Genomic DNA, 56,008 nt, shown 5'->3' with positions numbered 1-56,008 from the left:
ATCGGGAACATCCAGAGCGCCGAGGCCGCGCACCCCGCGAGACACAGCGGGCGGCGGCCCCAGCGGTCGGCGAGGAGGGCCACGAAGGGCGTGGCCGCGCCCTTGACCGCCACCGCGGCCATCACGCAGGTCAGCATGACCGTGCTGCTCACCCCGAGCCGCTCGGTGCCGTAGGCCAGGGCCCAGGTGGAGACCGTGTAGAACACCGCGTACCCGACGGCCAGCGCCCCGGCCGTCAGCAGCACCAGACGCCAGTGGTCGCGCACGATCTCGGCCAGGGGGGCGCTCGCCCGGCGACCCGACGCGGAGAGCTCCTCGAACTGCGGGGTCTCCGCCAGCGAGGAGCGCAGCAGCAGCCCGGCCGCCGCGAGCAGCCCGGCCGCCCAGAACGGCACCCGCCAGCCCCAGGAGCGGAACTCCGCGTCGCTCAGGCCCGCCGTGAGCGCCAGCATCACCCCGTTCGCGAGGAGGAAGCCGACCGCCGGGCCGATCTGCGGAAAGCTCGCCCACAGCGCACGCCGGTTCGCGGGCGCGTGCTCGGCCGTCAGCAGGACCGCCCCGCCCCACTCGCCGCCGAGGCCGAGGCCCTGGAGGAAGCGGAGGGTGAGCAGGAGCAGGGGCGCGGCGATGCCGAGCGTCTCGTACGTCGGGACACAGCCGACCGCGACGGTGGCGCAGCCGGTCAGGAGCAGCGAGGCGAAAAGGACCGGCCGGCGGCCGTAGCGGTCGCCGACGTGCCCGAAGAGGACCGAACCCAGCGGGCGCGCGACGAAACCGACGGCGAAGGTGCCGAAGGCGGCCAGGGTCCCGGCCAGCGGGGAGAAGGTCGGGAAGAAGAGCGGCCCGAGGACGAGGGCGGCGGCGGTGCCGTAGACGAAGAAGTCGAAGAACTCGATGGCGGTGCCGACGAGCGAGGCGGTGGCGAGCCGGAGCATCGAGGGAGGCGCGGGCGGAGCCGGGGGAGCGGGTGGCGACGGAGAGTGACTGGAGCGCATGTGGCGCCAACTACCCGGCGGCCGCCCCGGTTACGGGGGCGTGCGGAAGCGCGCGGCCGCTGAGCCGCGCGCTGTCGGTGCGACGGCGGATCACCAGCCGCGCTCGCGCCACTCCGCGACGTGCGGGCGCTCGTCACCGAGCGTGGTGTCCTTGCCATGGCCCGGGTAGACCCAGGACTCGTCCGGCAGGGCGGTGAAGAGCTTCGTCTCCACGTCGTGGATCAGGCTCGCGAAGGCCTCCGGGTCCTTCCAGGTGTTGCCCACCCCGCCGGGGAAGTCCTGGGTTCCTCTGAACACCAGGATGCTCCCCGCGCCGTACCCTCGTCTTCCTTTACGCGCGGATCTCCGGGGACCCGCGCGTACCGTCGACGGGGCGTCAACCGGCAGATGAGCGACCTGCGGCCGTTCTCCGAGGAGAACGGCCGGGAGGTCGGCGGCGAGTACTTCGAGAACGATGTAAGCGCGCACTCGGGTGAGGAACGCCCCCGCGGACGACCGGCTGATGGCCGATGCCATCGAGGCAGCCGCCCGGGTGTTCAGGTCTTGCCGCTGAGGTTTCGGACAGAAGAGGTTCAGTCAGCCAGCGAGCCGGCGAAGATCTGCCACGCCAGGAGTGACTTCGCCACGAGGCTGAGGACCAGGTAGGCCTTTTCACCATATGCGTAGTCGGACCACCGGCCGACTCCGCGGTACTGGAGCCACTGGTTGAGACCGAAGCTGAAGAAGAGGGCGGCCTGGACGAGAACGATTCCGTACACGAAGCCGGGGACGGTCTCGGCCGCCACGGTGTTATACGCGATCGAGACCCACGGTGTGACGCCGACCAGCGTCCCGAACCAGAACGGCAGCATCCTTGTCCTCGCCCGCCCCGGAGGGTTCATCACCTCCTCGACCCAGCCGAAGAGAATCATCCCGACGTTGGCGCCGACAACGGCGATGACGGCATTGAGGCTGGTAATGCCCGCGTAGAAGCCGATGAGGAGCACCATCAGGGTTGCGCTCAGCGCGTACTCCAGCCACCGGAAGCGGTTGATGCCGTGTCTGAGGTCGCGTTCGTAGGTGTCGCGGCACACTGTCGCCGTCAGCAGGTGATCTGCCGCCGCGAGGGCGAGGAAGACGGCGACGGCCCAGCCGATCGGCACGTCGAACAACGCTTCCGGGGCGGGCGCTGCCGTTCCCGGTGGCCCCTCGGGGACGGAGGAGGTCACGGTGATCGAGAAGCTTCCGGCGAGCAGGACGATGGCCACGGCCTGGATCAGGTGCAGCAGCGTGAGCCCCAGGTTCCACCTGCGGAGCCCGGTGAGACGCTCGGTGGTGACACCGGTGGCCACCGATGTGCCGTCCTCTCGCTCCACAGGTCCTCCCCAGTGGCTGGTGCCGCGGTACGTCAGCATGGTCGTACCGGTCGGCCGGGAATCACGGCAGTCACGCCACGGCCCCGCCGAAAAGTCGCCCGAGTGGCGCCCGGGAATCCGCCGAAACCGCTGGCCTCCGGGACGCCCCCCGAGATCTCTCCCGGGACGGTGTGGCTGGGGTTGCGAACGACCACAGCAGCTCGCTGCGCTGGGGTACCGCCCGCCGAACAGTCCTCCCAGGGCGCTGATCTGGAGGCTTCCGGCGCCCGTCGTCTGTTCTTGGACGGTGACCAGAGCGCAGGCCGGCGACGGGCTCCGATGTCGAGTGCGGGTGCCGGGGACGACGCCTTCGTGCCGCACCGTGTCCGGCTGCCGGCATGACGGTTGGGTGCGCGAGCCGCGTAGGACTGCGCGCAGTCACCGGCCCGGCTGAACCGGGCAGGGCGGCTGTGCCCTTGGTCCGGCCCGCGGGGGCCAGGGTGCACAGCGCGTTTGCGATGTTCAACGACGTGGGGTGAGGGGTCCGGACGGATCGGCGGTGCGGGATGTGGCCCGGGACGCGTCGTGGAATCTGGCGAAGTACTGGCCGGGTGGGTGGAGGGGCACGGAAGTGATCACGGTTGTGGCACCGATGCGGGCGGCGAGCCGGCCCGCGTGCGCGGCTACGTCCGCATCGGCGCGGGCGCCGGTCAGGATGCCCAGGACGCCACCGCCTTCCGGGCCGCCGACGACGGTGTAGGCGTGGACGGGGGAGGGCGTGGACGGGGGAGGTGCGGGGCGGGGCGGGTGCGCTGCGGCGGTGGGGGCTGAGGGTGGTCATGACGGCCGTCCTTCCGGATGGTGCGGGCTGGCGGAGGGGGTCGAGGCGTGGGCGCCGGTGGCCGGGTGCGGCTACGTGTCGGCCGTGTGGTCCGTCTGTGATGCGGTTTCGCCGCTGTCGCTGTCCTCGCCGCGGGTGGCGATAAGGGACCAGGCGATGGAGACGGTGATGGTGACGGCGATGACGCCGAGGGTGAGGGGGATGGGCAGCTTGCCGACGGGCGTCTCCGAGAGGATGAGCTTGACGCCGGCGAACGCGAGCAGCACCGCGAGTCCGTAGTGCAGGTACTGGAAGCGGCGCAGCAGCCCGGCGAGGCAGAAGTACAGGCTGCGCAGGCCGAGGACGGCGAAGGCGTTGGCGGTCCAGACGATGAAGGTGTTGGTGGTGATGGCCAGGACGGCGGCGACGGAGTCGACCGCGAAGACGAGGTCGGTGGCCTCGACCGCGACCAGGACCACGAACAGCAGCGTGGCGATGCGCTTGCCGCTGACGCGGATGAAGAACTTGTCGCCGTGGAATCGCGTATCGGTGGGGATGATCTTCTTGACGAGGCGGACGACGGGGTTGCGGTCGGGGTGGACCTCCTCGTCCTTGGAGACGGCCATCTTGTAGCCGGTCCAGATCAGGAATGCCCCGAAGAGGTAGGCGGTCCAGAAGAAGACCTCGAGCAGTTCGGCGCCGATGAAGATGAACACCAGGCGGGCCGCGAGCGCGCCGATGACGCCCCAGAACAGGACCTTGTGCTGGTAGGCGTCGGGCACGGCGAAGAAGGAGAAGACCAGCGCGAAGACGAAGACGTTGTCGATCGACAGGGCCTTCTCGATCAGGTAGCCGGCGTAGTACGTCGAGGACGCCTCGCCGCCCTGCCATGCCAGAAGGACGAGGCCGAAGCCGAGGCCGACGGCGATCCACAGGCCGCTCCACAGCGCGGCCTCACGGAAGCCGATCACATGGTTGTCGCGGTGGGCGATCAGGTCGACGGCGAGCATGACGCCGATGCCGACGGTGACCGCGGCCCATACCCACAGCGGGACGGCGAACGACAGTTCATTCATGGTGGATCGGCTTCCTCGTGCGGGGCGCAAGGCAAGGGCGGACAAGAAGGTGGGGAGTGGTGCCCCGGGCCTGGCGGGCTTCGGAGGGCTGCCGGGCCCGGGCGCTGATTCAGTTCGTCCAGGCGTTCACCTCCCCGGTTCGGGCGGGCCGGCGGACAGCGGTGCGGCGGCGGCGCGGGCGCAGGGCGAGGGCGAGGCACAGGCCGCCGACGACCAGGTCCACGAGCGCCAGCAGCCACCAGGGTGCGAGCGCGTGCAGGCCGTTCATCACGCCTCGATCCGTCGGGCCGTGGGCAGGCGGCGGTGGGCGAGCGTCCACACATTGCGCACCCCCGCAGGCGATAGGTCCGCCGAATCCAGCCCCAGGTCGGCGACAGGCACGGCCTGGCGGGTGGGTGCGACGGCGTGGACGAAAGGGCCGCCGCGTACGGCGGAGGCTTCGATCAGGCTGTGCGCGTCCAGACCGGCCGGTCCCCGACTGGAGGCCACCACCAGCGGTGAATGGTGGCGTGCGGCCAGGGCCAGCACATCACCCGCGGCCCGCAGCCCAGGCTGCCCGCCGCTCTCGGCCGGGACGCGGTGAGCGACCGGGATGTAGCCGACGCCGGCAGCACGCAGCCGGGGCAGCACCCGGGCCAGGAGCACCCGCGCCGCCTGCGCGTCCACGCGGGCGCGGTCCGGGATCCGCGACGGCGCGGGCAGGACGGCGACCAGCAGCACCGGAGCCTTGCGGGGAGCGGCCAGCCGCACGGCCGCGTCCACCACGGCCGGGTCGTCGGGACGGTTCGTCACCAGCGCGGTGACCGGGTGCGGCAGGGACAGCGGCAGCGCCGGGGAGCCGGTGTCTGCCGGGCGGGTCAGGGTCGGGATGGAGGTCTGGGAGGGCATCGGGACCCCCTTTCAGCAGGGTCGAAGAGGGTGGTGAGGGTGCGTCCAGCGGCACCTGCTCCTCTGATTCCCGTCAACAATTACGCGAAAACTTTTTCGCTAATATATTTTCGCGAAATGATGTTGATCATGCGAAGTCTGCTTCGTATGATGAAGGCCATGAGCCAGCCCTCCAGCCCGCGCGGCGACCAGTGGACCTTCCTAACGAACCACGCCCGGGTCCTGATCGCCCTCGCTCGCGACCCCGAGGCGCGTGGACGCGACGTCGCCGACGCCATCGGCATCACCGAACGCGCCGTCCAGCTGATCGTCGCCGACCTCGAAGCGGCCGGCTACCTCACCCGCGAGCGCGTCGGCCGCCGCAACCGCTACACCATCGATCCCACGGTCGCCCTGCGTCATCCCAGCGAGGCGGACCACCCCGTCGGGGACCTCCTGGCGACCTTCCTGCACCGCGAGGACACCCCCGTCGCCGATTCCGAACGCACCGCCTTGTAACCGGCGCTCGCCGGGCTGGCGGCACCAGGGTGTGCAGCAGCCGGTCCCGGTCGCCCTCTCCCCGTGGGGTGGCCGGGACCGATTCCTTTTGCCCGAGACTCAGCGGGGCGGGCAGGGCGCGGCCAGCGGCGTCCACGGCACCGGTGGGCCGCGTGCACGAACGGGCCGCCACGGATGGCAGCGGCCTCCATCGCCGTGCACGCATCCAGCCTCGCCGGCCCGCTGCGCGATACCACCAGCAGCGAGCAGCCGTTAAGGACCGCCGTGTCCAGCAGTGCCTTCGTCGCATGCAGTCGCCCGCCGCCGCGCACAGCGGGACGGTGGTAGACGGCCGACCGATGGGCGATCCCCGCGCGGGCCAGCCGCGGCAGGGCCCGCCCGGCCGCCGCACCGACCGCCATCGAGTCCGGGTGGACGGTCTTGGTCCTGGGCGGCGGTGGAGGCAGCACCGCGATCAGCAGCAGCGGTGCACCGCGCGAGGCGGCGAGTCGGACGGCCGCGTCCACCACGGCGGTGGGCGGTCGTCATTGGACGGTTACCAACCCCGCGCGCGCCACTCCGTGAGGTGGGGCCGCTCCGTGCCGAGGGTGGTGTCGTTACCGTGGCCGGGGTAGATCCAGGACTCGTCGGGCAGGGCGCCGAACAGCTTGGTCTCCAGGCCGCCCATCAGGGAGTCGAACTCATCCGGATGTGTTGTCCGGCCAGGGCCGCCGGGGAAGAGGCAGTCGCCGGTGAAGACGTGCGGGTGGCCGTGCGGGTCGTCGTAGACGAGGGCGATCGAGCCGGGCGTGTGCCCGACGAGCCGGCGGGCGGTCAGCTCGACCCGGCCCACCCGGATCGTGTCGCCGTCCTCCACCGGCACGTCGGTGGCGACCGGGATGCCCTCCACGTCGTACGCCCCCGCGTAGGTCCGGGCGCCGGTCGCGGCGACGACCTCCGCCAGGGCCTGCCAGTGGTCGCCGTGCCGGTGGGTGGTGACGACGGAGGCGATGCCGTCGTCACCGATCAGCGTGAGCAGCGTGTCGGCGTCGTTGGCGGCGTCGATCAGGAGCTGCTCGCCGGTCGCCCGGCAGCGCAGCAGATACGCGTTGTTGTCCATCGGGCCGACCGCGACCTTCGAGATCATCAGGTCCGTCAGCTCGTGCACATCCGCCGGCCCGCCGACCTTCACCACTCCGCTGTACGTCATGGGCTCAGCCTAGCTCCGGGCACGGACAGAGGTGGCTACAGCGCTGGGAGCGGGCCGGGCACCGGCAGCGGAGGTCACAGTGCCGGGAGCGCCGGGAGCGGGCCGCCCTCGGTCTTGAGGGCCGAGCCGTCGCGGCGGCCGGCGAGCCAGCCGAGGAGCTCGGGGGCGGGGCCGGTCACGGTCACCTCCGCGCCCTCGGCGGACCCCGTCGTCCAGGTCCCCGTGCCCTCCGTCGCCACGATCCGGGTCGGCGGCACCGTCGCGTTGCCCGTGAAGCGCTCCGCGAGGAAGTCGATCTCCCGCTGGACGAACTCCTCGGGAAGGTCCTCGAGCTCGTAGCCGACGTCCAGGTCGACATGGTGCAGGGCCACCTCGACCCAGCGGCGGAAGGGGATCCGGGAGGCGCTGTCCGTGACGCCGTTGCGGAGCTCGACGGTGCGGCTCCAGTCGGCGGGCTCGGCGCCCGCGGCCCGGAAGGCCTCGCCGCTCTCGCGCACGTCGGCGAGCTGGACGGCGAGCGGCCGGCCGGCGTCGCGCTCGATGTCGGCGTCGCGCGTCGCGGCGTCGGTGTACATGGGCCGGCCCTGGAGGACGTTCACCAGAGCGTCGGCGTTGCGGGCGATGTGGGCCAGGACATGGCCGCGCGTCCAGCCGGGGAGCCGTGACGGCTCGGCCGTCGACGCGTTGTCCCAGGAGGCGGCGGCGCTCAGCAGCCGATCGGTCGCTTCGTGCACGGAGGCGAGATCACGTTCGTGGTCGATCATGGCGCCGACCCTAGCGCCGCCACTCGTTCGGGTGAAGCAGTCTCCGCGAGGCCGGAAATCGAATGTGCGTGCTATAGGCTCGACGGAAGCATCCGGCATCCTTGGTTGTTGGGTGTGTCAGGCACATCCGCTCTCTCAAGAAAGGTGCGGACCGGCGTGACCGACCGTCTCATCGTTCGTGGCGCTCGCGAGCACAACCTCAAGAACGTCTCGCTCGACCTCCCGCGTGACTCCCTCATCGTCTTCACCGGGCTCTCGGGATCGGGCAAGTCCTCCCTCGCGTTCGACACGATCTTCGCCGAGGGGCAGCGCCGGTACGTGGAGTCGCTCTCCTCCTACGCCCGGCAGTTCCTCGGCCAGATGGACAAGCCGGACGTCGACTTCATCGAAGGTCTGTCGCCCGCCGTCTCCATCGACCAGAAGTCGACCTCGCGCAACCCGCGCTCGACGGTCGGCACCATCACGGAGGTCTACGACTACCTCCGCCTGCTGTTCGCCCGCATCGGCAAGCCGCACTGTCCCGAGTGCCGCCGGCCGATCTCCCGCCAGTCGCCGCAGGCCATCGTCGACAAGGTCCTCGAGCTGCCCGAGGGCAGCCGCTTCCAGGTCCTCTCGCCGCTCGTGCGCGAGCGGAAGGGCGAGTTCGTCGATCTCTTCGCCGACCTCCAGACCAAGGGCTACAGCCGTGCCCGGGTCGACGGCGTGACCGTACAGCTGAGCGAACCGCCGACCCTGAAGAAGCAGGAGAAGCACACGATCGAGGTGGTCATCGACCGCCTCACCGTGAAGGACAGCGCCAAGCGCCGCCTCACCGACTCCGTCGAGACCGCGCTCGGTCTCTCCGGCGGCATGGTCGTGCTCGACTTCGTCGACCTCCCCGAGGACGACCCCGAGCGCGAGCGGATGTACTCGGAGCACCTCTACTGCCCGTACGACGACCTCTCCTTCGAGGAGCTGGAGCCGCGCTCCTTCTCCTTCAACTCGCCCTTCGGCGCCTGCCCCGACTGCACCGGCATCGGCACGCGCATGGAGGTCGACCCCGAGCTGATCGTCCCGGACGAGGAGAAGTCCCTCGACGAGGGCGCCATCCACCCCTGGTCGCACGGGCACACCAAGGAGTACTTCGGCCGGATGATCGACGGCCTCTCCCAGGCCCTCGGCTTCCGCACCGACATTCCCTTCGCCGGTCTTCCGCAGCGGGCCAAGAAGGCCCTCATGTACGGGCACAAGACCCAGATCGAGGTCCGCTACCGCAACCGGTACGGGCGGGAGCGCGCCTGGACCAGCCCCGCCTTCGAGGGAGCGGTCTCCTTCGTCAAGCGGCGGCACGGCGAGGCCGAGAGCGACTCCAGCCGCGAGCGCTTCGAGGGCTACATGCGCGAGGTGCACTGCCCCACCTGCGAGGGCACCCGCCTCAAGCCGATCGTCCTCGCGGTCACGGTCATGGACCGGTCCATCGCCGAGGTCTCGGCGATGTCGATCAGCGACTGCGCCGAGTTCCTCTCCCGGCTCACGCTCAACGACCGCGACAAGAAGATCGCCGAGCGGGTCCTCAAGGAGGTCAACGAGCGGCTGCGATTCCTCGTCGACGTCGGCCTCGACTACCTCTCGCTCAACCGGGCCGCCGGCACGCTCTCCGGCGGCGAGGCCCAGCGCATCCGGCTCGCCACGCAGATCGGTTCCGGCCTCGTCGGCGTGCTGTACGTGCTCGACGAGCCGTCCATCGGCCTTCACCAGCGCGACAACCACCGCCTCATCGAGACCCTCGTCCGGCTCCGGGACATGGGCAACACGCTCATCGTCGTCGAGCACGACGAGGACACCATCAAGGTCGCGGACTGGGTCGTCGACATCGGCCCCGGCGCGGGTGAGCACGGCGGCAAGGTCGTCCACTCCGGCTCCCTGAAGGAGCTCCTCGACAACGAGGAGTCGATGACCGGGCAGTACCTGTCCGGCCGCAGGTCGATCCCCACCCCGGAGATCCGCCGCCCCGTGGACCCCTCGCGACGGCTCACCGTGCACGGCGCCCGTGAGAACAACCTGCGGGACATCGACGTCTCCTTCCCGCTGGGCGTCCTCACGGCCGTCACGGGCGTCTCCGGCTCCGGCAAGTCGACCCTGGTCAACGACATCCTCTACACCCACCTGGCGCGCGAGCTGAACGGCGCCAAGTCGGTGCCCGGGCGTCACACGCGCGTGGACGGCGACGACCTCGTCGACAAGGTCGTGCACGTCGACCAGTCCCCGATCGGCCGCACCCCGCGGTCGAACCCGGCGACCTACACCGGCGTCTTCGACCACGTCCGCAAGCTCTTCGCCGAGACGATGGAGGCCAAGGTCCGGGGCTACCTGCCCGGCCGGTTCTCCTTCAACGTCAAGGGCGGCCGCTGCGAGAACTGCTCCGGCGACGGCACGATCAAGATCGAGATGAACTTCCTCCCGGACGTCTACGTCCCGTGCGAGGTCTGCCACGGCGACCGGTACAACCGGGAGACCCTGGAGGTCCACTACAAGGGCAAGTCCATCGCCGAGGTCCTGAACATGCCGATCGAGGAGGCCCTCGGCTTCTTCGAGGCCGTCCCGACGATCGCCCGCCACCTGCGCACGCTCAACGAGGTCGGCCTCGGGTACGTCCGCCTCGGGCAGTCCGCGCCGACGCTCTCCGGCGGCGAGGCCCAGCGCGTGAAGCTCGCCTCCGAGCTCCAGAAGCGCTCCACGGGCCGGACGGTGTACGTCCTGGACGAGCCGACCACGGGTCTGCACTTCGAGGACATCTCGAAGCTGATCAAGGTCCTCTCCGGCCTCGTCGACAAGGGCAACTCGGTGATCGTCATCGAGCACAACCTCGATGTCATCAAGACCGCCGACTGGCTCATCGACATGGGGCCCGAGGGAGGCAGCGGCGGCGGCCTGGTAGTCGCCGAGGGCACGCCCGAGGAGGTCGCCTCGGTTCCGGCCAGCCACACCGGCAAGTTCCTCCGTGAGGTTCTCGGCGCCGACCGGATCAGCGACGCCAGCGCGACCGTCCCGGCCGCGCGCGGAGCGAGGAAGACGGCGGCCAAGAAGGTCCCCGCCGCGAAGACCGCCGCCCCGGCCAAGAAGACGGCCACCAAGGCGGCGGCGACGAAGGCCGCAGCCACGAAGGCCACCGCCACCAAGGCGGCGGCGACGAAGGCCACGGCCACCAAGGCGGCGGCGACGAAGGCGACGACCCGGGCTCGCAAGGCCTGACAAGGAGGCGGGGCCCCAGCCAGGGGCCCCGCCCCTTACGGTCCCGCCTCTCGTCAGGCCCGGACGACAGCCCGCGGAACCCCGCCGGTATCGTCGGTTCGGTCACGCCTTGCCCCGATCCCACCGTGGAGCGCCCATGTCCGGCCAGTCCAGCCGCCGCACCGTACTGAAGGGTGCCGCCCTCGCCGGCGCCGCCGGGCTGGGAGTCGCCGCCTGCTCCACCGAGTCGAAGCTCGGCCACGCCGAGGTCCCGACCCCGACCGCCCCCGTCGCCCTCGGATCCCCCGACGAGGTCCCGGTCGGCGGCGCCAAGCTCTACCGCGAGCAGCGGGTCCTGGTCAGCTGCCCGGCCAAGGGCCAGTACAAGGCCTTCAGCGCCCAGTGCACCCACGCCGGCTGCGTACTCGACAAGATCGAGGACAACGCGGGCAACTGCCCCTGCCACGGCAGCCGCTTCGACGTGACGACAGGCAAGGCGATCAAGGGCCCGGCCACGGTCCCGCTCCCCGAGGTCCCGATCCGCGTCGAGGACGGCAAGCTGATCGCCGGCCCCGAGGCCCCCCAGGCCTGAGCCGGCGCCCCCGCGCCCTCACGACCAGTCCCAGTCGATCCCCAGGATCCCCGGTCGTACCCCCTGCTCCACGACGTGCACCGTGCGGTGCCGGCCGCTCAGCGTCAGCTCCGCACGGCCCCCGCGCGGCGCGCCCGCCGACGTCTGGGCGAACCGCCGGCACCGCACCGGCAGCGCCGCCTCGTCGAAACGCACCTGGAGCACGTACTGCCCGCCGGCGAAGCTGAACCCGCGGACGTACTCCCCGCTCGGACCCGCCGTACCGTCCTCGAAGCCGTACGAGAACAGATGCGTGTCCCCGGCCCGCAGCCGCGCGTCGAAGAGCAGCTCCGCGATCACCACGCCCGTCCCGGCGTGCCACCGCACCCGCCCCGTGCGGCAGTTCTCCACGGCCCGCACCGCCACCCGGGACGGATCGCACCCCGGGTCCCCGTGGTGGATGGCCAGATAGCGGTCGACCCCGTCCCGGTGCGCCCGCACGACGTGCTGCGACTCGCGTCCCACCAGCTCCCGCACCGCCCCGATCCGCACCCGCTCGTGGTGCCCCACCGTGTGCAGCCCGCCGTCCGCCGGGGACTCCAGCTCCGCGAGGAGCTCCTCGACCGAGCCGGACGCCTCCACCAGTGAGCGGTACGAGCGGCCCGCCGGGCGCTCCACCTCGCCCCGGCCCGCCGCGTCCTCCGTCAGGAGCCGGAGGAGCGAGTTCCCCGGGAGCTGGAGCACCTCCTCCAGGGCGCGCACGGCCTTCAGGGACTCCGGCCGCTGCGGGCGCCGGGCACCCTGCTGCCAGTAGCTCAGGCTCGTCACACCGACCCTGATGCCCCGGTGTGCCAGATGGTGCTGGACCCGCTGGAGCGGCAGCCCTCGCACGGCGAACGCGGTGCGCAGCGCCAGATGGAAGGGGCCGGTGTGCAGCAGCTGCGCCAGATCGGCCTCGGTGTGGCTCACGAGGGCTCCTCAGTGAACGTTCACGACGGGGGAGCGGACCGTCGCGCCGCGAGCGGTGGGCGGGCAGGTGGGCCGAGGGCGTCCGTTCACACCCGGGTCACACCGTTCACAGTCCGATGTCACCCCGCATTGAAGCGTGTTGACCCGCTCCCGACAACGGCCGATGCTCCTGACCAGCGTCCGGACGCGCTCCTCCACTCCCCACATCCCCACCCCCCTCCACGGGAGGAACGCGATGCGCAGCAGGAAACTGTCCCTCGCGGCACTCGCCGCAGCCGCCCTCTTCCTCGTCCCCACCACCTCGGCGTCCGCCGCGCCGGCCGGTGAGGACGTCTCCACGCTCGCCTACAAGCAGCTGAACATCACCATGCAGGCGCAGCAGAAGACCAACTGGTGCTGGGCGGCGGGCGGCAACACCATCGCCACCTGGTTCGGCCGGAACTACAGCCAGAACCAGTTCTGCAACGCCGCCTTCAACCGCCAGCAGGGCTACGACTGCCCCAACAACCAGGCGACCCTCGGTAACGTCCAGACCGGACTCAGCTGGGCCGGCATCAACCCCGGCTCGTACGTCAACGGCTGGCTGCGCTACTCGACCGTCCAGACCGAGGTCAACGCGAACCGGCCGATCGAGACCCGCATCCAGTGGTCGAGCGGCGGCGGTCACATGCACGTGATCTACGGCTACGACGACGCCGACAGCTGGGTCTACTGGGGCGACCCCTGGCCCTCCAGCGACCGCTACAACTGGGCCTCGCACGCCTGGTACGTCAACAACAGCTCCTTCTCCTGGACCCACTCGCTCTACCGGATCGGGGCGTGACGACGATGAACGGACGTGCCATCGGCGCCGGTCTCCTGACGACCGCCGCCCTCGTCGCCCTCGGGGCGCTCCCGGCCGCCGCCGCGGAGAGCCTGCCGCCCGCGCCGACCCCGGAACAGGCCGCCTCCGCGCCGCAGACCCTGGACACCCTGTCCCGGTTCTTCGCCCGGGACGGGGCGCTCGCCCGCTCGGCGGCCGCGCCGCGCGTCGAGGGCGGATCCGTGCCGGTACGGATCCTCTCCCCGGACTTCGTCGCCGGGAAGGCGGGGGCGCCGGTCGCCCGCGTCGAGTTCCGGGCCAGCCGGGCCGTGGCCTCGGACGGCCAGAAGGCCTCTCTGTGGACGGTGAAGCAGCCCGGCGGCTGGCAGGTCGTGAACATCGCCACCGGTGACGACGAGATCCGGTACGCCGAGCAGGGCGGGCGCGTGCTGCCCGGCGGTCTCGTCTTCCGGGAGCCGCAGATCGACGCGTGGTACGTCCAGAAGGGGGCGAAGGTGCTGCCGCTGGACGAGGACGCGGTGCGGGCCGTCGGGAAGAACGGGACGAGCCTGGCGGCGTACCGGGAGCGGGTCGCTCGCGACTACGGGGACAAACTGCCGGGCTCGCCGTACGCGAGGAAGGGCGCGGCGGGCGGCTACGCGCCGCAGGCGAGCGCACCGGCACCCGCGCCGGCCGCCCACGAGGAGCCCGAAGTCACGGTGGTTGCCTCCACGGCGGCGGGTGCGGGCGCGCTCCTGGCTGTCTCCCTGGCGGCCACGGCGACGATCCGCCGCCGCCGAGCCACCCGAGAGGCCTGAGCCGCCACCCGCAGGTACGGGCGACCGTCCGCCCCCCCGTTGTGGGCATTCGTCCCGCTGGGGCGGGACGGGTGGGCACAACGGGACGGCGCCCCTTGCCGGGCCTAGGCTTCCGTGCCTGGACCCGCACCCGGTGTGCGCCGCGCTGGTGGTGCGGGCACGTGCAGGGGGCGGAGGCGCCGCTGAGGGCGCCGTCCCGTGTGCCCACCCGTCCCGCCCTGCGGGACGATTGCCCACACGGGGGCAGTGGGCAACGTCCGGCAGGCCTCGGCCCGCGGGGGTCAGCGGGCCAGGTAGCCGCCGTCCACCGGGAGGATCGCCCCCGTCACGAAGGACGCCTCGTCCGAGGCCAGGAAGAGGATGGCGGCCGCCACCTCCTCGGGTCTGCGCGAGGCCGGAGTGTCGGTCCCCGCCAGTAGGGTGGGGACCATGGCAGACCCCTCCAGCTACCGCCCCAAGCCGGGGCAGATCCCCGACTCGCCGGGGGTCTACAAATTCCGCGACGAACACCGCCGGGTGATCTACGTCGGCAAGGCGAAGTCCCTGCGTCAGCGGCTGGCGAACTACTTCCAGCCGCTCGTGAGCCTGCACCCGCGCACGGCCACCATGGTGACGACCGCCGCCTCCGTGGAGTGGACCGTCGTCTCGACCGAGGTCGAGGCGCTCCAGCTGGAGTACTCCTGGATCAAGGAGTTCGACCCCCGGTTCAACGTCAAGTACCGGGACGACAAGAGCTATCCGTACCTCGCGGTCACGCTCAACGAGGAGTACCCGCGCGTCCAGGTCCTGCGCGGCCACAAGAAGAAGGGCGTGCGGTACTTCGGGCCGTACGCGCACGCGTGGGCGATCCGCGAGACCGTCGACCTGATGCTGCGGGTCTTCCCGGTGCGGACCTGCTCGGCGGGGGTCTTCCGGAACGCCGCATCGGCCGGCCGGCCCTGCCTCCTCGGCTACATCGGCAAGTGCTCGGCGCCCTGCGTCGGCCGGGTCACGCCCGACGAGCACCGCGAACTGGCCGAGGAGTTCTGCGACTTCATGGCCGGCCGCACCGGCACGTACATCCGCCGGCTCGAGAAGCAGATGATGATCGCCGCCGAGGACATGGAGTACGAGAAGGCCGGCCGGCTCCGGGACGACATAGAGGCCCTGCGCCGGGCCATGGAGAAGAGCGCGGTCGTCCTCGCCGACGCCACCGACGCCGACCTGATCGCCCTCGCCGAGGACGAGCTGGAGGCCGCCGTCCAGATCTTCCACGTGCGCGGCGGGCGCGTGCGCGGCCAGCGCGGCTGGGTCACCGACAAGGTGGAGGCCGTCGACACGGCCGGGCTCGTCGAGCACGCGATCCAGCAGTTGTACGGCGAGGAGAGCGGCGACACGGTCCCCAAGGAGGTCCTGGTCCCGGCGCTGCCGGAGGACGTCGAGGCCGTCACCGCCTGGCTCGCCGGCCGCCGCGGCTCCAACGTCTCGCTGCGGATCCCGCAGCGCGGCGACAAGAAGGACCTGATGGAGACGGTCGCGCGCAACGCCCAGCAGGCGCTCGTCCTGCACAAGACCAAGCGCGCCAGTGACCTGACCACCCGCTCCCGGGCCCTGGAGGAGATCGCCGAGGCCCTGGACCTGGACTCGGCGCCGCTGCGCATCGAGTGCTTCGACATCTCGCACCTCCAGGGCGAGGACGTCGTGGCCTCGATGGTCGTCTTCGAGGACGGGCTGCCCCGCAAGAGCGAGTACCGCCGCTTCCAGATCAAGGGCTTCGAGGGGCAGGACGACGTCCGCTCGATGCACGAGGTGATCAGCCGGCGCTTCAAGCGCTATCTCGCCGAGAAGGAGAAGACCGGCGAATGGGGTCTCCCCGCCGAAGGTAGGGGACGGGTCGACGGGGACGTGACCGGGGGCGAGGTCCCCGCGCCCGCCCCCGGTGAGGACGACGGCCGGCCCAAGCGCTTCGCGTACCCGCCGCAGCTCGTCGTGGTCGACGGCGGGCAGCCGCAGGTCGCCGCCGCCCGGCGCGCCCTCGACGAGCTCGGCATCGACGACATCGCGGTCTGCGGGCTCGCCAAGCGCCTGGAGGAGGTCTGGCTGCCCGGCGACGACGACCCGGTGGTGCTGCCCCGGTCCAGCGAGGGCCTCTACCTCCTCCAGCGGGTGCGTGACACGGCTCACGACTTCGCCATCCGCTACCAGCGCTCCAAGCGGACGAAACGCATCCGGACCAGCCCCCTTGACGCGGTCCCGGGCCTCGGCGAGACGCGGAAACAGGCGTTGGTCAAGCATTTCGGCTCGGTGAAGCGGCTTCGACAGGCGACAATCGAGCAGATCTGCGAGGTCCCCGGCATGGGCCGGAAGACCGCGGAGTCCGTGGTCGTGGCCCTCGCCCAGGCGGCCCCGACCGCACCCGCCGTGAACACGGCGACAGGAGAGATCATGGAAGACGACGGGGGCGGCACGGCATGACCGCGCACGAACAGCACAGCGACCAGCGTGACCAGCAGAACGAGAACGACCAGCAGGACCGGAACGAAGAGCAAGACCAGCACGACCGAGAAGCAGGAGCAGGACACGTGAGTACGGGCACGAAGGAGACCCCCGGCGACAACGGCGCCGAGGCGGCCATTCCCGAGCTGGTGATCATCTCCGGCATGTCCGGAGCCGGCCGGTCCACCGCGGCGAAGTGCCTGGAGGACCTCGGCTGGTTCGTGGTGGACAACCTGCCGCCCGCGCTGATCCCGACCATGGTGGAGCTCGGCGCCCGCTCCCAGGGCAACGTCGCGCGGATCGCCGTCGTCGTGGACGTCCGCGGCCGGCAGTTCTTCGACAACCTCAGGGACTCCCTCGCCGACCTCGACTCCAAGCAGGTCACCCGCCGGATCGTCTTCCTCGAGTCGTCCGACGACGCCCTGGTCCGGCGCTTCGAGTCGGTCCGCAGGCCGCACCCCCTCCAGGGTGACGGCCGGATCACCGACGGCATCGCCGCCGAGCGCGACCTGCTGCGCGAGCTGCGCGGCGACGCCGACCTGGTCATCGACACCTCCAGCCTCAACGTCCACGAGCTGCGCGCCAAGATGGACGCCCAGTTCGCCGGGGACGAGGAGCCCGAGCTCCGGGCCACCGTCATGTCCTTCGGGTTCAAGTACGGCCTGCCGGTCGACGCCGACCTCGTCGTCGACATGCGCTTCCTGCCGAACCCGCACTGGGTCCCCGAGCTGCGCCCCTTCACGGGCCTCAACGAAGAGGTGTCGAACTACGTCTACAACCAGCCCGGCGCCAAGGAGTTCCTGGACCGCTACACGGAGCTCCTCCAGCTGATCGCCGCCGGCTACCGCCGCGAGGGCAAGCGGTACGTGACCATCGCGGTGGGCTGCACGGGCGGCAAGCACCGCTCCGTCGCCACCGCCGAGCGGCTCGCCGCCCGTATCGCCGCCGAAGGGGTCGAGACCGTCGTCGTGCACCGGGACATGGGGCGCGAGTGAAGCCGTACCGGCGCCGCGTCTCCACCCTGACGGCGCGGCGTTCGCTCCGCAGGCGCGGAGCCCAGCCCAAGGTCGTCGCCCTGGGCGGCGGCATGGGCCTGTCGGCCTCCCTGGCCGCCCTCCGCCGGATCACCGGCGACCTGACCGCCGTCGTCACCGTCGCCGACGACGGGGGCTCCAGCGGCCGGCTCCGGGAGGAGCTCGGCGTGCTGCCCCCGGGCGACCTGCGCAAGGCGCTCGCCGCGCTCTGCGGGGACGACGACTGGGGCCAGACCTGGGCCCGCGTGATCCAGCACCGCTTCCAGTCCAAGGGCGAGATGCACGGCCACGCCGTCGGCAATCTGCTGATCGTCGCCCTCTGGGAGCAGCTCGGCGACCCCGTCCAGGCCCTGGACCTGGTGGGCAGGCTGCTCGGCGCCCAAGGCCGGGTGCTGCCCATGTCCGCCGTACCGCTGGAGCTCCAGGCCCTGGTCAGGGGCCACGACCCGGCGCGGCCGAACGACGTGGACACCGTGCGCGGCCAGGCGACGGTGGCGCTCACCCCGGGTGACGTGCAGTCCGTGCACCTCGTGCCGCACGACCCGCCGGCCGTGCCCGAGGCGGTCGCGGCCGTGCTCGACGCGGACTGGGTGGTCGTGGGTCCGGGCTCCTGGTTCTCCTCGGTGATCCCGCACCTTCTCGTGCCCGAAATCCTCGACGCGCTCGTCCAGACGAAGGCCCGAAAGGTGCTTTCGCTGAACCTCGCTCCGCAACCCGGAGAAACCGAGGGCTTCTCTCCGCAGCGTCATTTGGAGGTTTTGGGACGACACGCCCCTAAACTCGCCCTGGACGTGGTGCTCGCCGACGAGGCTGCCGTGCCCGATCGCGAGTCCCTCGCCGATGCCGCCAAGCGGCTCGGTGCCGCGGTCGAGCTGGCGCCGGTGGCCGGGCCCGACGGCTCCGCGAAGCATGACCCGGAGCTGTTGGCCGCCGCGTACGACCGTATTTTTCGGATGCATGGAAGGATCGGCCCATGGCGATGACGGCAGCGGTGAAGGACGAGATCTCCCGGCTTCCCGTCACCCGGACCTGCTGCAGGAAGGCAGAGGTCTCGTCGATCCTGCGGTTCGCGGGCGGGCTGCACCTGGTGAGCGGCCGCATCGTGATCGAGGCGGAGCTGGACACGGCGATGGCGGCGCGCCGCCTGAAGCGGGACATTCTGGAGATCTTCGGACACAGTTCCGAACTGATCGTGATGGCCCCCGGCGGGCTGCGGCGCGGCTCGCGCTTCGTGGTGCGGGTGGTGGCCGGCGGCGACCAGCTGGCCCGCCAGACGGGCCTCGTGGACGGCAGGGGTCGCCCCATCCGGGGCCTCCCCCCGCAGGTGGTCTCCGGCGCGACCTGTGACGCGGAGGCGGCCTGGCGCGGCGCCTTCCTGGCCCACGGCTCGCTGACCGAGCCCGGCCGGTCCTCCTCCCTGGAGGTCACCTGCCCGGGTCCTGAGGCGGCGCTCGCCCTGGTCGGCGCGGCGCGCCGGCTCTCCATCGCGGCGAAGGCGCGCGAGGTGCGGGGCGTGGACCGGGTCGTCGTCCGCGACGGCGACGCGATCGGCGCCCTGCTGACCCGGCTCGGCGCCCACGAGTCGGTGCTGGCCTGGGAGGAGCGGCGGATGCGGCGCGAGGTCCGCGCCACCGCCAACCGCCTGGCCAACTTCGACGACGCCAACCTGCGCCGTTCGGCGCGGGCCGCGGTCGCCGCAGGGGCCCGGGTGCAGCGCGCCCTGGAGATCCTCGCCGAGGAGGTGCCCGAGCACCTCGCCGCCGCGGGCCGGCTCCGCATGGAGCACAAGCAGGCCTCCCTGGAGGAGCTGGGCGCGCTCGCCGACCCGCCGCTGACCAAGGACGCGGTGGCCGGACGGATCCGCAGGCTGCTCGCGATGGCCGACAAGCGGGCGCAGGACCTGGGCATCCCCGGGACCGAGTCCAACCTGACCGAGGAGCTCGACGACAGCCTGGTCGGCTGACCGGGTCCCGTCACCGTACGGAATCCCGAACTCCACCCTGCCGGTGCCTTTCTGAGGCACCGGCAGCTTTTTCGTACCCGCGCGAGGCACCCTTGACAGGCCCATGGGCGCCCATGAGCCTGGCGTCTGTTCACCTACGTGGCAGGCAACAGCAAGGGGGGCTCATGAGACGCAGAGCGAGATCGATCCTCGCCGCGGCTTCACTGCTGATCGCTGGAGTGGCGGCGGCACCCGTCGCCGGAGCGCAGCCGAACGACCGGGACGGCGGCGACGCCCTCTCCGTATGGCGCGCCGAGGTCACCAAGGAGCAGGTTCCGCTGCTCCTCGACGCCGGGGCCGACGCCCACGAGATGACCGAGCAGGTGCCCGACAAGGGCTCCGCGACGGTCGAGCTCTTCCTCACCGACCGGCAGGCCGGTCAGCTGCGCGGCCAGGGCGTCGAGCTCGCCGAGCACACCCTGACCGAGCGGGCCGAGCAGCGGAACGCCGCCGCCGGAGACGGCGTCTTCCGCCCGTACGGCGGCCCGGACGGCCTCAAGCAGGAGATCCTCGACACCGCCAGGGCCAACCCGGGCATCACCAAGGTCGTCTCCATCGGCAAGACCCTCAAGGGCCAGGACATCCTCGCCCTCAAGGTCAGCAAGGGCGCCACCCGCGTCAAGGACGGCTCGAAGCCCGCCACGCTGTATCTGTCGAACCAGCACGCGCGCGAGTGGATCACCCCCGAGATGACCCGGCGGCTGCTCCACCACTACCTCGACGGCTACGGCAAGGACGAGCGGATCACCCGCATCGTCGACTCCACCGAGCTGTGGTTCGTGCTCTCCGCCAACCCGGACGGCTACGACTTCACCCACGCCGACCCCGACAACCGGCAGTGGCGCAAGAACCTCCGCGACAACGACGGCGACGGGCGGATCGCGCCCGGCGACGGCGTCGACCTCAACCGCAACTTCGCCTACAAGTGGGGCTACGACAACGAGGGCTCGTCCCCCGACCCGGCCGACGAGACCTTCCGCGGCACCGGACCCATGTCGGAGCCCGAGACCAAGGCCCTGGACGCCTTCCAGAAGCGGATCGGCTTCTCGTACGGCATCAACTACCACTCGGCCGCCCAGCTCCTGCTCTACGGCGTCGGCTGGCAGGTCGCCACCGACACCCCCGACGACATCGCCCTCAAGGCGCTCGCCGGCACCCCGCAGAAGTCCGCCGTGCCCGGCTACCGGCCGCAGGTCTCCTCGGAGCTGTACATCACCAACGGCGAGGCCGACGGACACGCCGCCAACGTCAACGGCATGCAGATGTTCACCCCGGAGATGTCGACCTGCGCCACGGCCTCCCGGGTCGACCCGAACGACGCCTGGAACCCGGCCGACTGCGCCTCCGTCTTCACCTTCCCGGACGACGAGAAGCTGATCCAGGCCGAGTTCGCCAAGAACATCCCCTTCGCGCTCGCCGTCGCCGAGAGCGCCGCCCGCCCGGACCGGCCCGTCTCCCCGGTCGGCACGGAGGCCCCCGACTTCACCCCGGCCGCCTTCACCACCTCCTACGCCCGCGGCGGGGAGCAGGAGGTCGCCGTCACCGCGCGCAAGTCCCTGCGCGACAAGACCCTCACCTACCGGATCAACGGCGGCCGCACCCACCGTGAGGAGCTCGACGCCTGGGAGGGCGGCGAGACCTACGGCGGCGATGACAACCTCTACTTCGACGAGTACCGCGCCGAGGTCGAGGGCGCCAGGCCCGGCGACTCCGTCGAGGTCCGGTTCACCGCCCGCACCCGCGAGGGCCGGGCCACCGCCTCCGTCCCCTTCACCTACAAGGTCGCCGAGCGGCCCCGCGGCGACGTGCTCGTCCTCGCCGACGAGGGCGGCACCACCGCGGCCCGCCACACCGCCGCGTACGTGAAGGCACTCGCCGACAACGGCCGCTCCGCCGCCGTCTGGGACGTCGCCACCCAGGGCACCCCGGACGCCCTCGGCGTGCTCTCCCACTTCCGTACCGTGGTCTGGTACACCGGCGCCGAGCGGCCCTCCGGACCCACCCAGCTCGCCGTCCGCGCCTATCTCAACGAGGGCGGCAAGCTGATCAACGCCGGCGAGAAGTCCGGCGGCCTCACCCAGGTCGGCCGGGCCGAGACCAACGACTTCGCCCAGTACTACCTCGGCGCCTACCACCGGGCCGGCCTCGGACAGCCGACCGCCTTCGGCGGCACCGGCGCCTTCGCGGGCACCGGCGCGAACCTCGGCCCCGCCGCCGACAACCCGCTGGACAACGCCGGCGCGTACACCGTCACCTCGGACACCCTGCAGCCGGAGGAGTTCCCGCAGTTCGCGAGCAGCGCCTCCGCCGGTGACTACCCCGGCGTCCGCACCCCCTTCGAGCCCGCCGAGGGCACGACCTTCGCGGCCGTCAAGCACACCGACAACACCTGGGCCCGGCTCAGCAGGACCGTCGACCTCACCGGCGTCGCCGCCGCGGCAGCGCCGCGCCTCGACTTCCAGGTCAGCTACGACACCGAGCCCGGCTACGACAACCTCGTCGTCGAGGCCCACACCGTCGGCCAGGACGACTGGACGACGCTGCCCGACACCAACGGCGGCACCTCCACCGCACCCCCGGCCGACTGCGGCGAGGGCTACTACCTCCGCGGCCACCCCTTCCTCGCCCGCTACCTCACCGTCGGCGAGGACGGCTGCGCCTCCACCGGCACCACCGGCTCCTGGAACGCCTTCACCGGCCCCTCCAACGGCTGGCGGCAGGCCTCCGTCGACCTGAGCGCCTGGGCGGGCAAGCGGGTCGAGCTCTCGATCGCGTACGTCTCCGACCCCGGTACGGGAGAGACGGGCGCCTTCGTCGACGACACCCGGCTCGTCACCGGCACCACCACGGAGGCGGAGGGCTTCGAGACCGGCCTCGGCGCGTGGACCGTACCGGGCGCCCCGGCCGGCAGCCCCGGCAACGGCTCCGACTGGACGCGCTCCGCGGCGCTCTTCCACTCCCAGGCCGCGGTCACCACCCGTGACACCGTCCTCCTCGGCTTCGGTCTGGAGCACGTGCCCGGCGCGGCCGAGCGGGGACGGCTCCTCGGCCGCGCCCTCGCGGTGCTCCGGCGCTGACGGAGAGTAGTGGGGGCAAAGGTCCCACGGCGGCCCGTACCCGTTGGTAGGTACGGGCCGTCGGCCTTTCGTCCTCACTTTCCGGGCACGCGCGGATGCGCTCGATGTCACTCGGGGGGTCCCGGAGAGGTAGGGTCGTAAGCGGTCGGGGACATCCCTAAAAACAAAAATCTCGCCGGCGTCGAGCACACCGGCGTACCTAACGAGGAGATCGGTTCGTGACGATCCGCGTAGGCATCAACGGCTTTGGCCGCATCGGCCGGAACTACTTCCGCGCGCTCCTTGATCAGGGTGCTGACATCGAGATCGTGGCCGTCAACGACCTGGGTGACACCGCGACCACCGCGCACCTTCTGAAGTACGACACCATCCTGGGACGCCTCAAGGCCGAGGTCACCCACACCGCCGACACCATCACCGTCGACGGCCGCACCATCAAGGTGCTCTCCGAGCGCAACCCGGCCGACATCCCCTGGGGCGAGCTGGGCGTCGACATCGTCATCGAGTCGACCGGCATCTTCACCAAGAAGGCCGACGCCGAGAAGCACATCGCCGGCGGCGCCAAGAAGGTCCTCATCTCGGCTCCGGCCAGCGACGAGGACATCACCATCGTCATGGGTGTCAACCAGGACAAGTACGACGCGGCCAACCACCACGTCATCTCGAACGCGTCCTGCACCACCAACTGTGTCGCGCCGATGGCGAAGGTCCTCGACGAGAACTTCGGCATCGTCAAGGGCCTGATGACCACGGTCCACGCGTACACCAACGACCAGCGCATCCTGGACTTCCCGCACAAGGACCTGCGCCGCGCCCGCGCCGCCGCGGAGAACATCATCCCGACCACGACCGGTGCCGCCAAGGCCACCGCCCTGGTCCTCCCGCAGCTCAAGGGCAAGCTCGACGGCATCGCGATGCGCGTCCCGGTCCCGACCGGTTCCGCCACCGACCTGGTCGTCACCCTCGACCGCGAGGTCACCAAGGACGAGGTCAACGCCGCGTTCAAGAAGGCCGCCGACGACGGCGACCTCAAGGGCATCCTGTACTACACCGAGGACCCGATCGTGTCCTCGGACATCGTGAGCGACCCGGCCTCCTGCACCTTCGACGCCTCCCTGACGATGGTCCAGGAAGGCACCACGGTGAAGATCCTGGGTTGGTACGACAACGAGTGGGGTTACTCCAACCGTCTCGTCGACCTCACCGTCTTCGTCGGCGGCCAGCTCTAAACTTCAGGGCAGGCTTTCGATGTGAGCAGGGCTCGGGCAGCGCAACGCCGCGCTGTACGAGCCCTGTCTCGTGTGCTCCACCGCGTACCAAGGAGTCTGTGACAGATGAAGACGATCGACGAGCTTCTCGCCGAAGGCGTCTCCGGCAAGCGGGTGTTCGTCCGCGCCGACCTCAACGTGCCCCTCGACGGCACGACCATCACCGACGACGGCCGCATCCGTGCCGTCGTCCCCACGGTGAAGGCGCTCGCCGACGCAGGCGCCCGCGTCGTGGTCGCCTCGCACCTGGGCCGCCCCAAGGGCGCCCCGGACCCGGCGTTCTCCCTCGCCCCGGCCGCCGCTCGCCTCGGTGAGCTGCTCGGCGCCGAGGTGGCCTTCGCGACCGACACGGTCGGCGAATCCGCCACCGCCGCCGTCGCCGGCCTCGCCGACGGCGGGGTCGCCGTGATCGAGAACCTCCGGTTCAACGCCGGCGAGACCTCGAAGGACGACGCCGAGCGCGGCGCCTTCGCGGACCAGCTGGCCGCCCTCGCCGACGTGTACGTCGGCGACGGCTTCGGTGCCGTGCACCGCAAGCACGCCTCGGTCTTCGACCTCCCGGCGCGCCTCCCGCACGCCGCGGGCTACCTCATCGCCACCGAGGTCGGTGTCCTGAAGAAGCTCACGGACGACGTCAAGCGGCCGTACGCGGTCGTGCTGGGCGGCGCCAAGGTCTCCGACAAGCTCGGGGTCATCGACCACCTCCTGGAGAAGGCCGACCGCATCCTCATCGGCGGCGGCATGGCGTACACCTTCCTCAAGGCCAAGGGCCACGAGGTCGGCATCTCGCTGCTCCAGGAGGACCAGATCCCGACGGTCCTGGAGTACCTGGCGCGCGCCGAGAAGCGCGGCGTGGAGTTCGTACTCCCCGTCGACGTCCTGGTCTCGCCCAGCTTCCCGGACCTCAAGACCAAGGCTCCGGCCAACCCGACCACGGTCGCCGCGGACGCCATTCCGGCGGACGAGGAGGGCCTGGACATCGGCCCGAAGACCCGTGAGCTCTACGCCTCGAAGCTCGCCGACGCGGGAACCGTCTTCTGGAACGGCCCGATGGGCGTCTTCGAGCACCCCGACTACGCCGAGGGCACCCGGGCCGTGGCCCAGGCGCTCGTCGACTCTGAGGCCTTCACGGTGGTCGGTGGTGGCGACTCCGCCGCCGCCGTGCGCATCCTGGGCTTCGACGAGAAGGCATTCGGCCACATTTCGACCGGCGGCGGCGCCTCCCTCGAGTACCTCGAGGGCAAGACGCTCCCCGGCCTCGCCGCACTGGAGGACTGACCCACATATGAGCACCCGCACCCCGCTGATGGCGGGCAACTGGAAGATGAACCTCAACCACCTCGAGGCCATCGCCCACGTCCAGAAGCTCGCCTTCGCGCTGACCGACAAGGACTACGACGCCTGTGAGGTCGCGGTCCTGGTCCCCTTCACCGACCTGCGGTCCGTCCAGACCCTGATCGACGGCGACAAGCTCAAGATCAAGTACGGCGCCCAGGACCTCTCGGCGCATGACTCCGGTGCCTACACCGGTGAGATCTCGGGCGCGATGCTGGCCAAGTTCAACTGCGCCTACGTGGCCGTCGGCCACTCCGAGCGCCGCCAGTACCACGCGGAGAACGACGAGGTCTGCAACGCCAAGGTGAAGGCCGCCTTCAAGCACGGCGTGACCCCGATCCTCTGCGTCGGCGAGGGCCTGGACATCCGTAAGGCCGGCCAGCAGGTCGAGTACACGCTCGCCCAGCTCGACGGCGGTCTGAAGGACGTCCCGGCCGAGCAGGCCGAGACGATCGTGATCGCGTACGAGCCGGTGTGGGCCATCGGCACCGGCGAGGTCGCCACCCCCGAGGACGCGCAGGAGGTCTGCGGGGCGATCCGCGGCCGTCTCGCGGAGCTGTACTCGCAGGAGCTGGCCGAGAAGGTCCGCATCCAGTACGGGGGCTCGGTCAAGTCCGGCAACGTGGCCGCGATCATGGCGCAGCCGGACGTCGACGGCGCCCTCGTGGGCGGCGCGGCGCTGGACGCCGAGGAGTTCGTCAAGATCGCGCGCTTCCGCGACCAGTGAGTATGCGGTAGCGGAGTTACGTCGTACCCTAGCGGGGGTCGGGCAGGTGCCCGGCCCCCGTCCGTATAAGTCCGAGGAAGTTGGTCCAGCCGTGGTTATGGGGTTCTCGATCGCCCTGCTCGTCTTCAGCGGGCTGCTGATGCTGCTCGTACTGATGCACAAGGGAAAGGGCGGCGGTCTCTCCGACATGTTCGGTGGCGGCATGCAGTCGTCCGTCGGTGGCTCCTCGGTCGCCGAGCGCAACCTGGACCGGATCACCGTCGTGGTCGGTCTGCTCTGGTTCGCCTGCATTGTGGTACTTGGTCTGCTGATGAAGTTGGACGGGTAACTCCGAACACTGGACGCGCGTTGGGCCTTACGTAGACTGGGGCATCTTCGAGCACCATCACGCAGGGAGTTACGACCGTGGCAAGTGGCAACGCGATCCGGGGAAGCCGGGTCGGAGCGGGGCCGATGGGCGAGGCCGAGCGGGGCGAATCGGCGCCGCGCGCCCGCATCTCCTTCTGGTGCTCGAACGGGCACGAGACGCAGCCGAGCTTCGCCAGCGACGCGGCGATCCCGGAGACCTGGGACTGCCCCCGGTGTGGCTTCCCGGCCGGTCAGGACCGGGACAACCCGCCGGACCCGCCGCGCACGGAGCCGTACAAGACCCACCTCGCCTATGTGCGGGAGCGGCGCAGCGACGCGGACGGCGAGGCGATCCTCGCCGAAGCGCTGGCCAAACTGCGCGGCGAGATCTGAGCATGGTGTGAAGAAGTGACAAGCGGGCCTTGCCTGCGAACTCTGTTCGCAGGCAAGGCCCGTTCGTCGTCTCCAGGCCGCCCGCGTCGCGTTGTCAGTGGTCTCCTCTACGGTCGTTCGTGCAGGGGATCACCGACGCGGGGGGAGCGCCATGACGGCGACGGAAGCAGTGACGGCCAAGGCCGTGCCCGACTGGCGGGGCGGCTTCGGGAGGCTCTGGACGGCGGCCGTCGTCTCCCGGTTCGGCGACTCGCTGCGCACCGCCGCCCTGCCCCTGCTCGCCGCCTCGCTCACCGCCGACCCCGTCCTCATCGCCTCCGTCACCGCCTGCGGCTTCCTGCCCTGGCTCCTCTTCGGACTCCTCGGCGGCGCCGTCGCCGACCGGGTCGACCAGCGACGGGCCATGTGGGCCGTCGACCTCGTCCGCGGCGCGCTCATGGCCGCGTTCGCCGCGGCCGTCGCGCTCGGACACGCAACGATCGCCCTGCTGCTCGTCCTCGCCTTCGCCCTGACGACCCTGCAGACCCTCTTCGACAACGCCGCCACGGCCCTTCTGCCCGCCCTCGTCCCCACCGAGGCCCTGGCCGCCGCCAACGCCCGCCTGATGACCGGTCAGCAGTTCGCGGGCGGCCTCCTCGCCGCGCCCCTCGTGCCCGCCCTGCTCCTCGCCGGGGACGCCGTACCGTACGTGGCCGACGCCGCCACCTACGTCCTCGCCGCGCTCCTCATCGCCTCCCTGGGAACCGGCGCCCCCGAGCGGCCGCCCCGCCCGGCCGGGTCCAACCTCCGCAAGGAGATGGCCGAAGGGCTCGCCACCCTCCGCCGGGACCGCCCCCTGAAGTGGCTCTGCACCGCCACCACTCTCTGCAACGTCGGCATGGGCGCCCTCATCGCCACCCTCGTCGTCCATGTGACGGACGGGCTCCACGCCGGAAACGCCGCCTACGCGGCCACCATCACCGCCTACGCGGTGGGCGGCGTCGCCGGCGGCTTCCTCGCCCGCCGCCTCGCCGAACGGACCGGACGGATACGCGCCGTGGCTCTCGCCGGGACGGTCCAGACGGGCTGCCTGGTCCTCATGGGGGCCGTCCCCCTGCTCGCGGTATCGGTCGCGGCCATGGCGGTGTTCGGCTTCATGGGGACGGTGTGGAACGTCAACCAGACGACCCTCATGCAGGAGCGCGCCCCCGACGGGATGCTCGGCCGCATCGCCGCCGCCTTCCGCACCCTCGCCGTCGCGGGCGCCCCGCTCGGGGCGCTCCTCGGGGGCGCCGCGGCCGCCGGTTGGGGACCGCACACACCCGCCCTGCTCGCGGCGGCGCTGTTCGCGCTCGCCGTAGCGTCGTTGGCCCCCCTGATCAACTAGGTTGGAGGGGCAGCGGGGCAGACATACGAGAAGAAGTGGGCGATGTCCGAGATGAACAACCAAGGCCGCACCAGGCTGAACCGGCTGCCCGAGTGGGCCGCCCTCGGCAAGCACCGTGAGCAGCTGGGCGACACCCGTCTCCGCGAGCTCTTCGCCGCGGACCCGGCCCGCGGCACCGACCACACCCTGCGGGTCGGCGACCTCTACCTGGACTACTCCAAGCACCTCGTCACCGACGAGACGCTGACCCTGCTGCGCGACCTCGCCGCCGCCACCGGCGTGGCCGAGCTGCGCGACGCCATGTTCCGCGGCGAGAAGATCAACACCACCGAGGACCGCGCCGTCCTCCACACCGCGCTGCGCGCCCCGCGCGAGGCCGTCATCGAGGTCGACGGGGAGAACGTCGTCCCCGCGGTCCACGCCGTCCTCGACCGGATGGGCGCCTTCGCCGACAAGGTCCGCGCGGGCGAGTGGACCGGCCACACCGGCAAGCCGGTCAAGAACATCGTGAACATCGGCATCGGCGGCTCCGACCTCGGACCCGCCATGGCCTACGAGGTCCTGCGCTCCTTCACCCAGCGGGACCTGACGCTCCGTTTCGTCTCCAACGTCGACGGCGCCGACCTCCACGAGGCCGTCCGCGACCTCGACCCGGCCGAGACGCTCTTCATCGTCGCCTCGAAGACCTTCACCACCATCGAGACGATCACCAACGCCACCTCCGCCCGCGACTGGCTCCTCGCCGGTCTGGGGGCCGGTCAGGAGGCCGTAGCCAAGCACTTCGTGGCCCTCTCGACCAACGCGGAGAAGGTCGCCGGGTTCGGCATCGACACCACCAACATGTTCGAGTTCTGGGACTGGGTCGGCGGCCGCTACTCCTACGACTCCGCCATCGGCCTCTCCCTGATGATCGCCATCGGCCCGGAGCGCTTCCGCGAGATGCTCGACGGTTTCCACCTCGTCGACGAGCACTTCCGCACCGCCCCACCCGAGGAGAACGCGCCGCTGCTGCTCGGCCTCCTCGGCGTCTGGTACGGCGCGTTCTTCGACGCCCAGTCGCACGCCGTCCTGCCGTACTCCCACTACCTGTCCAAGTTCACCGCCTACCTCCAGCAGCTCGACATGGAGTCCAACGGCAAGTCGGTGGACCGCGAGGGCAACCCCGTCGACTGGCAGACCGGCCCCGTCGTCTGGGGCACCCCCGGCACCAACGGGCAGCACGCCTACTACCAGTTGATCCACCAGGGCACCAAGGTCATCCCGGCCGACTTCATCGGCTTCGCCCGGCCCGTCGCCGACCTGCTCCCCGGCCTCGTCGCCCAGCACGACCTGCTGATGGCCAACTTCTTCGCCCAGACGCAGGCCCTCGCCTTCGGCAAGACGCCCGAGGAGGTACGCGCCGAGGGCGTCGCCGAGGAACTCGTCCCGCACAAGACCTTCCAGGGCAACCACCCGACCACCACGATCCTGGCCGACGCGCTCACCCCGTCCGTCCTCGGCCAGCTGATCGCGCTCTACGAGCACAAGGTCTTCGTCCAGGGAGCCATCTGGAACATCGACTCCTTCGACCAGTGGGGCGTCGAACTCGGCAAGGTCCTCGCCAAGAAGATCGAGCCGGTCCTGACGCGGGGCGAGGGCGCCGAGCAGCTCGACAGCTCGACCGCCGGCCTCGTCACGGCCTACCGCGCCCTGCGCGACCGGGGCTGACCGTATGACGGGGGAGAACGCGGTGCGGCTGCGGCCGCCCAGGAACGCCGTGGACGAGCGGGCCGTCGCCTGGTGGCGCAGCCGGCTCCTGGTGACCACCGCCGTGCCGGTGGTGGTCCTCGCCGTCCTCGGCGCGCTCATCGGGCCCGCACGGTTCTGGCTGCTGCTCGCGGCCGGGGCCGTCGCGGCCGTCGGCCTCGCCTGCGCCGCGTTCTTCCCCGCCTGGTGGTTCCGGGTGCACCGCTGGGAGATCACCGACGAGGCCGTCTACGTCCGCACCGGGGCCCTGTGGCAGGAGTGGCGGATCGCCCCGATGTCCAGGATCCAGACGGTCGACACCGTACGCGGCCCGCTGGAGCAGCTCTTCCGGCTCGGCACCGTCACGGTGACCACCGCCTCCTCGAAGGGCGCGCTCCGCATCGAGGGCCTCGACCACGAGCTCGCCGCCGAGCTCGGCGAACGGCTGACGGCCCTCACCCAGGCGACCCCAGGGGACGCCACATGAGCGGAGACGTGCCCGCCGCGGACGCGACCGCCCCAGGCCGGGAGAAGCGTCCCGGTGAGGAGTGGCGGCGGCTCGACCGGCGCATGCTCCTGGCCACCGCCGCCGTCCTGTGCGGCGTGGCCGGCGGCGCCGGGCTGCCCGCCGCGCTCGGCCTCGCCGGATCCAGGCCGCTGTGGCAGGCCCTCTCCTGGGTCCTCGCCGGAGCGTTCCTCCTCGTCCTCGGCGGCACCGTCGTCGACTACGTCCGCTGGCGTCGCACCCGCTACCGGATCGGCCCCGAGAGGGTCGAGCTCCACACCGGGCTCCTGCTGATCAAACGCCGCTCCCTGGCCCGCGAGCGCATCCGCAGCGTCGACCTCACCGCCAACCCCCTCCAGCGCGTCCTCGGCCTCGTCAAGGTCCGCATCGGCACCGGCGAGAGCACCGGCGGCAGCGAGTCCACGCTCGAACTCGACCTGGTCACCCGAGCCGAGGGCGAGCACCTGCGCCACGAACTCCTCGCCCGCACGACCACCGGCCCCGAGGACCTGCCGCACGAGGGCGCCCTCGCCACCGTCGACCCGCGCTGGATCCGTTACGCCCCGGTCTCCTTCCTCGCCCCCGCCCTCGGCGGCGCGGCGGCCGGAGCCGTCATGCAGGTCAGCGAGTGGTTCGGCGCCCAGGCAGAGGTCATCGACTGGATAGGGGACCGCTTCCGGGACGTCTCCGTCACCTGGATAGTCATCGACCTGATTCTCCTCGCCACCGTCGTGGGAGCCGTCGGATCCCTCGGGCTCTGGGTCGAGATGTGGTGGAACTACCGACTGGAGCGCGAGCCCGGCGGCACCCTGCGCGTCCGCCGCGGCCTCCTCACCGCCCGCTCGGTCTCCATCGAGGAGCGCCGGCTGCGCGGGATCGAGCTCGTCGAGCCGCTGGGGGTACGTCTGTTCGGCGCCGCGCGCGTCGACGCCGTCGCCACCGGCCTCGCCAAGGACGACGGGGACAAGCACGCCGACCTCAAGAACCTGCTGCCGGCCGCGCCCCGGGAGACCGCCGACCGCGTCGCCGCCCAGGTCCTGCGCGAGCCCGAACCGCCCACCGGGGCGCCGCTCGCCGCCCACCCCCGTGCCGCCCGCACCCGCCGGCTGGGCTGGGCCCTGTGGTCCGTCGCCGCCCCGGTCGCCGTCCTCGCCGTCCTCGGACTCCTCCGCACCCCGGTCCTGCTGTACGTGGCGGCCGGCTGCGCCGTGGTCCTCACCCCGCTCGCGCTGCTCCTCGCCCTCGACGCGTACCGCGGTCTCGGACACGGCGTCAGCGGCGCCTATCTGGTGACCCGTTCGGGTACGGTCCGACGCGCCACGGTCGCCCTCCAGCGCTCCGGCGTCATCGGCTGGACCGTCAAGCAGTCGTACTTCCAGCGCCGCGCGGGCGTCCTCACGCTGACCGCCACGACGGCGGCGGGCGAGGGCGCGTACGACATCTACGACGCGGGTGAGACCCAGGGCCTGGTCTTCGCCGCCGAGGCCGTACCGGACCTCCTCGCGCCCTTTCTCGAGCCCGTACCGACGCCGGAGGCCCGGTCCACCGAGGGGTGAACCGGGCCTCCGGGTCGTGCGTCAGGCCGAAGCAGGCGGATACAGGCTCCGCGGCAGCTCCGAGGCCGCCGCCGCGTCGAGCAGCCACAGCGTGCGCGAGCGGCCGTAGGCGCCGGCCGCGGGGGCCTGCACCTCGCCCGCGCCGGACAGCGCGATCGCCGCGGCCTTCGCCTTGTCCTCGCCGGCCGCGAGCAGCCAGACCTCCTTGGCCGCCCTGATCGCCGGAAGCGTCAGCGAGATCCGGAGCGGCGGCGGTTTGGGAGCGCCGTGCACCCCGACCACCGTCCGCTCGGTCTCGCGAACCGCCGGCAGCTCAGGGAAGAGCGAGGCCACGTGCGTGTCAGGTCCGACGCCCAGCATCAGCACGTCGAACGCCGGCACGCCGGCACGGTCGGCGGGACCGGCCGCGGCGGCCAGCTCCTCCGCGTACGCGGCCGCGGCGGCGTCGACATCACTGCCGTACGCGCCGTCCGAGGCCGGCATCGCGTGCACCCGCGCCGGGTCCAGCGGGACCCGGTCGAGCAGCGCCTCACGGGCCTGGGTGACGTTCCGCTCGGGGTCGCCCTCCGGCAGGAAACGCTCGTCGCCCCACCACAGGTCGAGCCGCGACCAGTCGATGGCGTCCCGGGCGGGCGCCGTACCGAGCGCCGCGAGCAGGCCGTTGCCGTTGCGTCCGCCGGTCAGCACGACCGAGGCGGAGCCGCGGGTGGCCTGGGCGTCCACGATCCGGGTGATCAGCCGGGCCGCGGCGGCCTGCGCCATCAGCTCCTTGTCGCGGTGGACGACCAGCTGAGGGGTGCTCACTTGGCCGCCGCCTTCTTGGCCGGGGCCTTCTTCGCGGCGGGCTTCGCGGGGGCCGGGGCCGCCGACTCCACGACCACGACGGCCTCGGCGGCCGCCTGGGCGACGGACTCGTCGACCGACTCGGGAGCGACGGTCGCCGCCTCCTCGTCGAGCCGCTCGAGACCGAACTTGAGCGCCGTCGCGTAGGTGTCGTCCGGGTCGAGCCGGCGCAGCTCCTCCGCGATCAGCTCGGCCGTGTCCCGGCGCTTGAGCGCCACGCCACGGTCCGGCTGCCCCTGGATGGAGAGCGTCGCGAGCGAGCCGTCCGGCCGGTCGAGCACGATCGGACCGGAGCTGGTCTCCATCCGTACGGAGGTGAGACCGGGCCCCGCCGAAGCCGAGCGCCGCACCGGCACCTGCAGCCGCTCGGCCAGCCACATCGCGAGCAGCTCGACGCTGGGGTTGAACTCCTCGCCCTCGACCTCGGCCGAGGTCACCTCGCACACGACCTGGTCGAGCGCGGCGGCGAGCATCGAGCGCCACGGGGTGATCCGGGTCCACGAGAGGTCCGTGTCGCCCGGGGTGTACGTGTCCGCCCGCGCCGTCAGCTCCTGGATGGGCTGCTCGGCGGCGTACGTGTCGGTCACCCGGCGCTGGGCGAGCGCGCCCAGCGGGTCGTTCGCCGGGTCGGTCGGCGCGTTCACCGGCCACCAGACGACGACGGGGGCGTCCGGGAGGAGCAGCGGAAGCACCACCGACTGGGCGTGGTCGACGACCTCGCCGTACAGCCGGAGGACAACCGTTTCGCCGGTGCTGGCGTCGGCGCCGAGGCGGACCTCGGCGTCGAGTCGTGCCTTGGCGCGGTCCCGCGGGGAGCGCGAGACCCGCTTGATGACGACGAGGGTCCGCGAGGGGTGCTCGCGGGACGCCTCGTTTGCCGCCTTCAGCGCGTCGTAGGCGTTCTCCTCGTCGGTGACGATGACGAGGGTGAGCACCATGCCGACGGCCGGCGTGCCGATCGCCCGCCGCCCGAGCACCAGCGCCTTGTTGATCTTGGATGACGTGGTGTCCGTCAGGTCGGTCTTCATGGCCGGCGCCAGCTCCGTCCGTCTCGTGCGAGCATCTCGTCCGCCTCGACCGGACCCCAGGTCCCGGACTGGTACTGCGCGGGCTTGCCGTGCCTGTCCCAGAACTGCTCGATCGGGTCGAGGATCTTCCAGGACAGCTCGACCTCCTCGACTCGCGGGAAGAGGTTCGAGTCGCCGAGCAGGACGTCGAGGATGAGCCGCTCGTACGCCTCGGGGCTGGACTCCGTGAAGGACTCGCCGTAGGCGAAGTCCATCGACACGTCCCGGATCTCCATCTGGGTGCCGGGCACCTTGGAGCCGAACCGCACCGTCACGCCCTCGTCCGGCTGGACCCGGATCACGATGGCGTTGCGGCCGAGTTCCTCGGTCGCGGTGTGGTCGAAGGGGGAGTGCGGGGCGCGCTGGAAGACGACCGCGATCTCGGTGACGCGACGGCCCAGGCGCTTGCCCGTACGGAGGTAGAAGGGGACGCCCGCCCAGCGGCGGTTGTCGATCTCCAGCTTCACGGCCGCGTAGGTGTCGGTCTTCGACTGGGGGTCGATGCCGTCTTCCTGGAGGTAGCCGACGGCCTTCTCGCCGCCCTGCCACCCAGCCGCGTACTGGCCGCGGACCGTGGTCTTCCCGAGGTCCTTCGGCAGCTTCACCGCGCCGAGGACCTTGGTCTTCTCGGCGGCGAGCGCGTCGGCGTCGAAGGAGGCGGGCTCCTCCATCGCGGTCAGCGCGAGCAGCTGGAGCAGGTGGTTCTGGATGACGTCACGGGCGGCGCCGATGCCGTCGTAGTACCCGGCCCGGCCGCCGATGCCGATGTCCTCGGCCATCGTGATCTGGACGTGGTCGACGTACGACCGGTTCCAGATCGGCTCGAAGAGGGTGTTGGCGAAGCGGAGCGCCAGGATGTTCTGGACGGTCTCCTTGCCGAGGTAGTGGTCGATCCGGAAGACCGCCTCGGGCGGGAAGACCTCGTGGACGACCTCGTTGAGCTCCTTGGCGGAGACCAGGTCGTGGCCGAAGGGCTTCTCGATGACCGCGCGGCGCCAGGAACCGTTCTTCTGGTCGGCGAGGCCGTGCTTCTTCAGCTGCTGGACGACCAGCGGGAAGAACTTCGGCGGCACGGAGAGGTAGAAGGCGAAGTTGCCGCCGGTGCCCTGCGCCTTGTCCAGCTCCTCGACGGTGGACTTCAGCTTCTCGAAGGCCTCGTCGTCGTCGAAGTCGCCCTGGACGAACCGCATGCCCTGGATCAGCTGCTGCCACACCTCCTCGCGGAACGGGGTGCGCGCGTGCTGCTTGACGGCCTCGTAGACCTCCTGCGCGAAGTCCTCGTCCTGCCACTCACGGCGGGCGAAGCCGATGAGCGAGAAGCCCGGCGGCAGCAGGCCGCGGTTGGCCAGGTCGTAGACGGCGGGCATCAGCTTCTTACGGGACAAATCGCCCGTGACGCCGAAGATCACCAGGCCCGACGGCCCCGCGATACGCGGGAGCCGTCGGTCGGCGGCGTCACGGAGCGGGTTGGCTCCGTCGACTGCGCTCAAAGTGCTTACGCCTCCGCGGGTACGCGGCGCGAGAGCTCCGCCTCGGTGGACTTGAGGAGGTCGTTCCAGGACGCCTCGAACTTGTCGACGCCCTCGTCCTCGAGGAGCTGCACGACCTCGTCGTAGCTGATGCCCAGCTCCGCGATGGCCGCCAGCTCCGCGCGGGACTGGTCGTACGTGCCGCGCACGGTGTCACCGGTGACCTCGCCGTGGTCGGCGGTGGCCTCCAGGGTGCCTTCCGGCATGGTGTTGACCGTGCCCGGGGCGACCAGGTCCACGACGTACAGCGTGTCCTTGTACGCCGGGTCCTTGACGCCGGTCGAGGCCCACAGCGGACGCTGCTTGTTGGCCTGCGCCTTGTCGAGGGCGGCCCAGCGCTCCGAGGAGAAGACCTCCTCGAACGCCTCGTAGGCCAGGCGGGCGTTGGCCAGCGCGGCCTTGCCCTTGAGCGCCTTGGCCTCGTCCGTGCCGATGCCGTCCAGGCGCTTGTCGATCTCCGAGTCCACACGGGACACGAAGAAGGACGCCACCGAGTGGATCTTCGAGAGGTCGAGGCCGCGCTCGCGGGCCTTCTCCAGGCCCGCCAGGTAGGCGTCCATGACCGCGCGGTAGCGCTCGAGGGAGAAGATCAGCGTCACGTTGACGCTGATGCCGAGGCCGATGACCTCGGTGATCGCCGGCAGACCCGCCTTGGTCGCCGGAATCTTGATGAGCGTGTTGGGGCGGTCCACCAGCCAGGCCAGCTGCTTGGCCTCGGCGATGGTGGCGACCGTCTCGTGGGCGAGACGGGGGTCGACCTCGATGGAGACCCGGCCGTCCTGGCCGTCGGTCGCCTCGAAGACCGGCCGCAGGATGTCGGCGGCGTCGCGGACGTCCGCCGTCGTGATCATGCGGATGGCCTCGTCGACGGTCACCTTGCGGGCGGCGAGGTCGGCGAGCTGCTGCTCGTAGCCGTCACCCGAGGAGATGGCCTTCTGGAAGATCGACGGGTTCGTGGTCACACCGACCACGTGGCTCTGGTCGATGAGCTCGGCCAGGTTGCCGGACGTGATCCGCTTGCGCGAGAGGTCGTCCAGCCAGATCGCGACGCCTTCGTCGGAGAGGCGCTTGAGAGCGTCTGTCATGAGAATTGCATCTCCATTAAGTCGTACGTATGGGCGTCAGCGCGCGGCGGCGTCGAGAGATTCCCGCGCGGCGGCGACGATCGCCTCCGGCGTGAACCCGAACTCGCGGAAGAGGACCTTCGCGTCCGCCGAGGCACCGAAGTGCTCCAGCGAGACGATCCGGCCGGCGTCCCCGACGTACCGGTGCCAGGTGAGACCGATGCCGGCCTCGACCGCGACGCGGGCCTTGACCGACGGCGGCAGGACGGAGTCCTTGTACGCCTGGTCCTGCTCCTCGAACCACTCGACGGACGGCATCGAGACCACCCGGGTCGGGACACCGGCGGCCTGGAGCTGCTCACGGGCCTCGACGGCCAGGTGCACCTCGGAGCCCGTGCCGATCAGCACGACCTGGGCCTCGCCGCCCTCGGCGTCGAACAGTACGTAGCCGCCCTTGGCCGCGTCGTCGTTCGGCGCGTAGGTCGGCACGCCCTGGCGGGTGAGGGCGAGACCGTGCGGAGCGCCCTTGCCGAAGACCTTGGTGTGCCGCTTCATGATCTCGCGCCAGGCGATCGACGTCTCGTTGGCGTCGGCCGGGCGGACCACGTTCAGACCCGGGATCGCGCGCAGCGAGGCCAGGTGCTCCACCGGCTGGTGGGTCGGGCCGTCCTCGCCGAGGCCGATCGAGTCGTGCGTCCAGACGTACGTCACCGGCAGGTGCATCAGGGCCGACAGACGCACGGCGTTGCGCATGTAGTCGGAGAACACCAGGAAGGTGCCGCCGTAGATCCTGGTGTTGCCGTGGAGCGCGATGCCGTTCATCTCGGCGGCCATCGAGTGCTCGCGGATGCCGAAGTGGATCGTGCGGCCGTAAGGGTCGGCCTCCGGCAGCGGGTTGCCCTCGGGCAGGAACGACGAGGTCTTGTCGATCGTCGTGTTGTTCGAGCCGGCCAGGTCGGCCGAGCCGCCCCACAGCTCCGGGAGGACCGCGCCAAGCGCCTGGAGGACCTTGCCCGAGGCGGCACGGGTGGCGACACCCTTGCCCGGCTCGAAGACGGGGAGCTTCTCCTCCCAGTCGGCCGGCAGCTCGTTCGCCTGGATGCGGTCGAACTCCGCCGCCCGCTCCGGGTTGGCCGTACGCCACTCCGCGAGGGACTTCTCCCACGCGACGCGGGCCTCACGGCCACGGTCGCCGAGCGAGCGGGTGTGCGCGATGACCTCGTCGGTGACCTCGAAGGTCTGCTCCGGGTCGAAGCCCAGGACACGCTTGGTGGCCGCGATCTCCTCGTCGCCGAGCGCCGAGCCGTGCGAGGCCTCGGTGTTCTGCGCGTTCGGCGCGGGCCAGGCGATGATCGAGCGCATCGCGATGAACGACGGACGCTCGGTCTCGGCCTCGGCGGCCCTGACCGCCGCGTACAGCGCGGCCGGGTCCAGGTCGCCGTTGGCCTGCGGCTCGACACGCTGGACGTGCCAGCCGTACGCCTCGTACCGCTTCATCGTGTCCTCGGACACGGCGGTCTCGGTGTCGCCCTCGATCGAGATGTGGTTGTCGTCCCACAGCAGGATCAGGTTGCCGAGCTTCTGGTGGCCCGCGAGCGAGGACGCCTCGGCGGAGATGCCCTCCTGCAGGCAGCCGTCACCGGCGATCGCGTAGATGCGGTGGTCGAACGGGGAGGTGCCGGGGGCCGCCTCCGGGTCGAACAGACCGCGCTCGTAACGGGCGGCCATCGCCATGCCCACGGCGTTGGCGACACCCTGGCCCAGCGGGCCCGTCGTCGTCTCGACCGCGGCCGTGTGGCCGTACTCCGGGTGACCGGGGGTCTTCGAACCCCAGGTGCGGAAGGCCTTCAGGTCGTCCAGCTCAAGACCGAAGCCACCCAGGTACAGCTGGGTGTAGAGGGTCAGGGACGAGTGGCCCGCGGAGAGGACGAACCGGTCGCGCCCGACCCACTCGGGGTCGGCCGGGTCGTGGCGCATCACCTTCTGGAAGAGGGTGTACGCGGCGGGCGCGAGGCTCATCGCCGTACCGGGATGGCCGTTGCCGACCTTCTGTACGGCGTCCGCGGCCAGGACGCGGGCGGTGTCGACAGCCCGCTGGTCCAATTCGGTCCACTCGAGGTCTGTGGTGGTCGGCTTAGTGCTCACCCTGGGTCAGGGCTCCTCTCCACATGTTCTGAAGCCGGTGACTGAGGGTGTACCGGCGGTGTCGAGCCTACCCCCGAAGGAGCCCCCTCTTTTCGTGCCCAGGCCCCTCAAATGAGCGGACAGAGCAAGACTGCCGGTGGCCGTGTGACTTCGCCTCCCGAACGGTGTCCACGCCTTGGGACACACCCCTCCAACACGACCCCACCCCCGCGAAGATCGGCGTCTGGGCAACGTCTACAGTGGCGTGGTACGCGCAAGCTTCACCCCGTCTTCATACGGGGAGCTTGCTGGGAATTTCTCTGTCAGGGGTGTGCGTGACGGCCGTCGAGTCCCGACCCGCAGGGGTCGTCTTGACTCCCAGCCCGGGGGGCCATCGGCCGTTCGGGGCCCGCGTCAAGGCATACGTGGCGCTGACCAAGCCGCGGATCATCGAGCTTCTGCTCATCACGACCGTTCCGGTGATGTTCCTCGCCGAACAGGGCGTGCCGAACCTGTGGCTGGTACTCGCCACCTGCTTCGGCGGCTACCTGTCGGCGGGCGGCGCCAACGCGCTGAACATGTACATCGACCGCGACATCGACGCCCTCATGGACCGCACCTCCCAGCGCCCGCTGGTCACCGGCGTACTCACGCCGCGTGAGGGCCTGGTCTTCGGCCTCAGCCTCGCGGTGATCTCCACGCTCTGGTTCGGGCTGCTGGTCAACTGGCTCTCCGCCGCGCTCTCGCTCGGCGCGCTCCTCTTCTACGTGGTCGTCTACACGATGATCCTGAAGCGGCGCACCGCCCAGAACATCGTCTGGGGCGGCATCGCCGGCTGCCTGCCGGTGCTCATCGGCTGGTCGGCCGTCACCAACTCGATGTCGTGGGCCGCGGTCATCCTCTTCCTCGTCATCTTCTTCTGGACGCCGCCGCACTACTGGCCGCTGTCCATGAAGGTGAAGGACGACTACGCGCGCGCCGGCGTGCCGATGCTGCCGGTCCTCGCCTCCAACAAGGTCGTGGCCAAGCAGATCGTCGCCTACAGCTGGGTGATGGTCGCCGTCTCGCTGCTGCTGACCCCGCTCGGCTACACCGGCTGGTTCTACACGGCCGTCGCGCTGCTCACCGGCGGCTGGTGGCTGTGGGAGGCGCACGGGCTGCTCAACCGCGCGAAGTCGGGCGCGACCGGCGCGAAGCTCAAGGAGATGCGGCTCTTCCACTGGTCCATCACCTATGTCTCGCTGCTCTTCGTGGCGGTCGCGGTGGACCCCTTCCTCCGCTGAGGCCCTTTCAGCGCTCAGATGATTCGTTCGGCCGACGGCCGGGTCACGTGGGATAGACCACGTGGCCCGGCCGTCGCCAGTCGATCTACCCCTCGGTAGCATCCTTGGCATGGCAGAAACGAAGCAGGAAGAGCGCAGGGCGGCCAGGCTCGCGAAGCAGATCCGGGCGTTCTCCGCGGAGCACGGCGGCGCCGAGGGGCAGCTCGCCCACATCGGCCAGGCGGGGACCCGGATCGTCCTCGTCGGCACGGACGGCGGCTGGGGCGACCTGGTCGCGCCCACGTACCCGATCGCGCGGCAGGCCGCCGAGAAGGCCGGTCTGACCCTCCACGACGAGTTCGACGGCGAGTTCGCCGCCAAGGTCGTCACCGGCCCGTACGAGTGGAGCCGGATGGCCGGTATCCAGCTCGGCGGCCCCTCCAACAGCTGAGGCAACAACCTCGCGCGGGGCTCACCCGTTAGGACGTGTGGAGACACGTCCACGCAGGGAGCCCCCCGAGATGATCGACACGCCGAGCCTGGTGGACCAGTACTGCCGGGGAGTGCTCCGTACGGAGCTCGGCCTCGGCACCTTCGAGACGCGTCTCGGCGCGCACCTCGGCGACCGGCGTGACGGTCCGCCGGGGCTGCCCGCCGCCGGGACGACCTTCTTCGATACGCAGACGGGTTTCGCCGTACGGCGCTGGTGTCCGCCGCTCCTCGGCCTCGAACCGCACTGCCCGCCGGCCCGCTACCTCGCCCGCCGCCGTGAGCTCGGCGTCGTCGAGGCGGGCCGCCGCCTCCTGAGGGCCTCCGGGATCTCCACCTATCTGGTGGACACGGGGCCCGCCGGCGACCTGACCCGGCCCGCCGAGCTCGCCGTCGCGGGCGCCGCCGAGGCCCACGAGATCGTCCGGCTCGAACCCCTCGCCGAACAGGTCGCCGACACCTCCGGGACCGTCGACGCGTTCCTCGCGAACCTCGCCGAGGCCGTCCACGGGGCCGCCGCGAGCGCCGTGGCCTTCACCTCCGTGGAGGGCGTACGCCGCGGTCTCGCGACGGCCCCCGAACCGCCGGGACCGGGGGAGGTGCGCGGGGCGGCGGGGCGCTGGCTGGCCGGACGACCGGCGGGCGGGCGGCTCACGGACCCCGTCCTGCTGCGTCATCTCCTCTGGATCGCGGTCACCGCGGGGCGCCCGCTCCAGCTGCACACGGGGGACCGGGACCCCGCCGTCCTCGGCGGCTTCGCCGACGCCACGACGGGGCTCGGCACCGATCTCGTCCTGCTCCACGCCTACCCGCACCATCGCGCGGCGGCGCACCTCACGGCCGTCCATCCGCATGTGTACGCGGACCTCGGCCCCGTCCTCGCCCACACCGGGGCCCGGGCGGCGGCCGTCCTCGCCGAGGTCCTGGAACGGGCGCCGTTCGGCAAGCTGCTGTTCTCCAGCGGCGCCCACGGACTGCCCGAACTCCACGTCGTCGCCGCCGGCGTCTTCCGCTCGGCGCTCACGCGGGTGCTCGGGGAGTGGGTGATGGAGGGCGCCTGGTCCCGCGCGGACGCCCAGCGCGTCGCCACGATGATCGCGGCGGGGAACGCCCGGCGGGTGTACCGGCTGGGCTAGGGCTGTCCGACAATCGGCGTCGGACAGGCCCTGGTCCGCGGTCCGTTCAGACGGTGGTGGTGAGTTCCGGGTCGGCCTGGGCCGGGATCTCGGCCGTGGGCGTCGGACGCTCGCGCATGCTCAGGGCGAGGCGCAGCACCGCGATCCACATCAGCGAGGAGCCGAGCATGTGGACGGCGACCAGGACCTCGGGGACCCCGGTGAAGTACTGGACGTAGCCGATGCCGCCCTGGGCGAGCAGCACGAGCAGCAGGTCGCGGGCGCGGGCCCGGGTGTCGTCCGGGGCGTCCACCACGCGCAGGACGAGCCACATGGCGAGCGCGAGCGCGCAGACGACCCACGCGGCGATGGCGTGGAGGTGGGCGGCGTCCGTCCAGTTCCACGGCATGCGCGGGACCTCGCTGCTGTCACCGGCGTGCTTGCCGGCGCCGGTCACCGTCGTACCGAGCGCGATGAGCAGACCCGAGGTGACGGCGAGCGCCCACGACAGCTTGCGGACCGGGCGCGGCACGCGCGGCCGGGGGGCGGTGTCGCCCTCGCCGGTCCGGTGCCAGGTGATGACCGCCACCGTGAGCAGGGCGTTCGCGGCGAGGAAGTGGCCGGCGACCGTCCACGGGTTGAGGCCCATCCACACCGTGATGCCGCCGATGACGGCGTTGCTCATCACGATCCAGAACTGCGCCCAGCCCCAGCGGGTGAGGTTCCGGCGCCACGGCTTGGTGGAGCGGGCGGCGATGATCGCCCAGCCGACGGCCGCCGACAGGACGTACGTCAGCATCCGGTTGCCGAACTCGATCAGGCCGCGGTAGCCCTGCTCGGGCGTGACGATGAGGCTGTCTTCCGTGCACTTCGGCCAGGTGTCGCAGCCGAGACCGGAACCGGTCAGCCGGACCGCGCCACCGGTGACGATGATGAACACGCTCATCACGACGGCGGAGAGCGCGGCGCGCCGGAGCGTCCGGGGGGACGGGGTCCAGCGCTGGGCGATGTAGGCGAGGGGGGTCAGCACGGGCCCCATCGTAGGACGGGGCTTGTGCACGCTTTCACGAGGGGGGTGGCTTGGGGGGAAACGTCACCCTCTGAACCCCGTCGGCTACTCCCAGCGGAAGAACTTCGCCGCCGCTCCGAGGCCCAGGACCGCCCAGACCGCCAGGATCAGCGCGTTGCCCCAGGGCATCGTGGCGCCGTTCTGGAGGACGTCCCGGAGGCTGTCGGAGAGGGCGGAGATCGGGAGCAGTTCCAGGAGGGAGCGGGCCGGTTCGGGGAACCTGTCCAGCGGCACGACGACCCCGCCGCCGACCAGGAGCAGCAGGAAGACCAGGTTGGCGGCGGCCAGGGTGGCCTCCGCCTTGAGGGTGCCCGCCATGAGCAGCCCGAGGCCGGAGAAGGCGGCCGTGCCGAGGACCAGGAGCAGCGCGACGGAGAAGGGGTCGCCGTGCGGGGACCAGCCGAGGGCCAGGGCGATCGCCGTGAGGAGCGCGACCTGGAGGACCTCGGTGACCAGGACGGCGAGCGTCTTGGCGGTCATGAGGGCCCAGCGGGGGAGCGGTGAGGCGCCGAGCCGCTTGAGGACCCCGTACCGCCGCTCGAAACCGGTGGCGATGGCCTGGCCGGTGAAGGCGGTCGAGAGCACGGCGAGCGCGAGGACGCCCGGGGCGAGGAAGTCGACGGCCTTGTCCGTGCCCGTGTCGACGATGTCGACGGTGGAGAAGAGGACGAGGAGCAGCGACGGGATGATCACGGTCAGGAGCAGCTGCTCGCCGTTGCGCAGCAGCATCCTGGTCTCCAGGGCCGTCTGCGCCGCGATCATCCGGCCGACGGGCGCGGCGCCCGGCCTGGGGGAGTAGGTGCCCGTGCTCATGACCGGAGTTCCTTGCCTGTGAGCTCAAGAAAGACGTCTTCGAGGGTGTGGCGTTCGACGGAGATGCCCCCGGGCATGACGCCGTGCTGGGCGCACCAGGTGGTGACCGTGGCGAGCAGCTGGGGGTCGACGGTGCCGGTGATCCGGTACGTGCCCGGGAGGGGCTCCGCCGCTGCCGTGCCGTCCGGCAGCGCCTTGAGCAGTGAGCCCAGGTCGAGCCCGGGGCGGCCGGTGAAGCGCAGGGTGTTCTCGGCGCCGCCGCGGCAGAGCTGCTCGGGGCTGCCCTGGGCGGCGACCCGGCCGGCGTCGACGATGGCGACGTCGTCGGCGAGCTCCTCGGCCTCCTGCATGAAGTGGGTGGTGAGGACGACCGTCACGCCGTCGGCGCGCAGCTCGCGCACGAGGTCCCAGGTGGCGCGGCGGGCCTGCGGGTCGAGTCCGGCGGTCGGCTCGTCGAGGAAGACGAGCTCGGGGCGGCCGACGACGGCCATGGCGAGCGCGAGGCGCTGCTGCTGGCCGCCGGAGAGCCGGCGATAGGTGGTGCGGCCGCAGGAGTCGAGGCCGAGCCGCTCGATCAGGGCGTCCACGTCCAGGGGGTGGGCGTGCAGCGTGGCCATGTGGCGGAGCATCTCGTCGGCCCGGGCGCCGGAGTAGACGCCGCCGGACTGGAGCATCACGCCGATCCGGGGGCGCAGGGCGGCCGCGTCGGCGACCGGGTCGAGGCCGAGGACGCGGACGGTGCCGCCGTCGGGCCTGCGGTAGCCCTCGCAGGTCTCGATCGTGGTCGTCTTGCCGGCCCCGTTGGGGCCGAGGACGGCGGTGACGGTGTGCGCCCGCACGTCGAGGTCGAGGCCGTCGACGGCGGTCTTTTTTCCGTACCGCTTGACCAGGCCGCTTACACGGACGGCGCTGTCGACGGACTCGTTTCCCATGGGCGGAAGTCTAGAGAGGAGTCGAAGGTCCTCCCGGCGCGGGGGCCCGGGGGGCGCCCCGCCGGGAAGGCGCGGTACGGGCGGCGGAGGCCGTGTGGCCTGCGCGGACGCGGTCGGCCGGGGTCCGGTGGCGGGGTGGAACAGGCCTCGGATTCGTCCTACGAATGATCGTTTCCGCAGGTCAGGTAAGCCTTACCTGAGTGATGCACGGCACCGCCGCCGCCATGGGCGCCGCTTGTCAGTCCCCGATTAATTACGCAACAATGGCGTTGTGAAAAACGTTGGCGCGGCTCCGGTGGAGGAACTCGCGACCCGAGAGCGTTCCACGCGCAACCGGGTCGCGCGGTCGATCCTGGACCACGGCCCCTCGACCGTCGCCGATCTGGCCGAGCGGCTGCGCCTCACCCAGGCCGCCGTCCGCCGCCACCTCGACTCACTGGTCGGGGACAACGTCGTCGAGGCCCGGGAGAAGCGCGTCTACGGCGCCCGTGCCCGCGGCCGCCCCGCGAAGATCTTCGCGCTCACCGACTGCGGCCGGGACGAGTTCGACCAGTCGTACGACTCACTGGCCGTCGAGGCGCTCCGCTGGATCGAGCGCAACGCCGGCGGGGAGGCGGCCGTCGCCGCCTTCGCCCGCGACCGGATCGAGACCCAGGGCGACACGTACCGGGAGGCCGTGGAGACGGCCGACCCCGCCAGGCGGACCGAGGCGCTTGCCAAGGCCCTGACGGCGGACGGGTACGCTGCCACTGCGCGGAACGCGCCGGTCGGCGAGCAGCTCTGCCAGCACCACTGCCCGGTCGCCCACGTCGCCGAGCAGTATCCGCAGCTGTGCGAGGCGGAGACGGAGTTCTTCTCCCGCCTCCTGGGAACGCACGTCCAGCGTCTGGCCACCATCGCGCATGGTGACGGCGTCTGCACGACGTTCATCCCGCACAGCAGCCCACAGACCACTTCACCAGCATCTGTCAGTACGGCCGGGAGGAACCCCGCATGACCACCGAGATCAGCCACCCCGAGCTTGAGGGCCTGGGTCGGTACGAGTACGGCTGGGCCGACTCCGACACGGCCGGTGCCACGGCCAAGCGCGGTCTGAACGAGGATGTCGTCCGCGACATCTCCGCGAAGAAGAACGAGCCCGAGTGGATGCTGAACCTGCGCCTCAAGGGTCTGCGGCTCTTCGGCAAGAAGCCCATGCCGACCTGGGGCTCCGACCTCTCCGGCATCGACTTCGACAACATCAAGTACTTCGTGCGGTCCACCGAGAAGCAGGCGGAGTCCTGGGAGGACCTGCCGGAGGACATCAAGAACACGTACGACAAGCTCGGCATCCCCGAGGCGGAGAAGCAGCGCCTCGTCGCCGGTGTCGCCGCCCAGTACGAGTCCGAGGTCGTCTACCACCAGATCCGCGAGGACCTGGAGGAGCAGGGCGTCATCTTCGTCGACACCGACACGGCGCTGAAGGAGCACGCGGAACTCTTCAAGGAGTACTTCGGCACCGTCATCCCCGTCGGCGACAACAAGTTCGCCTCGCTGAACACGGCCGTGTGGTCCGGCGGCTCGTTCATCTACGTCCCCAAGGGCGTGCAGGTCGAGATCCCGCTCCAGGCCTACTTCCGTATCAACACGGAGAACATGGGCCAGTTCGAGCGGACGCTGATCATCGTCGACGAGGACGCCTACGTCCACTACGTCGAGGGCTGCACCGCCCCGATCTACTCCTCCGACTCGCTGCACAGCGCCGTCGTCGAGATCATCGTGAAGAAGGGCGGCCGCTGCCGCTACACGACCATCCAGAACTGGTCGAACAACGTCTACAACCTGGTGACCAAGCGCGCCGTCGCCTACGAGGGCGCCACCATGGAGTGGGTCGACGGCAACATCGGCTCCAAGGTCACCATGAAGTACCCGGCCGTCTACCTCATGGGCGAGCACGCCAAGGGCGAGACCCTGTCCATCGCCTTCGCGGGCGAGGGCCAGCACCAGGACGCCGGCGCCAAGATGGTGCACATGGCTCCGAACACCTCCTCGAACATCGTCTCCAAGTCGGTGGCGCGAGGCGGCGGCCGCACCTCCTACCGCGGTCTCATCGAGATCGGCGAGGGTGCCCCGGGCTCCAAGTCCAACGTGCTCTGCGACGCGCTGCTCGTCGACACGATCTCCCGCTCGGACACGTACCCCTACGTGGACGTGCGCGAGGACGACGTCTCCATGGGCCACGAGGCCACCGTCTCGAAGGTCTCCGAGGACCAGCTCTTCTACCTGATGAGCCGCGGCCTCACCGAGTTCGAGGCCATGGCGATGATCGTCCGCGGCTTCGTGGAGCCCATCGCCAAGGAACTCCCGATGGAGTACGCCCTGGAGCTCAACCGGCTGATCGAGCTGCAGATGGAAGGCTCGGTCGGCTAAGGCCTTCCGCCCCACCGAACGCAGCGACTGATTTCTTTTACGCAGGAAGAGAGCAACACGACAGCCATGGCTGAGGCTCAGAACATCCCGGCGGGCTCCACCACCGCCGGCTCGATCGCGGTGGCCGCCGAGTCCACCGTCGCCACGCGCATGAGCGCGCCCCCCTCCTTCGACGTCGCGGACTTCCCCGTCCCGCACGGCCGTGAGGAGGAGTGGCGGTTCACGCCGCTGGCGCGCCTGCGCGGCCTCCACGACGGCACCGCCGTCGCGTCCGGCGAGGGCGTCAAGGTCGCGATCGAGGCCCCCGAGGGCGTCACCGTGGAGACCGTCGGCCGCGAGGACGAGCGTCTCGGCAAGGCCGGCAAGCCGGTCGACCGCGTCGCCGCCCAGGCGTACTCCTCCTTCGAGAAGGCCTCGGTCGTCACCGTCGCCAAGGAGGCCGTCCTCACCGAGCCGATCCGCATCGCCGTGCACGGCGAGGGCGGCGTCGCCTTCGGCCACCAGGTCATCGAGCTCGGCGCCTTCGCCGAGGCCGTCGTGGTCATCGACCACACCGGTGACGCGGTGCTCGCCGCCAACGTCGACTACGTCCTCGGCGACGGCGCCAAGCTGACCGTCGTCTCCGTCCAGGACTGGGACGAGAAGGCCGTCCACGTCGCCCAGCACAACGCGCTGGTCGGCCGCGACGCCTCCTTCAAGTCGGTGGTCGTCACCTTCGGCGGCGACGTCGTCCGCATCCACCCGCGCGTGGCGTACGCGGCCCCCGGCGGCGAGGCCGAGCTCTTCGGTCTGTACTTCACCGACGCCGGCCAGCACCAGGAGCACCGCCTCCTGGTGGACCACAACACCCCGCACTGCAAGTCCAACGTGGCCTACAAGGGCGCGCTGCAGGGCCAGGACGCGCACGCCGTCTGGATCGGTGACGTGCTCATCCAGGCCGCCGCCGAGGGCACCGACACGTACGAGCTCAACCGGAACCTGGTCCTCACGGACGGTGCCCGGGTCGACTCCGTGCCGAACCTGGAGATCGAGACCGGCGAGATCGCCGGCGCCGGTCACGCCTCGGCCACCGGCCGCTTCGACGACGAGCAGCTCTTCTACCTGATGTCGCGCGGCATCCCGGAGACCGAGGCCCGCCGCCTCGTCGTCCGCGGCTTCTTCGCCGAGCTGGTCCAGCAGATCGGTCTGCCGGACGTCCAGGAGCGCCTCCTCGCCAAGATCGAGGCCGAGCTGGAGGCCTCCGTCTGATGGCCTTCGTCCGAGTCTGCGCGCTGAGCGAGCTGGAGGCCGACACCCCGAAGCGGGTCGAGGTCGACGGCACGCCGGTGTCGGTCGTGCACACCGAGGGCGAGGTGTTCGCGATCAACGACATCTGCTCGCACGCGAACGTCTCCCTCTCGGAGGGCGAGGTCGAGGACTGCGCCATCGAGTGCTGGTTGCACGGGTCGAGCTTCGACCTCCGCACCGGAAAGCCCTCCGGCCTTCCCGCGACGCGCCCCGTGCCCGTATACCCCGTAAAGATCGAAGGGGACGATGTGCTCGTCTCCGTCACCCAGGAGTCCTGAGTCACCCATGGCAACGCTTGAAATCCGCAACCTGCACGTCTCCGTCGAGGCCGAGAACGGCCCCCGCGAGATCCTCAAGGGTGTCGACCTGACCATCAAGCAGGGCGAGACCCACGCCGTCATGGGCCCCAACGGCTCCGGCAAGTCGACCCTGGCGTACTCGCTCGCCGGCCACCCGAAGTACACGGTCACCGGCGGCACCGTCACCCTCGACGGCGAGGACGTCCTGGAGATGTCGGTCGACGAGCGCGCCCGCGCCGGCGTCTTCCTGGCCATGCAGTACCCGGTCGAGGTCCCCGGTGTCTCGGTCTCCAACTTCCTGCGCACCTCCGCCACCGCCATCCGCGGCGAGGCCCCCAAGCTGCGTACCTGGGTGAAGGAGGTCAAGTCCGCGATGGAGCAGCTCCAGATGGACCCGGCCTTCGCCGAGCGCAACGTCAACGAGGGCTTCTCCGGCGGTGAGAAGAAGCGCCACGAGATCCTCCAGCTGGAGCTCCTCAAGCCGAAGATCGCGATCCTCGACGAGACCGACTCCGGCCTGGACGTCGACGCGCTGCGCCAGGTCTCCGAGGGCGTCAACCGCGTCCGCGAGACCGGTGAGGTCGGCACCCTGCTGATCACGCACTACACGCGCATCCTGCGCTACATCAAGCCCGACTTCGTTCACGTCTTCTCCGAGGGCCGCATCGTCGAGTCCGGCGGCGCCGAGCTCGCCGACAAGCTGGAGAACGAGGGCTACGAGGCCTACAGCACGAAGGGTGGCGCATCCGCGTGACTTCTGCCCATCAGGGGCTCTCCGGCCTCCTCGACACCGAGGCGATCCGCAAGGACTTCCCGCTCCTGGATCGCGTGGTCCACGACGGCAAGAAGATCGTGTACCTGGACTCCGCGGCGACCTCGCAGAAGCCGCGCCAGGTGCTCGACGCGCTGAACGAGTACTACGAGCAGCACAACGCCAACGTGCACCGCGGCGTCTACCTGGTCGCCGAGGAGGCGACGGCGCTGTACGAGGGCGCCCGTGACAAGGTCGCGGCGTTCATCAACGCGCCGAGCCGCGACGAGGTGATCTTCACGAAGAACGCCTCGGAGTCGCTCAACCTCGTGGCCAACATGCTGGGCTGGGCCGACGAGCCCTACCGCGTGGACCACGATACCGAGATCGCCATCACGGAGATGGAGCACCACTCCAACATCGTGCCGTGGCAGCTGCTCTCGCAGCGCACGGGTGCGAAGCTGAAGTGGTTCGGCCTCACCGACGACGGCCGTCTCGACCTCTCGAACATCGAAGAGGTCATCACCGAGAAGACCAAGATCGTCTCGTTCACGCTGGTCTCGAACCTGCTGGGCACGATCAACCCGGTCGAGACGATCATCCGGCGTGCGCAGGAGGTCGGTGCGCTGGTCTGCATCGACGCCTCGCAGGCGGCCCCGCACATGGTGCTCGACGTGCAGGCGCTCCAGGCCGACTTCGTGGCCTTCACCGGTCACAAGATGGTCGGCCCGACCGGCATCGGCGTGCTGTGGGGACGGCAGGAGCTCCTGGAGGACCTGCCGCCCTTCCTCGGCGGCGGCGAGATGATCGAGACCGTCTCGATGCACTCCTCGACCTACGCTCCCGCCCCGCACAAGTTCGAGGCGGGTACGCCCCCGATCGCCCAGGCCGTCGGCCTCGGCGCGGCCGTGGACTACCTCTCGGCGATCGGCATGGAGAACATCGCGCGCCACGAGCACGCGATCACGGAGTACGCCGTCCGGCGCCTCCAGGAGGTCCCAGACCTGCGGATCATCGGCCCCACCACGGCCGAGGACCGCGGCGCGGCGATCTCCTTCGTCCTGGGTGACATCCACCCGCACGACGTGGGTCAGGTGCTCGACGAGGAGGGCATCGCGGTCCGGGTCGGCCACCACTGCGCGCGGCCGGTCTGCCTGCGGTACGGAATTCCCGCGACCACGCGAGCGTCGTTCTATCTGTACTCCACGCCCGCCGAGGTCGACGCTCTCGTCGCGGGTCTGGAGCACGTACGGAACTTCTTCGGGTAGGGGCTGGTCGTGAAGCTGGATTCGATGTACCAGGACGTCATCCTGGACCACTACAAGCACCCGCACGGGCGCGGTCTCCGGGACGGCGACGCCGAGGTGCACCACGTCAACCCGACGTGCGGCGACGAGATCACGCTCCGCGTCAAGTACGAGGGCTCGCGCATCGCGGACGTCTCGTACGAGGGTCAGGGCTGCTCGATCAGCCAGGCTTCGGCCTCGGTCCTGAACGAGCTGCTCGTCGGCAAGGAACTGGCCGAGGCGCAGAAGATCCAGGGCACCTTCCTGGAGCTGATGCAGTCCAAGGGCAAGATCGAGCCGGACGACGCCATGGAGGAGATCCTGGAGGACGCGGTCGCGTTCGCGGGCGTCTCCAAGTACCCGGCCCGTGTGAAGTGCGCGCTGCTCAGCTGGATGGCGTGGAAGGACGCGACCGCCCAGGCGCTGGGTGACGACGTGGAGAGGAAGTCGGCATGACCGAGAACGCTGGGGCCACGATGAAGCCGGCCTCCGAGGAAGAAGTCCGCGAGGCGCTGTACGACGTCGTCGACCCCGAGCTGGGCATCGATGTGGTCAACCTCGGTCTGATCTACGGCATCCACATCGACGACTCGAACGTCGCGACGCTGGACATGACCCTGACGTCGGCGGCCTGTCCGCTGACCGATGTGATCGAGGACCAGGCGAAGTCCGCGACGGACGGCATCGTCAGCGAGCTGAAGATCAACTGGGTCTGGATGCCGCCGTGGGGTCCGGACAAGATCACGGACGACGGCCGCGAGCAGCTGCGCGCGCTCGGCTTCAACGTCTGAGACGTCGCGGTCCGGAACACGGACCCGTACGAACGGCCGTGCCCTTCGGGGCACGGCCGTTTCGCGTGTCCGGACGCCGCCGGTGTCCGGACGTCCGTCAGTACAGGCCCGCGGCCCGGGCGAGGTCCGGGGCCAGGTTCTCCTTGCGGATGCGCAGGTCGACGTAGAGCAGGGCCGTCACCAGCGGGGGGAAGACGGAGACGAGCAGCTGGCTGACCAGCTGCCCGACGAGCAGGAACGCGAAGACCACCGCGAAGCCGGCGATCACCGAGGTCGGCTCGCCGCCGGAGAAGTCGACGGCCGTCAACGGCGCCGTCGCCGCCACCGAGAGCGTCTGCTGGACGAGCCAGCTGACGAAGGCGGTCACGAGAGCGACGAGCAGCAGAATGCCGAAGGAGCGCCACCAGGAACCGCGGATCAGGGTCGAGGAGCGGCGCATCGAGGCGATCACGCCCTGGCCCTCCATCACCGCCGCCGCCGGGGCCAGGCTGAACTTCACCCAGAGCCAGAGTGCGAGCGGGGTGACGAGCAGAGCGGCGAGCCCCCCGCCGACGAAGACCGTGAGCATCACGCCTATCGGGCTGCCGCCGTCGAAGCTGGCCAGCATGGCGATGACCGTCGCGAAGAACACCGCGACCACGAGCAGTGCCGGCAGGCTCGTCAGGATCATTGTGCCGAGGACCGTCGGCATCCGGGCCCAGGAACGGCGCCAGAGCGCGCCGAAGGTGGTCGGACGGCCGAGGACGGCCTCCTGGATCACGGCCGGGCAGGCCGCCGCCGTCAGGGCGTTGGCGCAGAGGATCGCGATCACACCGGCGATCCAGACGCAGGCGAAGGCGACGATCAGCGGCCCGACGTCGTCCCGCTGCGGCTTCTGGCCGGCCGGCAGGTCGAACACGGCGGGGAAGAGGTCGCCCACGGCCGCGTACGCGATGAGCATCGCCGCTCCCACGAACAGGATCGCCGTGCCGTAGACGGCTGCGGTGACGCCGACCAGCGTCTTCCAGTGGCGTCCGAAGGCGGTGAAGGCGCCGGAGAGGATCTCGCCGAGGCCGAGCGGTGCCAGGGGTATGGCTCCGGGTCTCGGGGGTGGAGGCGGCGGGTAGCCGTAGCCGTAAGGCGGCGGGCCAGGGGGAAACGTCATGCGGGACACCGTATCGGTCGCCGAACGCCCGCTCGGACGCGGTGATGTGTACATCCGTACGCAGCGCTGTGTACGCTCGTACACATGGGTTACGGACTGCTGGCGGGCGCCATCGTGGCGGAGATCCTCGCCACCACCTCGATGAAGTACAGCGACGGCTTCTCCAAGCTCTGGCCCTCGCTGATCACCGGCGCGGGCTACCTGATCGCCTTCGCCCTCCTCGCGCAGGCCCTCAAGACGCTCCAGGTCGGCACCGCCTACGCCATCTGGTCCGGCGTCGGCACCGCCGCCGTCGCCACGATCGGCATCCTCTTCCTCGGCGAGACCCTCAGCCCCGCCAAGATCGCCGGCATCGTCCTCATCGTCGCCGGGGTCGCCGTCCTCCAGCTCGGCGGCGCGCACTGATGGCCCGCGCCCGCCGCCACGACCCCGAGCGCCGCGAGCGGATCGTCGACGCGGCCCTCCGGGTGGTCGGGCGGTCCGGCATCGCCGGGCTGAGCCACCGCACGGTGGCCGCCGAGGCGGACGTGCCGCTCGGCTCCACCACGTACCACTTCGCGTCCCTCGACGAACTCCTCGTCGCCGCGCTCCGCAAGGCCAACGAGGGCTTCGGGCGGCAGCTCCGCGAGAGCCCCGCCCTCGCCGCGCCCGACACCCCCGTCGCGACCGCCCTCGCCCGGCTCCTGGGGGAGTGGATGGGCGGCGAGCGCACCGGCGTGGAGCTGGAGTACGAGCTCTACCTCGCCGCCCTGCGCCGCCCCGCCCTGCGCCCGGTCGCCGCCGAGTGGACCGAGGACGTCGTCGCCCTGCTCGCCGCCCGGACCGATCCCGCCACCGCGCGCGCCCTGGTCGCCCTCATGGACGGCATCTGCCTCCAGGTCCTGCTCACCGACGGCACGTACGACCCGGAGTACGCGCGCGAGATGCTGGCGCGGGTGCTGAATGAAGCGCCGAATCCCCCGGTCCCGGGCTCGTCGGAACCACCGACTCGCTCGACCGACACCTGAGACCGGTTGGCCCGCGCGGGGGCCCGACCGTTAGGTTTTCCGTCATGACCACTGCTCCTCGCACCACCGGCGCCGTCGCCGCCGGCCTCGCCACCATCGCCGGTGACGGCTCCGTTCTCGACACCTGGTTCCCCGCCCCCGAGCTGACCGACGCGCCCGGCCCCGCCGGTACCGAGCGGCTCACCCCCGACGAGGCCGTGAACGCCCTCGGCGACGGGGCCGCCAAGGCCCTCGGCGTGGACGCCCGCCGCGGCGTCGAGGTGGTCGCCGTCCGTACCGTCATCTCCTCGCTCGACGACAAGCCGCTCGACGCGCACGACGCCTACCTGCGCCTGCACCTGCTCAGCCACCGGCTCGTCAAGCCGCACGGCCAGAGCCTGGACGGCGTCTTCGGCCTCCTCGCCAACGTCGCCTGGACCTCGCTCGGCCCGGTCGCCGTCGACGACATCGAGAAGGTGCGGCTCAACGCCCGCGCCGAGGGCCTCCACCTCGCCGTGACCAGCATCGACAAGTTCCCGCGCATGACCGACTACGTCGTGCCCGCCGGGGTCCGCATCGCCGACGCCGACCGGGTGCGCCTCGGCGCCCACCTCGCCGCCGGTACGACCGTCATGCACGAGGGCTTCGTCAACTTCAACGCCGGCACCCTCGGCACCTCGATGGTCGAGGGCCGGATCTCCGCCGGAGTCGTCGTCGGCAACGGCTCCGACATCGGCGGCGGCGCCTCCACCATGGGCACCCTCTCCGGCGGCGGCAACGTCGTCATCTCGATCGGCGAGCGCTGCCTGATCGGCGCCGAGGCGGGCGTCGGCATCGCGCTCGGTGACGAGTGCGTCGTCGAGGCCGGTCTGTACGTCACGGCCGGCACCCGGGTCACCATGCCCGACGGCCAGATCGTCAAGGCCCGCGAGCTCTCCGGCGCCTCGAACATCCTCTTCCGCCGCAACTCGGTCAGCGGCGCCGTCGAGGCCCGCCCGAACAACGCGGTCTGGGGCGGACTCAACGACATCCTGCACAGCCACAACTGACGCGGTGACTCCGCGTCGACGGAACGCGTTAGAAGAGCGCGTCACGAGGACGCGGAGTCACTGTACGCAGGCAAGGCGAGGAGTCGACATGAGGACGAAGCCCACGGTCGCCGGAGTGCTCACGGCGGTGGCGGTACTGCTGCCGGCAGGCGTTGCCCAGGCGGACGAGACGCACACGCACCACGGTCCGACCGTCACGAACGGGCCCAGCCTCTCGCTCCACACCGGGCAGATCGACGACCCGCTGGAGGACGTCCTGGAGCACGCCGCGATCCTCGGCCGCACCTACACGACCGACTCCGCCTGAACCAGCGTCCCGTACGCACCCCGCAGCCCGTCGACCGTCTCCCGGTCGGCGGGCTGCAGCGGTTCCCGCAGCGTCCCGCCGAGCAGCGCCTTCGCGGTCACCGTGCCGGGCAGCCCCGAGGCCATCATCAGCTCGGTGAGCGGCAGCGTCAGGGCGTTGAGCCGGGCCGCCTCCGCCGTGTCGCCGGCGTCGAAGGCGTCGAGGACCGCCCGCAGTCGGCGGGGCGCCACGTTCGCCACCGTACTGACGTAGCCGGCGCCGCCGACCGCGTACAGCGGCAGGTTCAGCTCCTCGCTGCCCGAGTAGTACGCGAGCCCGGTCTCGGCGATCAGCCGGGCCGAGGCCAGGAGGTCGTACGAGCAGTCCTTCACCGCCACGATCCGCGGGTGCTCGGCCAGCCGCCGCATCGTCGCCGGCTCGACGCGCGTCCCGGTGCGGCCGGGGATGTCGTAGACCATCACCGGCAGCTCCGTCGCGTCCGCGACCTTCAGGAAGTGCGCCGCGACGGCCGCCTGCGGAGGGCGGCTGTAGTACGGGGTGACGACGAGCAGCCCGTCGGCGCCCGCCTTCGACGCCTGACGGGCCAGCTCCGCGGTGTGCCGGGTGTCGGCGGTGCCGATGCCCGTGAGCAGCGCGGGGCCCTGGCCGATCGCCGCCCGGACGGCCCGTACCAGCGCGGCCTTCTCGACGTCGGTGGTGGTCGGGGACTCGCCGGTGGTGCCGTTGAGGACCAGCCCGTCACAGCCCTCCGCGACGAGGTGGACGGCCAGCTCGGCCGCCCGGTCGAGGTCGAGCGCCCCGGAGGGGGAGAAGGGGGTGATCATCGCGCAGAGCGCGCGGCCGAAAGGGCGTTCAGTGCTCATCCGGGAAGTCTGTGCGCACACGACAGTGAAGGTCCACTTAGTTCTTCTTGTCCCGAGAATTCAGTTCCGCTGAACGATCGCCGTCTGGCGTGATCGGCGGGCGCGACGGGGGACATGGAGAACAGCACAGCATGAGCTCACACCACAGCGGCGAACAGCGCGTCGCGCTCGTCACCGGCTCGTCCTCGGGCACCGGCGCCGCCGTCGCCCGCCGCCTCGCCGAGGCCGGCATCCGGGTCGTCGTCAACTCCGCCCGCTCCGTCGAGGCGGGGGAACGCCTCGCCGCCGAACTGCCCGGCGCCGTCTGCCTCCGGGCGGACGTCACCGACGAGACCCAGGCCAAGGAGCTCGTCGAGCGGACCGTGGAGCGCCTCGGCCGCCTCGACGTCCTCGTCAACTGCGCCGGCACCACCCTCCCCCATAGCCTTAAGGGCAGGGGGGGACCCCCATCATCCCGCACGACGACCTCGAAGCCGCCTCGCCCGACGTGTGGCGGCACCTCTACGACGTCAACGTCATCGGCGTCCGGCAGACCGTCACCGCCGCCGTACCGCACCTGCGTAAGACCCGCGGCAGCGTCGTGACGATCTCCTCCCAGGCCGGGGTCCGGCCGGGCGGCAGCTCCATCCCGTACGCGGTCTCCAAGGCCGCCGTCAACCACATGACGAAGCTCCTCGCCAAGACCCTCGGCCCCGACGTGCGGGTCGACGGCGCCGACGAGGCCAAGGTAGGGATGGCGGGCCGGGGGTGCTCAGAAGCACAGGAGTGGTGGCGCGCCCGGCGT

Annotated in this window: 54 protein-coding genes and 2 pseudogenes (2 of these 56 running past the window's edge); 36 read left to right on the top strand and 20 right to left on the bottom strand. The window is 71.1% G+C overall.

The genetic code is table 11. The features are described from left to right. The 6 genes and pseudogenes from ACWFR1_RS15575 to ACWFR1_RS15550 all read right to left on the bottom strand — a co-directional run. Positions 1-935 carry the 5' portion of an MFS transporter gene (locus ACWFR1_RS15575; protein WP_453551048.1) on the bottom strand. It extends 355 nt beyond the left edge of the window, so only the first 935 of its 1,290 coding nucleotides appear in the window; its start codon is at positions 933-935; the stop codon falls past the left edge of the window. A 150-nt stretch (positions 936-1,085) separates the two neighbouring features. Then, positions 1,086-1,292: pseudogene (locus tag ACWFR1_RS15570) on the bottom strand (MBL fold metallo-hydrolase); the annotation flags it as partial. Positions 1,293-1,567: 275 nt separating this feature from the next. Then, positions 1,568-2,350: a heliorhodopsin HeR gene (gene heR / locus ACWFR1_RS15565; RefSeq protein ID WP_453551045.1), complete on the bottom strand. Its 783-nt coding sequence runs from the start codon at positions 2,348-2,350 to the stop codon at positions 1,568-1,570. Positions 2,351-3,241: 891 nt separating this feature from the next. Then, positions 3,242-4,225 (bottom strand): TerC family protein, encoded by a 984-nt coding sequence (locus ACWFR1_RS15560; protein WP_453551043.1) that lies wholly within the window; start codon positions 4,223-4,225, stop codon positions 3,242-3,244. 109 nt (positions 4,226-4,334) lie between these two features. Then, the gene (locus ACWFR1_RS15555; protein WP_453551040.1) at positions 4,335-4,493 is read right to left on the bottom strand and encodes a hypothetical protein; all 159 of its coding nucleotides are present in this window, start codon (positions 4,491-4,493) and stop codon (positions 4,335-4,337) included. Next, the gene (locus tag ACWFR1_RS15550) at positions 4,493-5,113 is read right to left on the bottom strand and encodes a universal stress protein (protein ID WP_453551039.1); all 621 of its coding nucleotides are present in this window, start codon (positions 5,111-5,113) and stop codon (positions 4,493-4,495) included. The genes ACWFR1_RS15555 and ACWFR1_RS15550 overlap by 1 nt, the downstream gene beginning before the upstream one ends. Positions 5,114-5,272: 159 nt before the next feature. On the opposite strand from ACWFR1_RS15550, the gene ACWFR1_RS15545 reads away from it, so the two are divergent. Further along, positions 5,273-5,611 (top strand): helix-turn-helix transcriptional regulator, encoded by a 339-nt coding sequence (locus tag ACWFR1_RS15545; RefSeq protein WP_453551036.1) that lies wholly within the window; start codon positions 5,273-5,275, stop codon positions 5,609-5,611. A 535-nt stretch (positions 5,612-6,146) separates the two neighbouring features. Here the strand turns inward: ACWFR1_RS15545 and ACWFR1_RS15540 are convergent. Then, entirely contained in the window at positions 6,147-6,800 is a 654-nt protein-coding gene (locus ACWFR1_RS15540) for an MBL fold metallo-hydrolase (protein WP_453551033.1), read from the bottom strand. A gap of 74 nt (positions 6,801-6,874) precedes the next feature. After that, positions 6,875-7,564 (bottom strand): maleylpyruvate isomerase family mycothiol-dependent enzyme, encoded by a 690-nt coding sequence (locus ACWFR1_RS15535; protein ID WP_453551031.1) that lies wholly within the window; start codon positions 7,562-7,564, stop codon positions 6,875-6,877. A gap of 156 nt (positions 7,565-7,720) precedes the next feature. Here ACWFR1_RS15535 and uvrA point away from each other — a divergent pair, with 156 nt between their 5' ends. Both uvrA and ACWFR1_RS15525 read left to right on the top strand, forming a co-directional pair. After that, positions 7,721-10,795: an excinuclease ABC subunit UvrA gene (gene uvrA, locus ACWFR1_RS15530; RefSeq protein ID WP_453551028.1), complete on the top strand. Its 3,075-nt coding sequence runs from the start codon at positions 7,721-7,723 to the stop codon at positions 10,793-10,795. 136 nt (positions 10,796-10,931) lie between these two features. Continuing rightward, positions 10,932-11,366 (top strand): Rieske (2Fe-2S) protein, encoded by a 435-nt coding sequence (locus ACWFR1_RS15525; RefSeq protein ID WP_453551025.1) that lies wholly within the window; start codon positions 10,932-10,934, stop codon positions 11,364-11,366. A gap of 18 nt (positions 11,367-11,384) precedes the next feature. Here the strand turns inward: ACWFR1_RS15525 and ACWFR1_RS15520 are convergent, their stop codons facing one another. Then, positions 11,385-12,314, bottom strand: a complete 930-nt coding sequence (locus tag ACWFR1_RS15520) for a hypothetical protein (protein ID WP_453551023.1) — start codon at positions 12,312-12,314, stop codon at positions 11,385-11,387. A 235-nt stretch (positions 12,315-12,549) separates the two neighbouring features. Here ACWFR1_RS15520 and ACWFR1_RS15515 point away from each other — a divergent pair, with 235 nt between their 5' ends. Both ACWFR1_RS15515 and ACWFR1_RS15510 read left to right on the top strand, forming a co-directional pair. Next, complete coding sequence (locus ACWFR1_RS15515) at positions 12,550-13,137, top strand: papain-like cysteine protease family protein (protein ID WP_453551020.1); 588 nt, start codon at positions 12,550-12,552, stop codon at positions 13,135-13,137. A 5-nt stretch (positions 13,138-13,142) separates the two neighbouring features. Then, positions 13,143-13,934, top strand: coding sequence for a hypothetical protein (locus tag ACWFR1_RS15510; protein WP_453551059.1), 792 nt, complete (start codon positions 13,143-13,145; stop codon positions 13,932-13,934). A 281-nt stretch (positions 13,935-14,215) separates the two neighbouring features. On the opposite strand, the pseudogene ACWFR1_RS15505 reads toward ACWFR1_RS15510, so the two are convergent. Continuing rightward, positions 14,216-14,320: pseudogene (locus ACWFR1_RS15505) on the bottom strand (SDR family oxidoreductase); the annotation flags it as partial. Positions 14,321-14,363: 43 nt separating this feature from the next. On the opposite strand from ACWFR1_RS15505, the gene uvrC reads away from it, so the two are divergent. The 14 genes from uvrC to ACWFR1_RS15435 all read left to right on the top strand — a co-directional run bounded on the left by uvrC (position 14,364) and on the right by ACWFR1_RS15435 (position 31,745). Further along, positions 14,364-16,388 carry an excinuclease ABC subunit UvrC gene (gene uvrC, locus ACWFR1_RS15500; protein WP_453551018.1) on the top strand — a complete coding sequence of 675 codons (2,025 nt, stop codon included), beginning with the start codon at positions 14,364-14,366 and terminating at the stop codon, positions 16,386-16,388. Beyond that, positions 16,385-17,404 carry an RNase adapter RapZ gene (gene rapZ, locus ACWFR1_RS15495; RefSeq protein WP_453551015.1) on the top strand — a complete coding sequence of 340 codons (1,020 nt, stop codon included), beginning with the start codon at positions 16,385-16,387 and terminating at the stop codon, positions 17,402-17,404. The genes uvrC and rapZ overlap by 4 nt, the downstream gene beginning before the upstream one ends. After that, positions 17,401-18,426, top strand: coding sequence for a gluconeogenesis factor YvcK family protein (locus ACWFR1_RS15490; protein ID WP_453551012.1), 1,026 nt, complete (start codon positions 17,401-17,403; stop codon positions 18,424-18,426). Before rapZ ends, ACWFR1_RS15490 begins: the two co-directional genes overlap by 4 nt. Then, the gene (gene whiA / locus ACWFR1_RS15485) at positions 18,417-19,406 is read left to right on the top strand and encodes a DNA-binding protein WhiA (RefSeq protein ID WP_017238652.1); all 990 of its coding nucleotides are present in this window, start codon (positions 18,417-18,419) and stop codon (positions 19,404-19,406) included. Before ACWFR1_RS15490 ends, whiA begins: the two co-directional genes overlap by 10 nt. A gap of 164 nt (positions 19,407-19,570) precedes the next feature. Then, complete coding sequence (locus tag ACWFR1_RS15480) at positions 19,571-22,522, top strand: M14 family zinc carboxypeptidase (protein ID WP_453551008.1); 2,952 nt, start codon at positions 19,571-19,573, stop codon at positions 22,520-22,522. A gap of 218 nt (positions 22,523-22,740) precedes the next feature. Continuing rightward, complete coding sequence (gene gap / locus ACWFR1_RS15475; protein WP_453551006.1) at positions 22,741-23,751, top strand: type I glyceraldehyde-3-phosphate dehydrogenase; 1,011 nt, start codon at positions 22,741-22,743, stop codon at positions 23,749-23,751. A gap of 105 nt (positions 23,752-23,856) precedes the next feature. Continuing rightward, positions 23,857-25,068: a phosphoglycerate kinase gene (locus ACWFR1_RS15470; RefSeq protein ID WP_453551003.1), complete on the top strand. Its 1,212-nt coding sequence runs from the start codon at positions 23,857-23,859 to the stop codon at positions 25,066-25,068. A 7-nt stretch (positions 25,069-25,075) separates the two neighbouring features. Then, a complete protein-coding gene (tpiA, locus tag ACWFR1_RS15465; RefSeq protein WP_453551000.1) occupies positions 25,076-25,852 on the top strand; it encodes a triose-phosphate isomerase in 777 nt (258 codons plus the stop codon). Between the two features lie 97 nt (positions 25,853-25,949). Then, positions 25,950-26,180 carry a preprotein translocase subunit SecG gene (gene secG, locus ACWFR1_RS15460; protein WP_024758014.1) on the top strand — a complete coding sequence of 77 codons (231 nt, stop codon included), beginning with the start codon at positions 25,950-25,952 and terminating at the stop codon, positions 26,178-26,180. A gap of 77 nt (positions 26,181-26,257) precedes the next feature. Then, a complete protein-coding gene (locus ACWFR1_RS15455) occupies positions 26,258-26,593 on the top strand; it encodes an RNA polymerase-binding protein RbpA (protein ID WP_071891222.1) in 336 nt (111 codons plus the stop codon). Between the two features lie 151 nt (positions 26,594-26,744). Continuing rightward, positions 26,745-27,959, top strand: a complete 1,215-nt coding sequence (locus tag ACWFR1_RS15450; protein WP_453550998.1) for an MFS transporter — start codon at positions 26,745-26,747, stop codon at positions 27,957-27,959. Positions 27,960-28,010: 51 nt separating this feature from the next. Beyond that, positions 28,011-29,666: a glucose-6-phosphate isomerase gene (pgi, locus tag ACWFR1_RS15445; protein WP_453551057.1), complete on the top strand. Its 1,656-nt coding sequence runs from the start codon at positions 28,011-28,013 to the stop codon at positions 29,664-29,666. A gap of 4 nt (positions 29,667-29,670) precedes the next feature. Further along, positions 29,671-30,171 carry a PH domain-containing protein gene (locus ACWFR1_RS15440; RefSeq protein WP_453550995.1) on the top strand — a complete coding sequence of 167 codons (501 nt, stop codon included), beginning with the start codon at positions 29,671-29,673 and terminating at the stop codon, positions 30,169-30,171. After that, on the top strand, positions 30,168-31,745 hold the full coding sequence (locus ACWFR1_RS15435; RefSeq protein WP_453550993.1) for a PH domain-containing protein: 1,578 nt from the start codon (positions 30,168-30,170) through the stop codon (positions 31,743-31,745). The genes ACWFR1_RS15440 and ACWFR1_RS15435 overlap by 4 nt, the downstream gene beginning before the upstream one ends. A 21-nt stretch (positions 31,746-31,766) precedes the next feature. Here the strand turns inward: ACWFR1_RS15435 and pgl are convergent, their stop codons facing one another. The 5 genes from pgl to tkt are packed head-to-tail and all read right to left on the bottom strand — an operon-like array spanning position 31,767 to position 38,393. Further along, the gene (pgl, locus tag ACWFR1_RS15430; protein WP_453550990.1) at positions 31,767-32,549 is read right to left on the bottom strand and encodes a 6-phosphogluconolactonase; all 783 of its coding nucleotides are present in this window, start codon (positions 32,547-32,549) and stop codon (positions 31,767-31,769) included. Further along, complete coding sequence (gene opcA, locus ACWFR1_RS15425; protein WP_453550988.1) at positions 32,546-33,616, bottom strand: glucose-6-phosphate dehydrogenase assembly protein OpcA; 1,071 nt, start codon at positions 33,614-33,616, stop codon at positions 32,546-32,548. The genes pgl and opcA overlap by 4 nt, the downstream gene beginning before the upstream one ends. Further along, positions 33,613-35,145: a glucose-6-phosphate dehydrogenase gene (gene zwf / locus ACWFR1_RS15420; RefSeq protein ID WP_453550985.1), complete on the bottom strand. Its 1,533-nt coding sequence runs from the start codon at positions 35,143-35,145 to the stop codon at positions 33,613-33,615. Before zwf ends, opcA begins: the two co-directional genes overlap by 4 nt. A gap of 5 nt (positions 35,146-35,150) precedes the next feature. Further along, positions 35,151-36,269 carry a transaldolase gene (tal, locus tag ACWFR1_RS15415; protein ID WP_453550983.1) on the bottom strand — a complete coding sequence of 373 codons (1,119 nt, stop codon included), beginning with the start codon at positions 36,267-36,269 and terminating at the stop codon, positions 35,151-35,153. 36 nt (positions 36,270-36,305) lie between these two features. Then, the gene (gene tkt / locus ACWFR1_RS15410; protein ID WP_453550981.1) at positions 36,306-38,393 is read right to left on the bottom strand and encodes a transketolase; all 2,088 of its coding nucleotides are present in this window, start codon (positions 38,391-38,393) and stop codon (positions 36,306-36,308) included. A gap of 314 nt (positions 38,394-38,707) precedes the next feature. Between tkt and ACWFR1_RS15405 the strand changes: the two genes are divergently transcribed. The 3 genes from ACWFR1_RS15405 (at position 38,708) to ACWFR1_RS15395 (ending at position 41,259) form a co-directional block, all read left to right on the top strand. Further along, positions 38,708-39,655, top strand: coding sequence for a heme o synthase (locus ACWFR1_RS15405; RefSeq protein ID WP_453550979.1), 948 nt, complete (start codon positions 38,708-38,710; stop codon positions 39,653-39,655). A gap of 109 nt (positions 39,656-39,764) precedes the next feature. Beyond that, entirely contained in the window at positions 39,765-40,085 is a 321-nt protein-coding gene (locus tag ACWFR1_RS15400) for a hypothetical protein (protein WP_453550976.1), read from the top strand. 70 nt (positions 40,086-40,155) lie between these two features. Continuing rightward, positions 40,156-41,259, top strand: coding sequence for an amidohydrolase family protein (locus ACWFR1_RS15395; protein ID WP_453550973.1), 1,104 nt, complete (start codon positions 40,156-40,158; stop codon positions 41,257-41,259). Between the two features lie 46 nt (positions 41,260-41,305). Here ACWFR1_RS15395 and ACWFR1_RS15390 read toward each other — a convergent pair whose 3' ends face one another. From ACWFR1_RS15390 to ACWFR1_RS15380, 3 genes are all read right to left on the bottom strand, one after another. Then, the gene (locus ACWFR1_RS15390; RefSeq protein ID WP_453550970.1) at positions 41,306-42,277 is read right to left on the bottom strand and encodes a COX15/CtaA family protein; all 972 of its coding nucleotides are present in this window, start codon (positions 42,275-42,277) and stop codon (positions 41,306-41,308) included. Between the two features lie 75 nt (positions 42,278-42,352). Beyond that, positions 42,353-43,120 (bottom strand): ABC transporter permease, encoded by a 768-nt coding sequence (locus ACWFR1_RS15385; RefSeq protein WP_453550968.1) that lies wholly within the window; start codon positions 43,118-43,120, stop codon positions 42,353-42,355. Next, a complete protein-coding gene (locus ACWFR1_RS15380) occupies positions 43,117-44,052 on the bottom strand; it encodes an ABC transporter ATP-binding protein (RefSeq protein ID WP_453550965.1) in 936 nt (311 codons plus the stop codon). Before ACWFR1_RS15380 ends, ACWFR1_RS15385 begins: the two co-directional genes overlap by 4 nt. A gap of 271 nt (positions 44,053-44,323) precedes the next feature. Between ACWFR1_RS15380 and ACWFR1_RS15375 the strand changes: the two genes are divergently transcribed. The 8 genes from ACWFR1_RS15375 to ACWFR1_RS15340 all read left to right on the top strand — a co-directional run bounded on the left by ACWFR1_RS15375 (position 44,324) and on the right by ACWFR1_RS15340 (position 50,875). After that, the gene (locus ACWFR1_RS15375; RefSeq protein ID WP_453550963.1) at positions 44,324-45,049 is read left to right on the top strand and encodes a helix-turn-helix transcriptional regulator; all 726 of its coding nucleotides are present in this window, start codon (positions 44,324-44,326) and stop codon (positions 45,047-45,049) included. Then, positions 45,046-46,461, top strand: a complete 1,416-nt coding sequence (gene sufB, locus ACWFR1_RS15370) for a Fe-S cluster assembly protein SufB (RefSeq protein ID WP_453550960.1) — start codon at positions 45,046-45,048, stop codon at positions 46,459-46,461. Before ACWFR1_RS15375 ends, sufB begins: the two co-directional genes overlap by 4 nt. 66 nt (positions 46,462-46,527) lie before the next feature. Continuing rightward, positions 46,528-47,709 carry a Fe-S cluster assembly protein SufD gene (sufD, locus tag ACWFR1_RS15365; protein WP_453550958.1) on the top strand — a complete coding sequence of 394 codons (1,182 nt, stop codon included), beginning with the start codon at positions 46,528-46,530 and terminating at the stop codon, positions 47,707-47,709. Next, a complete protein-coding gene (locus ACWFR1_RS15360; RefSeq protein ID WP_030322524.1) occupies positions 47,709-48,026 on the top strand; it encodes a bifunctional 3-phenylpropionate/cinnamic acid dioxygenase ferredoxin subunit in 318 nt (105 codons plus the stop codon). Before sufD ends, ACWFR1_RS15360 begins: the two co-directional genes overlap by 1 nt. A gap of 7 nt (positions 48,027-48,033) precedes the next feature. After that, positions 48,034-48,801 carry a Fe-S cluster assembly ATPase SufC gene (gene sufC, locus ACWFR1_RS15355; protein WP_024757174.1) on the top strand — a complete coding sequence of 256 codons (768 nt, stop codon included), beginning with the start codon at positions 48,034-48,036 and terminating at the stop codon, positions 48,799-48,801. After that, positions 48,798-50,066, top strand: a complete 1,269-nt coding sequence (locus tag ACWFR1_RS15350; protein WP_453550954.1) for a cysteine desulfurase — start codon at positions 48,798-48,800, stop codon at positions 50,064-50,066. The genes sufC and ACWFR1_RS15350 overlap by 4 nt, the downstream gene beginning before the upstream one ends. A gap of 9 nt (positions 50,067-50,075) precedes the next feature. Further along, positions 50,076-50,540 carry a Fe-S cluster assembly sulfur transfer protein SufU gene (gene sufU / locus ACWFR1_RS15345; protein ID WP_453550951.1) on the top strand — a complete coding sequence of 155 codons (465 nt, stop codon included), beginning with the start codon at positions 50,076-50,078 and terminating at the stop codon, positions 50,538-50,540. Then, a complete protein-coding gene (locus ACWFR1_RS15340; protein WP_055644196.1) occupies positions 50,537-50,875 on the top strand; it encodes a metal-sulfur cluster assembly factor in 339 nt (112 codons plus the stop codon). Before sufU ends, ACWFR1_RS15340 begins: the two co-directional genes overlap by 4 nt. 97 nt (positions 50,876-50,972) lie before the next feature. Here ACWFR1_RS15340 and ACWFR1_RS15335 read toward each other — a convergent pair whose 3' ends face one another. Further along, positions 50,973-52,019 carry an oxidoreductase gene (locus ACWFR1_RS15335; RefSeq protein WP_453550948.1) on the bottom strand — a complete coding sequence of 349 codons (1,047 nt, stop codon included), beginning with the start codon at positions 52,017-52,019 and terminating at the stop codon, positions 50,973-50,975. A gap of 84 nt (positions 52,020-52,103) precedes the next feature. Here ACWFR1_RS15335 and ACWFR1_RS15330 point away from each other — a divergent pair, with 84 nt between their 5' ends. The 4 genes from ACWFR1_RS15330 to ACWFR1_RS15315 all read left to right on the top strand — a co-directional run bounded on the left by ACWFR1_RS15330 (position 52,104) and on the right by ACWFR1_RS15315 (position 54,361). Next, complete coding sequence (locus ACWFR1_RS15330; protein ID WP_453550946.1) at positions 52,104-52,424, top strand: DMT family transporter; 321 nt, start codon at positions 52,104-52,106, stop codon at positions 52,422-52,424. Continuing rightward, positions 52,424-53,026, top strand: a complete 603-nt coding sequence (locus tag ACWFR1_RS15325) for a TetR/AcrR family transcriptional regulator (RefSeq protein ID WP_453550944.1) — start codon at positions 52,424-52,426, stop codon at positions 53,024-53,026. The genes ACWFR1_RS15330 and ACWFR1_RS15325 overlap by 1 nt, the downstream gene beginning before the upstream one ends. Positions 53,027-53,070: 44 nt before the next feature. After that, entirely contained in the window at positions 53,071-54,054 is a 984-nt protein-coding gene (gene dapD / locus ACWFR1_RS15320; protein WP_453550942.1) for a 2,3,4,5-tetrahydropyridine-2,6-dicarboxylate N-succinyltransferase, read from the top strand. Between the two features lie 88 nt (positions 54,055-54,142). Further along, complete coding sequence (locus ACWFR1_RS15315; protein ID WP_453550940.1) at positions 54,143-54,361, top strand: hypothetical protein; 219 nt, start codon at positions 54,143-54,145, stop codon at positions 54,359-54,361. Here the strand turns inward: ACWFR1_RS15315 and dapA are convergent. Next, on the bottom strand, positions 54,340-55,224 hold the full coding sequence (gene dapA, locus ACWFR1_RS15310) for a 4-hydroxy-tetrahydrodipicolinate synthase (protein ID WP_453550938.1): 885 nt from the start codon (positions 55,222-55,224) through the stop codon (positions 54,340-54,342). The two genes, ACWFR1_RS15315 and dapA, sit on opposite strands and share 22 nt — an antisense overlap. Before the next feature lie 131 nt (positions 55,225-55,355). Between dapA and ACWFR1_RS15305 the strand changes: the two genes are divergently transcribed. After that, on the top strand, positions 55,356-55,808 hold the full coding sequence (locus ACWFR1_RS15305) for an SDR family NAD(P)-dependent oxidoreductase (protein ID WP_453550935.1): 453 nt from the start codon (positions 55,356-55,358) through the stop codon (positions 55,806-55,808). Then, positions 55,712-56,008: the 5' portion of an SDR family NAD(P)-dependent oxidoreductase gene (locus ACWFR1_RS15300; RefSeq protein ID WP_453550932.1), read on the top strand. The gene runs 57 nt beyond the window's last position; 297 of the gene's 354 nt are visible here — the first part of the coding sequence; it begins with the start codon at positions 55,712-55,714; its stop codon lies off the right edge, out of view. Before ACWFR1_RS15305 ends, ACWFR1_RS15300 begins: the two co-directional genes overlap by 97 nt.

This window comes from Streptomyces sp. NPDC055103 (assembly GCF_053607625.1).
Note: the sequence above shows the minus strand (reverse complement) of the source record. Positions and strands in the feature narration are given on the sequence as shown.

Coding starts and splice junctions, on each gene's coding strand:
- ACWFR1_RS15560 (WP_453551043.1), bottom strand. CDS start 4,225: ATGAATGAACTGTCGTTCGCCGTCCCGCTGTGGGTATGGGCCGCGGTC.
- ACWFR1_RS15555 (WP_453551040.1), bottom strand. CDS start 4,493: ATGAACGGCCTGCACGCGCTCGCACCCTGGTGGCTGCTGGCGCTCGTG.
- ACWFR1_RS15550 (WP_453551039.1), bottom strand. CDS start 5,113: ATGCCCTCCCAGACCTCCATCCCGACCCTGACCCGCCCGGCAGACACC.
- ACWFR1_RS15545 (WP_453551036.1), top strand. CDS start 5,273: ATGAGCCAGCCCTCCAGCCCGCGCGGCGACCAGTGGACCTTCCTAACG.
- ACWFR1_RS15540 (WP_453551033.1), bottom strand. CDS start 6,800: ATGACGTACAGCGGAGTGGTGAAGGTCGGCGGGCCGGCGGATGTGCAC.
- ACWFR1_RS15535 (WP_453551031.1), bottom strand. CDS start 7,564: ATGATCGACCACGAACGTGATCTCGCCTCCGTGCACGAAGCGACCGAT.
- ACWFR1_RS15525 (WP_453551025.1), top strand. CDS start 10,932: ATGTCCGGCCAGTCCAGCCGCCGCACCGTACTGAAGGGTGCCGCCCTC.
- ACWFR1_RS15515 (WP_453551020.1), top strand. CDS start 12,550: ATGCGCAGCAGGAAACTGTCCCTCGCGGCACTCGCCGCAGCCGCCCTC.
- ACWFR1_RS15510 (WP_453551059.1), top strand. CDS start 13,143: ATGAACGGACGTGCCATCGGCGCCGGTCTCCTGACGACCGCCGCCCTC.
- uvrC (WP_453551018.1), top strand. CDS start 14,364: ATGGCAGACCCCTCCAGCTACCGCCCCAAGCCGGGGCAGATCCCCGAC.
- rapZ (WP_453551015.1), top strand. CDS start 16,385: ATGACCGCGCACGAACAGCACAGCGACCAGCGTGACCAGCAGAACGAG.
- whiA (WP_017238652.1), top strand. CDS start 18,417: ATGGCGATGACGGCAGCGGTGAAGGACGAGATCTCCCGGCTTCCCGTC.
- ACWFR1_RS15480 (WP_453551008.1), top strand. CDS start 19,571: ATGAGACGCAGAGCGAGATCGATCCTCGCCGCGGCTTCACTGCTGATC.
- ACWFR1_RS15470 (WP_453551003.1), top strand. CDS start 23,857: ATGAAGACGATCGACGAGCTTCTCGCCGAAGGCGTCTCCGGCAAGCGG.
- tpiA (WP_453551000.1), top strand. CDS start 25,076: ATGAGCACCCGCACCCCGCTGATGGCGGGCAACTGGAAGATGAACCTC.
- secG (WP_024758014.1), top strand. CDS start 25,950: ATGGGGTTCTCGATCGCCCTGCTCGTCTTCAGCGGGCTGCTGATGCTG.
- ACWFR1_RS15450 (WP_453550998.1), top strand. CDS start 26,745: ATGACGGCGACGGAAGCAGTGACGGCCAAGGCCGTGCCCGACTGGCGG.
- pgi (WP_453551057.1), top strand. CDS start 28,011: ATGAACAACCAAGGCCGCACCAGGCTGAACCGGCTGCCCGAGTGGGCC.
- ACWFR1_RS15440 (WP_453550995.1), top strand. CDS start 29,671: ATGACGGGGGAGAACGCGGTGCGGCTGCGGCCGCCCAGGAACGCCGTG.
- ACWFR1_RS15435 (WP_453550993.1), top strand. CDS start 30,168: ATGAGCGGAGACGTGCCCGCCGCGGACGCGACCGCCCCAGGCCGGGAG.
- opcA (WP_453550988.1), bottom strand. CDS start 33,616: ATGAAGACCGACCTGACGGACACCACGTCATCCAAGATCAACAAGGCG.
- tal (WP_453550983.1), bottom strand. CDS start 36,269: ATGACAGACGCTCTCAAGCGCCTCTCCGACGAAGGCGTCGCGATCTGG.
- ACWFR1_RS15400 (WP_453550976.1), top strand. CDS start 39,765: ATGGCAGAAACGAAGCAGGAAGAGCGCAGGGCGGCCAGGCTCGCGAAG.
- ACWFR1_RS15395 (WP_453550973.1), top strand. CDS start 40,156: ATGATCGACACGCCGAGCCTGGTGGACCAGTACTGCCGGGGAGTGCTC.
- ACWFR1_RS15390 (WP_453550970.1), bottom strand. CDS start 42,277: ATGGGGCCCGTGCTGACCCCCCTCGCCTACATCGCCCAGCGCTGGACC.
- ACWFR1_RS15385 (WP_453550968.1), bottom strand. CDS start 43,120: ATGAGCACGGGCACCTACTCCCCCAGGCCGGGCGCCGCGCCCGTCGGC.
- ACWFR1_RS15380 (WP_453550965.1), bottom strand. CDS start 44,052: ATGGGAAACGAGTCCGTCGACAGCGCCGTCCGTGTAAGCGGCCTGGTC.
- sufB (WP_453550960.1), top strand. CDS start 45,046: ATGACCACCGAGATCAGCCACCCCGAGCTTGAGGGCCTGGGTCGGTAC.
- sufD (WP_453550958.1), top strand. CDS start 46,528: ATGGCTGAGGCTCAGAACATCCCGGCGGGCTCCACCACCGCCGGCTCG.
- ACWFR1_RS15360 (WP_030322524.1), top strand. CDS start 47,709: ATGGCCTTCGTCCGAGTCTGCGCGCTGAGCGAGCTGGAGGCCGACACC.
- sufC (WP_024757174.1), top strand. CDS start 48,034: ATGGCAACGCTTGAAATCCGCAACCTGCACGTCTCCGTCGAGGCCGAG.
- ACWFR1_RS15340 (WP_055644196.1), top strand. CDS start 50,537: ATGACCGAGAACGCTGGGGCCACGATGAAGCCGGCCTCCGAGGAAGAA.
- ACWFR1_RS15335 (WP_453550948.1), bottom strand. CDS start 52,019: ATGACGTTTCCCCCTGGCCCGCCGCCTTACGGCTACGGCTACCCGCCG.
- ACWFR1_RS15330 (WP_453550946.1), top strand. CDS start 52,104: ATGGGTTACGGACTGCTGGCGGGCGCCATCGTGGCGGAGATCCTCGCC.
- ACWFR1_RS15325 (WP_453550944.1), top strand. CDS start 52,424: ATGGCCCGCGCCCGCCGCCACGACCCCGAGCGCCGCGAGCGGATCGTC.
- dapD (WP_453550942.1), top strand. CDS start 53,071: ATGACCACTGCTCCTCGCACCACCGGCGCCGTCGCCGCCGGCCTCGCC.
- ACWFR1_RS15315 (WP_453550940.1), top strand. CDS start 54,143: ATGAGGACGAAGCCCACGGTCGCCGGAGTGCTCACGGCGGTGGCGGTA.
- dapA (WP_453550938.1), bottom strand. CDS start 55,224: ATGAGCACTGAACGCCCTTTCGGCCGCGCGCTCTGCGCGATGATCACC.
- ACWFR1_RS15305 (WP_453550935.1), top strand. CDS start 55,356: ATGAGCTCACACCACAGCGGCGAACAGCGCGTCGCGCTCGTCACCGGC.